This is a genomic window from Mycobacterium sp. FW102-FHT13B02 (genome assembly GCF_058790275.1).
The window spans coordinates 110,307-167,480 of sequence record NZ_JBYTCM010000006.1 but is presented as its reverse complement, the minus strand read 5'-3'; the positions used below and the strand labels follow the sequence as shown (position 1 = coordinate 167,480).

51 protein-coding genes and 1 tRNA gene (2 of these 52 running past the window's edge) are annotated in these 57,174 nt (G+C 68.0%); 31 read left to right on the top strand and 21 right to left on the bottom strand.

Features of this window, described 5'->3' with window-relative positions:
- Window positions 1-485 carry the 3' portion of a redox-sensitive transcriptional activator SoxR gene (gene soxR, locus AC3WTE_RS12965; protein ID WP_492437972.1) on the top strand. Its footprint begins 4 nt before the window's first position, so the window shows 485 of its 489 coding nt (coding positions 5-489); its start codon lies off the left edge, out of view; the stop codon is at window positions 483-485.
- 9 nt (window positions 486-494) lie between these two features.
- Here the strand turns inward: soxR and AC3WTE_RS12960 are convergent, their stop codons facing one another.
- Together AC3WTE_RS12960 and AC3WTE_RS12955 are read right to left on the bottom strand one after the other, a co-directional pair.
- Window positions 495-1,532 carry a PAS domain-containing protein gene (locus tag AC3WTE_RS12960; protein ID WP_492437970.1) on the bottom strand — a complete coding sequence of 346 codons (1,038 nt, stop codon included), beginning with the start codon at window positions 1,530-1,532 and terminating at the stop codon, window positions 495-497.
- A 57-nt stretch (window positions 1,533-1,589) separates the two neighbouring features.
- Window positions 1,590-4,052 (bottom strand): DEAD/DEAH box helicase, encoded by a 2,463-nt coding sequence (locus AC3WTE_RS12955; RefSeq protein ID WP_492437968.1) that lies wholly within the window; start codon window positions 4,050-4,052, stop codon window positions 1,590-1,592.
- Window positions 4,053-4,178: 126 nt separating this feature from the next.
- On the opposite strand from AC3WTE_RS12955, the gene AC3WTE_RS12950 reads away from it, so the two are divergent.
- From AC3WTE_RS12950 to topA, 3 genes are all read left to right on the top strand, one after another.
- Window positions 4,179-4,382, top strand: coding sequence for a cold-shock protein (locus AC3WTE_RS12950; RefSeq protein ID WP_133759409.1), 204 nt, complete (start codon window positions 4,179-4,181; stop codon window positions 4,380-4,382).
- Between the two features lie 104 nt (window positions 4,383-4,486).
- Entirely contained in the window at window positions 4,487-5,080 is a 594-nt protein-coding gene (locus AC3WTE_RS12945) for a hypothetical protein (protein ID WP_492437965.1), read from the top strand.
- A gap of 145 nt (window positions 5,081-5,225) precedes the next feature.
- Entirely contained in the window at window positions 5,226-8,078 is a 2,853-nt protein-coding gene (gene topA / locus AC3WTE_RS12940; protein ID WP_492437964.1) for a type I DNA topoisomerase, read from the top strand.
- 3 nt (window positions 8,079-8,081) lie between these two features.
- On the opposite strand, the gene AC3WTE_RS12935 is transcribed toward topA, so the two are convergent.
- Window positions 8,082-9,716: an adenylate/guanylate cyclase domain-containing protein gene (locus AC3WTE_RS12935; protein ID WP_492438270.1), complete on the bottom strand. Its 1,635-nt coding sequence runs from the start codon at window positions 9,714-9,716 to the stop codon at window positions 8,082-8,084.
- Window positions 9,717-9,766: 50 nt separating this feature from the next.
- Here AC3WTE_RS12935 and AC3WTE_RS12930 point away from each other — a divergent pair, with 50 nt between their 5' ends.
- Both AC3WTE_RS12930 and AC3WTE_RS12925 read left to right on the top strand, forming a co-directional pair.
- A complete protein-coding gene (locus tag AC3WTE_RS12930) occupies window positions 9,767-10,999 on the top strand; it encodes a DNA polymerase III subunit delta' (protein ID WP_492437962.1) in 1,233 nt (410 codons plus the stop codon).
- A gap of 57 nt (window positions 11,000-11,056) precedes the next feature.
- Window positions 11,057-11,132, top strand: a tRNA-Thr gene (locus tag AC3WTE_RS12925).
- Window positions 11,133-11,148: 16 nt separating this feature from the next.
- On the opposite strand, the gene AC3WTE_RS12920 is transcribed toward AC3WTE_RS12925, so the two are convergent.
- The 3 genes from AC3WTE_RS12920 to AC3WTE_RS12910 all read right to left on the bottom strand — a co-directional run bounded on the left by AC3WTE_RS12920 (window position 11,149) and on the right by AC3WTE_RS12910 (window position 13,775).
- Window positions 11,149-11,514, bottom strand: a complete 366-nt coding sequence (locus AC3WTE_RS12920) for a hypothetical protein (RefSeq protein ID WP_492437960.1) — start codon at window positions 11,512-11,514, stop codon at window positions 11,149-11,151.
- 47 nt (window positions 11,515-11,561) lie between these two features.
- On the bottom strand, window positions 11,562-11,909 hold the full coding sequence (locus AC3WTE_RS12915) for a hypothetical protein (protein WP_492437958.1): 348 nt from the start codon (window positions 11,907-11,909) through the stop codon (window positions 11,562-11,564).
- Between the two features lie 120 nt (window positions 11,910-12,029).
- Window positions 12,030-13,775 (bottom strand): hypothetical protein, encoded by a 1,746-nt coding sequence (locus AC3WTE_RS12910; protein WP_492437956.1) that lies wholly within the window; start codon window positions 13,773-13,775, stop codon window positions 12,030-12,032.
- Window positions 13,776-13,826: 51 nt separating this feature from the next.
- Here AC3WTE_RS12910 and AC3WTE_RS12905 point away from each other — a divergent pair, with 51 nt between their 5' ends.
- Genes AC3WTE_RS12905 through AC3WTE_RS12895 form a run of 3 tightly spaced genes read left to right on the top strand, consistent with a single transcriptional unit; the run spans window position 13,827 to window position 17,205 of the window.
- Window positions 13,827-14,759, top strand: coding sequence for an NAD-dependent epimerase/dehydratase family protein (locus tag AC3WTE_RS12905; protein WP_492437955.1), 933 nt, complete (start codon window positions 13,827-13,829; stop codon window positions 14,757-14,759).
- 57 nt (window positions 14,760-14,816) lie between these two features.
- On the top strand, window positions 14,817-16,601 hold the full coding sequence (locus tag AC3WTE_RS12900; RefSeq protein WP_492437953.1) for an N-acyl-D-amino-acid deacylase family protein: 1,785 nt from the start codon (window positions 14,817-14,819) through the stop codon (window positions 16,599-16,601).
- 1 nt (window position 16,602) lies between these two features.
- Entirely contained in the window at window positions 16,603-17,205 is a 603-nt protein-coding gene (locus tag AC3WTE_RS12895; RefSeq protein ID WP_492437951.1) for a TetR/AcrR family transcriptional regulator, read from the top strand.
- Here AC3WTE_RS12895 and AC3WTE_RS12890 read toward each other — a convergent pair.
- The 6 genes from AC3WTE_RS12890 to AC3WTE_RS12865 all read right to left on the bottom strand — a co-directional run bounded on the left by AC3WTE_RS12890 (window position 17,196) and on the right by AC3WTE_RS12865 (window position 25,290).
- Window positions 17,196-17,555, bottom strand: coding sequence for a DUF2304 domain-containing protein (locus AC3WTE_RS12890; protein WP_492437949.1), 360 nt, complete (start codon window positions 17,553-17,555; stop codon window positions 17,196-17,198). The genes AC3WTE_RS12895 and AC3WTE_RS12890 overlap by 10 nt on opposite strands.
- A gap of 16 nt (window positions 17,556-17,571) precedes the next feature.
- Window positions 17,572-18,261, bottom strand: coding sequence for a polyprenyl-phospho-N-acetylgalactosaminyl synthase PpgS (ppgS, locus tag AC3WTE_RS12885; protein WP_492437947.1), 690 nt, complete (start codon window positions 18,259-18,261; stop codon window positions 17,572-17,574).
- A gap of 21 nt (window positions 18,262-18,282) precedes the next feature.
- Window positions 18,283-19,491, bottom strand: coding sequence for a polysaccharide biosynthesis protein (locus tag AC3WTE_RS12880; RefSeq protein WP_492437945.1), 1,209 nt, complete (start codon window positions 19,489-19,491; stop codon window positions 18,283-18,285).
- The gene (locus AC3WTE_RS12875) at window positions 19,488-20,822 is read right to left on the bottom strand and encodes a M1 family metallopeptidase (protein WP_492437943.1); all 1,335 of its coding nucleotides are present in this window, start codon (window positions 20,820-20,822) and stop codon (window positions 19,488-19,490) included. Before AC3WTE_RS12875 ends, AC3WTE_RS12880 begins: the two co-directional genes overlap by 4 nt.
- Window positions 20,819-24,712 (bottom strand): Pls/PosA family non-ribosomal peptide synthetase, encoded by a 3,894-nt coding sequence (locus AC3WTE_RS12870; protein WP_492437941.1) that lies wholly within the window; start codon window positions 24,710-24,712, stop codon window positions 20,819-20,821. Before AC3WTE_RS12870 ends, AC3WTE_RS12875 begins: the two co-directional genes overlap by 4 nt.
- A 62-nt stretch (window positions 24,713-24,774) precedes the next feature.
- Window positions 24,775-25,290 (bottom strand): 2-oxo-4-hydroxy-4-carboxy-5-ureidoimidazoline decarboxylase, encoded by a 516-nt coding sequence (locus AC3WTE_RS12865; protein WP_492438268.1) that lies wholly within the window; start codon window positions 25,288-25,290, stop codon window positions 24,775-24,777.
- Window positions 25,291-25,408: 118 nt separating this feature from the next.
- Here AC3WTE_RS12865 and AC3WTE_RS12860 point away from each other — a divergent pair, with 118 nt between their 5' ends.
- On the top strand, window positions 25,409-26,692 hold the full coding sequence (locus AC3WTE_RS12860) for an HNH endonuclease (RefSeq protein ID WP_492437939.1): 1,284 nt from the start codon (window positions 25,409-25,411) through the stop codon (window positions 26,690-26,692).
- A gap of 35 nt (window positions 26,693-26,727) precedes the next feature.
- Complete coding sequence (locus AC3WTE_RS12855) at window positions 26,728-27,135, top strand: thiol-disulfide oxidoreductase DCC family protein (protein WP_492437937.1); 408 nt, start codon at window positions 26,728-26,730, stop codon at window positions 27,133-27,135.
- Here the strand turns inward: AC3WTE_RS12855 and AC3WTE_RS12850 are convergent.
- The 3 genes from AC3WTE_RS12850 to AC3WTE_RS12840 are packed head-to-tail and all read right to left on the bottom strand — an operon-like array spanning window position 27,127 to window position 30,595.
- Window positions 27,127-28,035, bottom strand: a complete 909-nt coding sequence (locus tag AC3WTE_RS12850) for an NAD-dependent epimerase/dehydratase family protein (RefSeq protein ID WP_492437935.1) — start codon at window positions 28,033-28,035, stop codon at window positions 27,127-27,129. The two genes, AC3WTE_RS12855 and AC3WTE_RS12850, sit on opposite strands and share 9 nt — an antisense overlap.
- The gene (locus AC3WTE_RS12845) at window positions 28,035-29,186 is read right to left on the bottom strand and encodes a cytochrome P450 (protein WP_492437933.1); all 1,152 of its coding nucleotides are present in this window, start codon (window positions 29,184-29,186) and stop codon (window positions 28,035-28,037) included. Before AC3WTE_RS12845 ends, AC3WTE_RS12850 begins: the two co-directional genes overlap by 1 nt.
- The gene (locus AC3WTE_RS12840) at window positions 29,183-30,595 is read right to left on the bottom strand and encodes an ABC1 kinase family protein (RefSeq protein ID WP_492437931.1); all 1,413 of its coding nucleotides are present in this window, start codon (window positions 30,593-30,595) and stop codon (window positions 29,183-29,185) included. The genes AC3WTE_RS12845 and AC3WTE_RS12840 overlap by 4 nt, the downstream gene beginning before the upstream one ends.
- A gap of 105 nt (window positions 30,596-30,700) precedes the next feature.
- Here AC3WTE_RS12840 and AC3WTE_RS12835 point away from each other — a divergent pair, with 105 nt between their 5' ends.
- On the top strand, window positions 30,701-31,255 hold the full coding sequence (locus tag AC3WTE_RS12835; RefSeq protein ID WP_492438267.1) for a TetR/AcrR family transcriptional regulator: 555 nt from the start codon (window positions 30,701-30,703) through the stop codon (window positions 31,253-31,255).
- A gap of 5 nt (window positions 31,256-31,260) precedes the next feature.
- On the opposite strand, the gene AC3WTE_RS12830 is transcribed toward AC3WTE_RS12835, so the two are convergent.
- Window positions 31,261-32,670 (bottom strand): lipase maturation factor family protein, encoded by a 1,410-nt coding sequence (locus AC3WTE_RS12830; protein ID WP_492437930.1) that lies wholly within the window; start codon window positions 32,668-32,670, stop codon window positions 31,261-31,263.
- A 60-nt stretch (window positions 32,671-32,730) separates the two neighbouring features.
- Complete coding sequence (locus AC3WTE_RS12825; protein WP_492437928.1) at window positions 32,731-33,219, bottom strand: inorganic diphosphatase; 489 nt, start codon at window positions 33,217-33,219, stop codon at window positions 32,731-32,733.
- Window positions 33,220-33,318: 99 nt separating this feature from the next.
- On the opposite strand from AC3WTE_RS12825, the gene dacB reads away from it, so the two are divergent.
- From dacB to AC3WTE_RS12800, 5 genes are read left to right on the top strand one after another with little or no spacing between them, the layout of a single operon-like run.
- The gene (dacB, locus tag AC3WTE_RS12820) at window positions 33,319-34,689 is read left to right on the top strand and encodes a D-alanyl-D-alanine carboxypeptidase/D-alanyl-D-alanine endopeptidase (RefSeq protein ID WP_492437926.1); all 1,371 of its coding nucleotides are present in this window, start codon (window positions 33,319-33,321) and stop codon (window positions 34,687-34,689) included.
- Entirely contained in the window at window positions 34,677-35,735 is a 1,059-nt protein-coding gene (locus AC3WTE_RS12815) for a zinc-dependent metalloprotease (RefSeq protein WP_492437924.1), read from the top strand. Before dacB ends, AC3WTE_RS12815 begins: the two co-directional genes overlap by 13 nt.
- Window positions 35,714-36,688 (top strand): tRNA lysidine(34) synthetase TilS, encoded by a 975-nt coding sequence (gene tilS, locus AC3WTE_RS12810; protein ID WP_492437922.1) that lies wholly within the window; start codon window positions 35,714-35,716, stop codon window positions 36,686-36,688. The genes AC3WTE_RS12815 and tilS overlap by 22 nt, the downstream gene beginning before the upstream one ends.
- Window positions 36,689-36,710: 22 nt before the next feature.
- The gene (gene hpt, locus AC3WTE_RS12805) at window positions 36,711-37,310 is read left to right on the top strand and encodes a hypoxanthine phosphoribosyltransferase (protein WP_492437920.1); all 600 of its coding nucleotides are present in this window, start codon (window positions 36,711-36,713) and stop codon (window positions 37,308-37,310) included.
- A gap of 19 nt (window positions 37,311-37,329) precedes the next feature.
- The gene (locus tag AC3WTE_RS12800) at window positions 37,330-39,555 is read left to right on the top strand and encodes a molybdopterin-dependent oxidoreductase (RefSeq protein ID WP_492437918.1); all 2,226 of its coding nucleotides are present in this window, start codon (window positions 37,330-37,332) and stop codon (window positions 39,553-39,555) included.
- Here AC3WTE_RS12800 and AC3WTE_RS12795 read toward each other — a convergent pair.
- Genes AC3WTE_RS12795 through AC3WTE_RS12785 form a run of 3 tightly spaced genes read right to left on the bottom strand, consistent with a single transcriptional unit; the run spans window position 39,552 to window position 42,397 of the window.
- Window positions 39,552-40,271, bottom strand: a complete 720-nt coding sequence (locus AC3WTE_RS12795) for an SIMPL domain-containing protein (protein WP_492437916.1) — start codon at window positions 40,269-40,271, stop codon at window positions 39,552-39,554. The genes AC3WTE_RS12800 and AC3WTE_RS12795 overlap by 4 nt on opposite strands.
- Before the next feature lie 21 nt (window positions 40,272-40,292).
- Window positions 40,293-41,468 (bottom strand): LLM class flavin-dependent oxidoreductase, encoded by a 1,176-nt coding sequence (locus AC3WTE_RS12790; protein ID WP_492437914.1) that lies wholly within the window; start codon window positions 41,466-41,468, stop codon window positions 40,293-40,295.
- Entirely contained in the window at window positions 41,465-42,397 is a 933-nt protein-coding gene (locus tag AC3WTE_RS12785) for an alpha/beta fold hydrolase (RefSeq protein ID WP_492438265.1), read from the bottom strand. The genes AC3WTE_RS12790 and AC3WTE_RS12785 overlap by 4 nt, the downstream gene beginning before the upstream one ends.
- Before the next feature lie 151 nt (window positions 42,398-42,548).
- Between AC3WTE_RS12785 and ftsH the strand changes: the two genes are divergently transcribed.
- The 11 genes from ftsH to AC3WTE_RS12730 all read left to right on the top strand — a co-directional run bounded on the left by ftsH (window position 42,549) and on the right by AC3WTE_RS12730 (window position 51,949).
- Window positions 42,549-44,795, top strand: a complete 2,247-nt coding sequence (gene ftsH / locus AC3WTE_RS12780) for an ATP-dependent zinc metalloprotease FtsH (protein WP_492437912.1) — start codon at window positions 42,549-42,551, stop codon at window positions 44,793-44,795.
- An 8-nt stretch (window positions 44,796-44,803) separates the two neighbouring features.
- Window positions 44,804-45,412 carry a GTP cyclohydrolase I FolE gene (folE, locus tag AC3WTE_RS12775; protein ID WP_492437911.1) on the top strand — a complete coding sequence of 203 codons (609 nt, stop codon included), beginning with the start codon at window positions 44,804-44,806 and terminating at the stop codon, window positions 45,410-45,412.
- A 20-nt stretch (window positions 45,413-45,432) separates the two neighbouring features.
- Complete coding sequence (gene folP / locus AC3WTE_RS12770; protein WP_492438264.1) at window positions 45,433-46,236, top strand: dihydropteroate synthase; 804 nt, start codon at window positions 45,433-45,435, stop codon at window positions 46,234-46,236.
- Window positions 46,229-46,603: a dihydroneopterin aldolase gene (gene folB / locus AC3WTE_RS12765; RefSeq protein WP_459367162.1), complete on the top strand. Its 375-nt coding sequence runs from the start codon at window positions 46,229-46,231 to the stop codon at window positions 46,601-46,603. Before folP ends, folB begins: the two co-directional genes overlap by 8 nt.
- Window positions 46,600-47,115 (top strand): 2-amino-4-hydroxy-6-hydroxymethyldihydropteridine diphosphokinase, encoded by a 516-nt coding sequence (gene folK / locus AC3WTE_RS12760; RefSeq protein WP_492437909.1) that lies wholly within the window; start codon window positions 46,600-46,602, stop codon window positions 47,113-47,115. The genes folB and folK overlap by 4 nt, the downstream gene beginning before the upstream one ends.
- Window positions 47,115-47,591 (top strand): DUF3180 domain-containing protein, encoded by a 477-nt coding sequence (locus tag AC3WTE_RS12755; protein WP_492437907.1) that lies wholly within the window; start codon window positions 47,115-47,117, stop codon window positions 47,589-47,591. The genes folK and AC3WTE_RS12755 overlap by 1 nt, the downstream gene beginning before the upstream one ends.
- A 78-nt stretch (window positions 47,592-47,669) precedes the next feature.
- Window positions 47,670-48,767 (top strand): DUF6779 domain-containing protein, encoded by a 1,098-nt coding sequence (locus AC3WTE_RS12750; RefSeq protein ID WP_492437905.1) that lies wholly within the window; start codon window positions 47,670-47,672, stop codon window positions 48,765-48,767.
- 80 nt (window positions 48,768-48,847) lie between these two features.
- The gene (locus AC3WTE_RS12745) at window positions 48,848-49,774 is read left to right on the top strand and encodes a Rossmann-like and DUF2520 domain-containing protein (protein ID WP_492437903.1); all 927 of its coding nucleotides are present in this window, start codon (window positions 48,848-48,850) and stop codon (window positions 49,772-49,774) included.
- Window positions 49,771-50,727, top strand: a complete 957-nt coding sequence (panC, locus tag AC3WTE_RS12740; protein ID WP_492437901.1) for a pantoate--beta-alanine ligase — start codon at window positions 49,771-49,773, stop codon at window positions 50,725-50,727. Before AC3WTE_RS12745 ends, panC begins: the two co-directional genes overlap by 4 nt.
- A complete protein-coding gene (gene panD, locus AC3WTE_RS12735) occupies window positions 50,727-51,134 on the top strand; it encodes an aspartate 1-decarboxylase (RefSeq protein ID WP_459367156.1) in 408 nt (135 codons plus the stop codon). Before panC ends, panD begins: the two co-directional genes overlap by 1 nt.
- A 5-nt stretch (window positions 51,135-51,139) precedes the next feature.
- Window positions 51,140-51,949, top strand: coding sequence for a type III pantothenate kinase (locus tag AC3WTE_RS12730; protein ID WP_492437899.1), 810 nt, complete (start codon window positions 51,140-51,142; stop codon window positions 51,947-51,949).
- Window positions 51,950-51,957: 8 nt separating this feature from the next.
- On the opposite strand, the gene AC3WTE_RS12725 is transcribed toward AC3WTE_RS12730, so the two are convergent.
- Window positions 51,958-53,205 (bottom strand): alanine racemase, encoded by a 1,248-nt coding sequence (locus AC3WTE_RS12725; protein ID WP_492437897.1) that lies wholly within the window; start codon window positions 53,203-53,205, stop codon window positions 51,958-51,960.
- Window positions 53,206-53,229: 24 nt separating this feature from the next.
- Here AC3WTE_RS12725 and lysS point away from each other — a divergent pair, with 24 nt between their 5' ends.
- From lysS to clpC1, 3 genes are all read left to right on the top strand, one after another.
- Window positions 53,230-54,732, top strand: a complete 1,503-nt coding sequence (lysS, locus tag AC3WTE_RS12720) for a lysine--tRNA ligase (protein WP_492437895.1) — start codon at window positions 53,230-53,232, stop codon at window positions 54,730-54,732.
- Between the two features lie 107 nt (window positions 54,733-54,839).
- Window positions 54,840-55,187 (top strand): histone-like nucleoid-structuring protein Lsr2, encoded by a 348-nt coding sequence (gene lsr2 / locus AC3WTE_RS12715; protein WP_455981001.1) that lies wholly within the window; start codon window positions 54,840-54,842, stop codon window positions 55,185-55,187.
- 257 nt (window positions 55,188-55,444) lie between these two features.
- Window positions 55,445-57,174, top strand: the 5' portion of a protein-coding gene (gene clpC1, locus AC3WTE_RS12710) for an ATP-dependent protease ATP-binding subunit ClpC (RefSeq protein ID WP_492437894.1). The gene runs 793 nt beyond the window's last position; 1,730 of the gene's 2,523 nt are visible here — the first part of the coding sequence; it begins with the start codon at window positions 55,445-55,447; its stop codon lies beyond the right edge, outside the window.

Here is a 57,174-nt window from a genome sequence, read left to right as displayed (position 1 = left end):
TTGAGATCAAGCGAATGGGTCCGACTGATCTCCTCACCATCGGGGAGATCGTGAAGCGGACCGGCGTCGCCGCGTCAGCGTTGCACTTCTACGAGCGGAAAGGGCTGATCCACCCCGAACGCACGGCTGGCGGGACCCGGTTGTATCCACGTCACCTGGAGCGGCGTATTGCCGTCATCCAGGTGGCGAAGCGGCTCGGCATTCCCCTCAGCGAGGTCGCCGAGCACTTCCGGACGCTTCCTGATGATCGGATGCCGTCATTGCGGGACTGGACCAGGCTCAACAAGCGCTGGCGTGCGCAACTCCGCGAACGGCAGCTCGAGTTGGAGCGGCTGCAGTCGGAGATGGACCAGTGCATCGGGTGCGGATGCATCTCCCTCAACCACTGCCTGGTCATCAACCCCGGCGACGAGCTCGCGGCCGAAGGGCCGGGCGCCCGGCGGTTGCTTCCCTTCGACGGGGCGAATCCGACAGGCGCCGAATAGGATTCGCGATCAGGACTCGGCTGCGCCGTCGCTCAGCCGGTCCCCGGCGGCCATGAGCTCACCGTAGGTGGGCAGGCGCAGGGACAGCAGGCCGGCGAAGGTGTCGTCGGCGACCTGGAGCCGGTGCGCGGTGACGTGAATCGGGACCCACCCGCCGTCGTGGGCGCGCAACCGCAGCACCCGCGAGGTCGGTCCGCTGCCGAACTCGACCGTCATGGCCGCCATCTCGGCGATCTCGTCCGGGTGTACCAACTCGGATGGCGCGCCGGCGCTCCAGTCGAAGAGCGGACACGGTTCGCCGATCCATTTGATGAGCTTCCAGCTGTTCAGATCCACCATGGCCCGGTAGATACCGGGCACGGCCGGGCCGCCCGCGATCTGCTGCGCCCGGTCGAGTGGTGCGGCCGACGAATTGTCCCGGACGCCGCGCCAGTTCATGGCCCGGCAGACCAGTCGGTCGTGGCCGTCCTCGTCGGGTTCGTTGAGTACCCGCGCGCAGAATCCGACAGTGATGGGCCGGCCCCGGAAATCGGTCATTTCCCAAGTACTGGTGAACGTTTGGCCAGGTTTTGGCTTGATGACGGCCGAGATGACCCGCGCCTCGTTCGGGTTCAGTATGCGGGTCTGCAGGTCGTCGGCGAATGCGCGGCCATGGGTGGCCTCGGCCGCCGGGTTGAGGCCACTGTTGGCCAGCGACTCCATGGTGTCGGTCGCGATGCCGCCCGTCAGATCCCACTTCAGGGGACCGGGGATCATCCGGTCCGGCGGATCGGCGTTGGGAGTGCCGACCCATACGTGCACGCCATGAATGCGTCCGTCGGTCATCTGCACCACTTCGGTCCGGATCACGCGGTCGCTCTTGGGGGTGATGCTCGTCAGCGGCAGTCCGGCGCGCACGGTTTCGCCGATCGCCGACTGGATCGCCATCAAGCTGGAGTTGCGCCGCAGGTAAGCACTGATGGGAACCATGTTCTTGGTTTGCTGCCCTTGCGCGACGACGGCAGGTTCGGCGCCGAGGGTCTCGACGAGGAGCCAGTCGTCCGTCATGGCCGTAGTTTATCCGTTTCGGTGCGCTTTGCCTCTGTCCGGAGTCGGCCGACCGGCCTACTTTCCGTGTGCCGCCAAGGTGTCGACGACGAGGCGAAGTACCTGCACAGCGCCGGCTTTGTCCAGCGGATCGTTCGCATTGCCGCACTTGGGCGATTGCACACAGGAAGGGCAACCGTGACGGCACTCACACGCCTCGATGGCCGCTGCTGTGGCGGACCACCAGGTGGACAGCTGCCGGAACCCGCGGTCGGCGAACCCGGCTCCGCCCGGATATCCGTCGTACACGAAAATCGTTGGCAGGCCGGATAAGTCGCCGGGTGCGGGTCCGGACGCGGTGGACACGCCGCCGATGTCACCCCGGTCGCAACTGGCCACCAGCGGCAGTAGGCCGATCGCGGCGTGCTCGGCCGCGTGCAGCGACCCGGGAACTCGCAGCGGATCAATTCCCTTGTCCAACAGTATCTCCGGTGCCATGGTGCACATGACCGCCATGGTGTCGAGGGTGCGGGTCGGCATGTCGAGATCGACGAAATCGAGCACCGCGCCGTCCATCGCTCGGCGCAGGAACCCGACGACGGTGCCCGATACCGACACCGGGACGAGGCCGATGGCGACCGGCCCGAAACGATGAATCTCACCGGTGCCACGGAGCGAGATGTCGGTGACCTCCCGCGCCGATGTCGTGTAGCCGGGATTCTCGGCGTGTACGAAGGCGACGCCGGCTTCGAAGTCCAGCGCGTCGACCAGAAAGGTCTCGCCCTGATGCAGGTGGACCGCGCCCGGATGGACCGAGGCCGGCGCCTGGCCGGCGCCGGTGCTGCCCAGCATGCGTCCGGTGCCGGACTCCAGGATGGCGATCTGCCCGCCCGATGACCCCCGGATGTCCACGGCGGGATGGGGATCCACGCCGGGTGCCGGAAAATAGCCGGCGGGACGCTTGCGTAGCAGTCCGTCGTCGACGAGTGATTCGGCTACCGCTTCGGCGTCCCACATCCGCACCTCGGCGGGCGTCAACGGGAGTTCGGTTGCCGCGCAGAGCAATTGCGGCGACAGTACGTACGGGTTGCCGGGATCGATCACGATCCGCTCGATGGGCTTGTCGAGCAGCGCGGCGGGGTGATGCACCAGGTAGGTGTCGAGCGGGTCGTCGCGGGCGATCAGCACGATCAGCGCGCTCTGGCCGCGCCGCCCGGCCCGGCCGGCCTGCTGCCAGAACGAGGCCACCGTACCGGGGAACCCGGCCAGCACGACGGCGTCCAGTCCGGCGATGTCGACGCCGAGCTCCAGTGCGTTCGTGGTGGCCAGGCCGCGCAATTCCCCTTCCGTCAGAGCGTGTTCCAGGGCCCGGCGATCCTCGGCCAGGTATCCGGCTCGGTAGGACGCCACCAGCGGGGCCAGTTCGGGCGCGACGTTCTCGAGCCGGGCCCGCGCCCCGAGCGCCGTCAACTCGGCGCCGATGCGTGATCGGACGAAGGTCAGGGTCCGAGCGCCCTCGGCGATCAGATCGGCCATCACCCGAGAGGCCTCGGTGCCCGCGGAACGGCGGACCGGGGCGCCGTTCTCGCCGATCAGATCGGTGAGCAGCGCCGGCTCCCACAGCGCCACCGTGCGGCCGCCGTGCGGCGACCCGTCTTCGGTGACCGCGGTGACCGTCTGGCCGAGCGACTCGGATGCCGTGTGCGCCGGGGCGGCGGTGGTGGCGCTGGCGAACACCACTGTGGGCGCCGACCCGTAACGGTCGCACAGCCGCATCAGCCGGCGCAGTACCATCGCCACGTTCGAGCCGAAAATGCCTCGGTAGTAATGGCATTCGTCGATCACCACAAACTGCAGCTGACGCAGGAACACCGCCCATCGGGAATGGTTGCGCAGCAGCGACAGGTGCACCATGTCCGGATTGGAGAAAATCCACCGGGACCGTTCGCGGGCGAATTGCCTTGCCTCTGTGGAGCTGTCGCCGTCATAGGCGGACGGGGCGATGTTGGACAGGCCGGGAATGACGCCGCACAGCGACTGCGCGGCGCGGAGCTGGTCGTGGCCCAGCGCCTTGGTCGGAGACAGATACAACGCGCGGGCGTGCGCATCGGTTTGCAGCGCGTGCAGGATCGGCAGTTGGTAGGCCAGGGATTTGCCGGATGCGGTGCCTGTCGCGATGACCACGTGCCGGCCGGCGTGCGCCAGCTCGGCCGCGGATACCTGATGTGACCACGGCTGCGCCACACCGCGATCGGTGAACGCCCGCACCACGTCGTCGCCAACCCAAGCGGGCCAGGGCATTCGGCGAGCCTGACGCGACGCCAGATCAGCGACATGCCGCAGCGGCTGCTCGTCGGCGGGGGTGCCGTCCAGTGCGGAGGCCAACAGCTCACGCCCGAAGTTCGGCTGCGCTGCAGCGCCATCGGATTCCGCGTGTGTCACTGTGATCCCTTCTCGGCCTTGGCTGCCGCGTGCTGAAAGCGGCCAAGATGAATTGTTAACCACAGTTCGTCGTGTGACTGTTGCGACAGCGCCCGACATGGTTGACTGATCTTGGTCGCAGCTTCTGTGTTCGTGTGTCAACACCCGGGAACGTTGTCTGCGTTCCCGGTACACCGGAAGACTCGGTGGATCGCACCCGCAGTAACAGAAGGAAATGAAGGACAAATGCCACAGGGGACTGTGAAGTGGTTCAACCCGGAGAAGGGTTACGGCTTCATTGAGCAGGAAGGCGGCGGAGGCGACGTCTTCGTCCATTACAAGCAGATTCAGTCCAACGGGTTCCGCACCCTTGAGGAGAATCAGAAGGTCGACTTCGAGGTCGAGCAGGGTGCCAAGGGCCCGCAGGCTCTGAACGTCCGCCCGGTCTGAGGTCAGCACCGAGCAACGCCCCCGCATCGTCAGCGATGAAGCGGGGGCGTTTTGCATAGCTGGCCTCCACGCCTTTCGTCGTGGGCTGGCCTACTGTCGGCAGGGTGAGTCAGCTGTCCTTCTTCTCGGCCGAGTCGGTGCCGCCCGCGGTGGCCGACCTGACCGGGTTGCTCGCTGCGCCGGGACAGGTGGTTCGAACCGGCGATGCGGCGGACGGCCGGAAAGTCCGCTTGTCGGTCGTCGTTGACGCGTTGTGGCGGGCCGAGGCGCTGGCCGAGATGATCGCCGAAGCGGGACTGGAGCCCGAGATCACGCACACCGACGAGAAGACGCCGCTGGTGCGCACCGAAGCCGACGCCAGGCTGGCGCGCATGGCACGCGATTGGACCCGCGGAGCGGTCAAAACCGTGCCCGACGGGTGGTTGCCGGGCCCGCGGGAGCTGCGCGCCTGGGTGCTGGCCGCCGGTATCGCGGAGCCGAATGGCTACTTGTTGGGTTTGGATCCCCACGCACCGGATACTCATTCCACGTTGGCGTCGGCGCTGATGCGGGTCGGTATCGCGCCGACCCTGATCGGGACCCGAGGCCATCACCCGGCCCTGCGGATCAGTGGCCGTCGGAGGCTCTTGCGCCTGGTAGAGAACGTGGGGGAGCCGCCCGGGTTCACGGAGGCGTTTCTCCAATGGCCCCGGATCTAGCGGGTGCAGACCGTATATTTTGGCCGCATCCGGTTTGCGTAGGCTCGCGCAGAGTGTCAAATTGTGACTTGCCTTAGAACCGGATGACCGTTAGGCATTCATTCGGTGTCGTAACGCAGACCAAGAAGTGGAGCGGATAGATAAGGTGGCTGACCTCGATGGTGCCGGTAGCGGCAGCCGGGTCCGGCGACTCGTCATAGTCGAGTCGCCTACCAAGGCGCGCAAGATTGCCGGTTACCTCGGCTCCAACTATGTCGTCGAATCGTCGCGTGGACACATTCGCGACCTCCCGCGCAATGCCGCGGACGTGCCGGCCAAATATAAAGGTGAGGCCTGGGCCCGCCTCGGCGTGAACGTCGACGACAACTTCGAGCCGCTGTACATCGTCAGCCCGGATAAGAAGAGCACCGTCACCGAGCTCAAGGACCTGCTCAAGGGGGTCGACGAGCTCTATCTCGCGACGGACGGTGACCGCGAGGGCGAGGCCATCGCGTGGCATCTGCTCGAGACGCTCAAACCCAAGGTGCCGGTCCGGCGCATGGTGTTCCACGAGATCACCGAGCCCGCGATCCTCGCGGCCGCCGCGAACCCGCGCGACCTGGACATCGCCCTGGTCGACGCGCAGGAGACCCGCCGCATCCTCGACCGCCTGTACGGGTACGAAGTCAGCCCGGTGCTCTGGAAGAAGGTGGCGCCGAAGCTGTCAGCAGGCCGGGTGCAGTCCGTCGCGACCCGGATCATCGTCCAGCGCGAGCGCGAACGCATGGCGTTCCGCAGCGCCGGCTATTGGGACGTCACCGCTGAGCTGGACGCCAGCGTGTCCGACCCGGAAGCCTCTCCGCCCAAGTTCACCGCCAAGCTCAGCACCGTCGACGGCCGACGCGTCGCCACCGGCCGGGATTTCGACTCCCTCGGTGCGGTCAAGAAGCCCGACGAGGTGCTGGTGCTCGACGAGGCGGCCGCTGGTGCCCTGGCCGCCGGGCTGCGTGGCGAGTCGCTGACCGTCAGCTCGGTGGAGCAGAAGCCCTACACGCGCAAGCCCTACGCGCCGTTCATGACGTCGACGCTGCAGCAGGAAGCCGGCCGCAAGCTGCGGTTCTCCTCCGAGCGCACCATGAGCATCGCGCAGCGGCTGTACGAGAACGGCTACATCACCTACATGCGTACCGACTCCACGACGCTGTCGGAGTCGGCCATCAACGCCGCGCGCACCCAGGCCGGGCAGCTCTACGGCCCGGAGTACGTCCACCCGACGCCGCGGCAGTACACCCGCAAGGTCAAGAACGCCCAAGAGGCACACGAGGCCATCCGCCCCGCCGGTGACGTCTTCCAGACCCCGGGCCAGCTGCACGGCGCCCTGGACACCGACGAGTTCCGGCTCTATGAGCTGATCTGGCAGCGCACCGTCGCCTCCCAGATGGCAGACGCACGCGGCACCACCCTTTCGCTCCGTATTTCCGGCCAGGCTCGCCGCAGATCGACTGACGGCACCGCCGTCGAAGAGCAGGTCGTGTTCAACGCCTCCGGCCGCACCATCACCTTCGCCGGCTTCCTCAAGGCCTACGTCGAGAGCCTCGACGAGCAGGCCGGCGGTGAGGCCGACGACGCCGAGAGCCGCCTGCCGAACCTGACCCAGGGCCAGCGGGTGGACGCCGCCGAGCTCACCGCCGACGGGCACACCACCAACCCGCCAGCCCGGTACACCGAGGCCTCGCTGATCAAGGCCCTGGAAGACCTGGGCATCGGCCGTCCGTCGACGTACTCGTCGATCATCAAGACCATCCAGGACCGCGGCTACATCTATAAGAAGGGCAGCGCCCTGGTGCCGGCCTGGGTGGCGTTCGCGGTCGTCGGACTGCTGGAACAGCACTTCGGGCGGCTGGTCGACTACGACTTCACCGCCGCCATGGAGGACGAACTCGACGAGATCGCCGCCGGCAACGAGCAGCGCACCAACTGGTTGTCGAATTTCTACTTCGGTGGCGAGCACGGCGTCGAAGGCTCGGTGGCTCGCGAGGGTGGCCTGAAGAGGCTCGTCGGCGTCAACCTCGAAGGTATCGACGCGCGAGAAGTCAACTCCATCAAGCTGTTCGACGACGCCGAAGGTCGCGCCATCAACGTCCGCGTCGGCCGTAACGGGCCGTACCTGGAGCGGATGGTTCTTGATGAAGAGGCAGCCGACGGCGCTTTGAAACCGCAGCGCGCCAACCTCAATGACGATCTGACGCCCGACGAGCTCACCCTCGAGCTGGCCGAAAAGCTCTTCGCCACACCGCAAGAGGGTCGCTCACTGGGCATCGACCCGGAGACCGGGCACGAGATCGTCGCCAAGGACGGACGTTACGGGCCGTACGTCACCGAGGTGCTGCCTGCGCCGCCGGAAGAGCCGGACGCCGGCACGGGCGCGAAGAAGACCAAGAAACCGACCGGACCCAAGCCGCGCACCGGATCTTTGTTGCGCTCAATGGATTTGGAGACGGTGACGCTCGACGACGCATTGAAGCTGCTGTCGTTGCCGCGCGTTGTTGGTGTCGATCCGGAGAGCAAGGAAGAGATCACCGCGCAGAACGGCCGCTACGGCCCGTACCTCAAGCGCGGCACCGACTCTCGTTCGCTGGCCACCGAAGAGCAGATGTTCACCGTCACGCTCGAAGAGGCGCTGAAGATCTACGCCGAGCCGAAGCGTCGTGGGCGCCAAGGTGCGGCGACTCCGCCGCTGCGCGAGCTGGGTACCGACCCGGTGTCGAACAAGCCGATGGTGATCAAGGACGGCCGGTTCGGCCCGTACGTCACCGACGGTGAGACCAACGCGAGCCTCCGTAAGGGTGACGACGTCATGTCGATCACCGACGAGCGGGCCTCGGAGTTGTTGTCCGACAGGCGTGCTCGTGGCCCCGTCAAGAAGGCCGCGAAGAAGACCGCTGCCAAGAAGACGGCGGCCAAGAAGACCCCTGCCAAGAAGGCACCGGCGAAGAAGGCCGCTGCGAAGAAGGTCTAGGAGCTAGCTGGCGGCTTCGGCTTCCCGCTCGGCCGCCGGCCTCGGTGAGGCCAGCGACAGCGGGCGCGCCAGCTGCGTCGGCGCGGACCGGCCGCGCAGTTCGACGGTCTCGCCGACGTCCCAACACAGCGCCTCGGCGTCCAGCGCGCCACTGACGGCGATGGCCGACGCGAGCACGTGGCCCTCCTCGAGCTTGGCGAGCTCGGTCAGGCGGGCTGCCTCGTTCACCGGATCGCCGATCACGGTGTATTCGAAGCGGGCCAGCGCACCGATGTGCCCGGCGATGGCCCGGCCCGCGGACACGCCGATGCCGAATTCCGTGGTGCCCAGCACCGTCACGAGTTCGTCGTGCAGCTCGCGCGAGGCGGCCAGCGCGGCGCCCGAGGCGTCGGGGTGCTCGATGGGCGCGCCGAAGATGGCCAGCGCCGCGTCACCCTGGAACTTGTTCACGAAGCCGCCGTGCCGGTTCACGGTGTCGACGATGATCCGGAAGAACTCGTTGAGGATCGACACGACCTCGGCCGCGGGCCGGGTGGAGGCCAGCTGCGTCGACCCGATGAGGTCGATGAACAGCACCGCGACGTCGCGTTCCTGGCCGCCCAGCTCGGTGCCGCGCTCGAGGGCCCGGCGGGCGACGTCCTCGCCGACGTAGCGGCCGAACAGATCGCGCAGACGTTGCCGCTCCGACAGGTCCCGCACCATGTCGTTGAACCCCGCTTGCAGCAGGCCCAGCTCACTGGCGTCGTAAATCTGCATGTGTGCGTTGTAGTTACCACGCTGCACCTCACCCAGGGCCCATCGCAGCTGCCGCAGCGGGTCGGCGATGGACATGGCCACCAGGACGTTGCCGGCCAGGCCGACCGCGAGGGCGGTGATCGCCAGCAACAGGATCGGGGTGTTGAGCCTGTCGTTCTCGGTGACGAGGATCGAGTACTGGCCGGCCAGCCGGGCCACGATGATGGCGAGTAGCGGCACGCCGGTCGACAGTACCCAGGTCAGCACCTGACGCTGGATGACGCCGGGCGCCCTGAAGTTCTCGGGCACACCGTCGCGCAGGGCGGCGACTGCGACGGGCCGCAGCACCCGTTCGGATTGCAGGTAGCCGATGATCGCGGTGGCGGTGGCGCCGAGCGCGCTGGCCACCAAGACGAAGGGAGCCGAGCGGCTGGCCACCGGCCAGCTGGCGATGATGAACACCACCGAACCCAGGAACCAGTTACCGACGCTGATCAGGGTCCGGTAGTACGGCATCTTGAGGGCCCGGGTGCGGGCCAGCTCGGTGAAGGCCGGATCGTCGGCGCCAGGGTGCAGGGTGTCGCGCCGTTGCCAGCGGATCACCGGGATCAGCAGCCGCAGACTCAGCCATGCCGCGGCGACGAACGCGACGAACAGGACGGCCAGGAACACCGCGAGGTTGACCGCCGGTAGGTCCTGGAGCTGGATGCGGTCTTCGGTGGGCAGACCGAACCGCAGGAAGCCCAGAACGAACAGCGCGCCGATGATGTCGGCCTGCAAGAGGCTCAGCGTGAACACCGGCCAGGGCGTGCGCGCCACCCATCGGACGAACCCCCTGATTCGTCCGATGCGCTGTACATCGGTGGCCACCCGATAACCGTATCCGGCCGGGGCGACGGATATCGCCGCTGCGCGCGGGTTCGTGTCGCCGGCGACGGTTACTGTGGGGCCCGATGAGCGGAGTTTTCTCGCGTTTGGTCGGCCAGGATGCCGTGGAAGCCGAGTTGGTGGCCGCAGCGCGGGCGGCCCGGGGTGATTCGGCTCACAGCGGTGTCACCACCGGCAGCATGACGCATGCCTGGTTGATCACGGGTCCGCCCGGTTCGGGCCGGTCCATCGCCGCGGTGTGCTTTGCTGCGGCGCTGCAGTGCACTGCGGAGGCCGCTGAGGGCGGTCCGGGCTGCGGGGCCTGCCGGGCGTGTACGACGACCATGGCGGGCACCCACGCCGATGTGCGCCGCGTCATTCCCGAAGGCCTGTCCATCGGCGTCGACGAGATGCGCGCCATCGTGCAGACCGCGTCGCGGCGGCCCGGAACCGGGCGCTGGCAGATCGTGGTGGTCGAGGACGCCGACCGGCTCACCGAAGGCGCGGCCAACGCGCTGCTGAAGGTCGTCGAGGAACCGCCGCCATCAACGGTGTTCCTGCTGTGCGCGCCGTCCGTGGACCCCGAGGACATCGCGGTGACCCTGCGGTCGCGGTGCCGGCACGTGGCCCTGACGACGCCGCGGGTGGACGCCATCGCACAGGTGCTGATGGCGGGCGACGGCCTGCCCGAGTCCGACGCGCGCTGGGCGGCGTCGGTCAGTGGTGGCCACGTGGGCCGGGCCCGCAGACTCGCCACCGACGAGCAGGCCCGGTCGCGCCGGGAACGGGCGCTGGGCCTGGCCCGCGACGCCGCGACGCCGGCGCGGGCGTACGCCGCGGTCGAGGAGCTGGTCGCCTCGGCAGAAGCCGAGGCGGTGGCGCTGACGGCCGGCCGCAACGAGGCCGAGACCGAGGAGCTCAGGACAGCGCTGGGCGCCGGCGGCACCGGTAAGGGCGCGACAGGCGCGTTGCGGGGCGCCGCGGGCGCGCTGAAAGACCTGGAGAAGCGGCAGAAGTCGCGGCAGACCCGGGCGTCGCGGGACGCGCTGGACCGGGCGCTGATCGACCTGGCCACCTATTTCCGCGACGCGCTCCTGCTGTCGTCGGGGGCGGCGGGTGTGGCCACGGCCAACCATCCGGACATGGCCGAAAAGGCCGCCGCGATGGCCGCCCACGTGCCTGCTGACCAGCTGCTGCGCTGCATCGAGGCGGTGCTGGCCTGCCGCGAGGCGCTGGCCACCAACGTCAAGCCGAAGTTCGCCGTCGACGCCATGGTCGCGACCATGGGACAGGCGCTGCGGGCCGGACAACGGAACTGACTTTGGCGGCGCCGCGGGCGTCCCGTAGACTCGTCCCGCCCCGCCTCGGTGGGGCACGCCACCCTAGCTCAGTCGGTAGAGCAATTCACTCGTAATGAATAGGTCAGGGGTTCGATTCCCCTGGGTGGCTCCACAATTTTCGCGTCGACCTACCGCCGTGCGGCGGGATACCGCGCGCTCCCATCCGCGGACGGGGTCTCGGTGACCGGCGCTGCAACACTCGGGTCCAGGTTGAACTTCGGCTTACGCGATGGGACGGCTATGCAGCCCTGAGCCTTTCCGTCGACGTACGAGCATTTCGTCTTGTCGCCGTTCTTGTCGGTCGTGGTGCATGCCTCGTATGAGTGCCCGTTGGCGACTTTGGTTTCGTAGGTCTGGTTCGAAGCCATGCAATCGCTGCCGACGGTGGCGTTGGCGTTGGGCGCGGTCAGGATCATCGGTGCGGCATACAGCGCGGCAGCGCTCAGCAGGGCGGCGAAGGCCGCTGACTTGACCGGTCGGAGGGTGGGGTTCATCACGTACTTTCCTTTTGCGGTGACTGTGGATGGCTGGTGCGGGGACTTCAGGAGTGATCGGCCTGAACCGCGACGAGGTCACCGGTCGGAATATGGGTGCCCCGCACGACCGTCCTCGGCACGGTGATGCAGCCCTGGGGTTTGTGGTCGACCTCGGAGCACTGTGTTTTGACGCCTTCTTTGTCGGTCGTCGTGCAGCTCTCGACGATCGACCCGTCTGACCGTGTGCCGATGGCGAAGGTGCCGCCGCCTTTTCCGCAGCGGGTCGCCAGTGACTCTGCATTGGCCATTGGCGTCGTCAGAGCCAAAGGAGCGACGTACAGCGCGGCGGTGCCGAAGAGGACGGCGATCGCGATACGCCTGCCGTTTGCGATCCCGGCGTTGGTGCTGTTCATGGAGTTCTCCATTTCGGGTGACGCAGGCCCGGGTGGACTTGCTGACACCGGTAAGAGAACGGACCGCCCCAAAGGTGGACAGTTTTTCCAGAACTTTTTCGGAGCTGGTTGGCCGCGGAACTATCGCGGCGCCAGGAACCCCACCGGCCCTGACGCCACACACACCGACAACGCCGACGTGTTGGCCTTCACCTGGATGGCTGCGCCTGCGCCGGGCAGCCGGACGAACACCCGGTTCAGGCCGGGGTGCACGGGAACTCGCGCTTCGGGTCCCTCGGGCAGTGACATGGTCAACGACCCATCGCTGTTGGCCAGGTAGTTGAGTTCGGCGGTCCAGTCGGCCGGCAGCAGCGGCCCGTCGAGCGGCATGGTCACCGGCGCGTCGGTCTGCACGAGGTAGCCGCAGTGCGGTGCCGGGCCCGGAGCGATGGTCCGGGTCCACGTCACCAGGGCCGGCACCAGCTGGCCGGTCGCGGTGAGCATCTGCAAAGAGGTTGTGCTCGAAGCGAATTCAGGCCGGTTTCGCAACAGCGCGAACATGTGGCTGGCCAGGTTCTCCGGCCAGGCCACGCGTTGCAGCACGAGGGGGTCGACTTCCTGATCCAGCAGCGGCACGTCGCGGGGTGCCGCCGCGAGCGCGGCCTCGACGTTCACCAGATACGAGCGGGTCGGGTTGTCGCGCCAGCTGGGCAGGAACGTCGCCCACGAGTACAGGCTGCTGGCCACGAATAGCGTTGCAGCGCAAGCGACGACGATACGTCGGCGTACAGAGTCGTCGAACCGGCTGCTGCGGTTCGGCGCGCAGAACGCGACGGCCGCAAGCAATGCCAGCACCACGACGAGGTCGGACAGGTAGCGCAACGTCTGCGCCAACTCCAGCGCGGTGAACTTCGACGACCGCATGAGATAGATCGGCACCTGGCAGGCGACGACGTAGCCCACCGCGGCCAGCCAGACGGGTCCGAGCCGCCGCTTCCGCAACAGTGACACCGCGACCACAACACCCAGCACCAGCCAGCCCAGCACCATGACGACCGGCCCGGGCGTCGCCCATGGCGAGGCCGGCGCCCAGCGTTGCCAGTCCCACGGCCCGCCGGCCAGCGTCGGCACGAGGCCGTGCGTGACGGACCGCGCCAGCAGCTCCCATGTCATCGCCAGGTCCAGAGTCCAGCGCTTCTGGTTGACCACCAGCAGATAGACGCCGATCCAGCCGATCGTGATGGTCAGCAGCCCCAGCCACAGCCGCAGGCCCGCGCGCCACACGGAGACGCGGTTGCCTGTCACGTACGAAAGCAGCCAGCAGACCGCGAAGGCGGTGAACGGGATCACCGCGGACTTCTCGAAGAACAGCAGCCCGCCCAGGTAGGCGAGGCAGCCGGTCCATACGTAGCGCGGGTTTCCGGTGCGCACCAGCAGGATCGCATCGGCACAGACCCACGCCACGGCCGCCGCCATCGGTAGCGCGTTCAGCCCGGCCGACCACCATGCGAAGGCCGGCACGCCCAGGGGAGTGAAGAGCGCGAAGGTCAGCGGCACCAACAGCACGGGACGCCAGCCGAGGATCACCCGGAGCGCGCGCACCAACGCGAGCGATGCGACGAGTTGTAGGACCACCAGACTCAAGGCCGGCCAGAACCAGTTCAGCGGCGCCAGCCGGGTCAGGACCCCGGCGAACAGGAATCCCGCGGGCATGACGTGCCCGTCGTGGTCGTTGAAGAGAAAGTCGGGAGACAGCAGGGAGTGGGTGCCTGCCTGGCCGATCAGGATCAGGTCGTCCCAGTAGAAGTAGCCACCGAAGGCCAGGACTGCCCGCAGTATCAGCTGCAGCACCACCAGCGTGGCGGCAGTTCGGGCGACCCAGTTCACTCTTGTCGACTGTACGGGCCGCTTGGCGGCGGCCGTCGGTATGGTTGCCCCGTGCGAACACTTGTCACTGGTGCTGCCGGCTTCATCGGGTCGACGCTCGTCGACCGGCTCCTCTCCGAAGGACACGATGTCGTCGGGCTCGACGACCTCAGTAGCGGCAAGGTCGACAACCTCGCCCAAGCCGAACAGCACGAGCGATTCGAGTTCGTCAAAGCCGACATCGTCGACGCTGATCTGCACGCCATCGTGGCCGAAGAACGGCCGGAGGTGATCTTCCACCTGGCTGCGCAGATCTCGGTCGCGCGGTCGGTGACCGACGCGCCGTTCGATGCCGGCGTCAACGTCGTCGGCACCGTGCGGCTGGCCGAGGCGGCGCGCAGCAACGGCGTGCGCAAGGTGGTTCACACCTCGTCGGGCGGATCCATCTACGGTGTCCCGCCGGGTTACCCGACCAACGAGGACATGCCGGTGGATCCGTCGTCGCCGTATGCCGCGAGCAAGGTGTGCGGCGAGGTGTACCTCAACATGTTCCGCAACCTGTACGGGCTGGACTGCTCGCACATCGCGCCGGCCAACGTCTACGGTCCGCGTCAGGACCCGCACGGTGAAGCCGGTGTGGTGGCGATCTTCAGCCAGGCGCTGCTGGCCGGCCGGCCCACCAAGATTTTCGGTGACGGCACCGACACCCGCGACTACGTCTTCGTCGACGACGTGGTCGACGCCTTCGTGCGCGCCGGGGGAGAAGCGGGAGGCGGGCAGCGGTTCAACGTCGGCACCGGGGTGGAGACGTCGGTGGCGCAGCTGCACACCGCGATCGCCGCGGCCGTCGGCGTGCCGGACGCTCCTGAGTTCCACCCGCCGCGCCTGGGTGACCTGCGCCGTTCGCAGCTCGACATCGCCCGCGCACAGCAGGTGCTGGGGTGGAGTCCCAAGCTGGCGCTGGCCGAGGGGGTTTCCCGGACGGTGGACTTTTTCCGGGCCTGAACTGCGAATATGCAGAAAAAGATTGTGAGTACTCACTTTCTGTCCTAGTCTCACGTCATGACCTACGACGTGATTGTCAAAGATGGTTTGTGGTTCGACGGCACCGGCCGCACACCGCAACTACGCAATCTGGGTATCCGCGACGGCGTCGTCGCGACGGTGTCGGCACAGCCGCTCGATGAGGCGGGCTGCCCCGACGTCATCGACGCCAAGGGCAAGTGGGTGACGCCGGGCTTCATCGACGTCCACACCCACTACGACGCCGAGGTGCTGCTCGATCCGGGCTTGCGCGAGTCGGTCCGCCACGGTGTGACGACCGTGCTGCTCGGCATGTGCTCGTTGTCGACGGTGTACGCCGAGAACGACGACGCGGCCGACCTGTTCAGCCGCGTCGAGGCCGTGCCGCGCAAGTTCGTCGTCGGCGCGCTCGAGCAGAAGCGGAACTGGTCCGGCCCGGCCGAGTACGTGCAAACGCTCGAGGCGCTGCCGCTCGGACCCAACGTCAGCTCGCTGCTGGGCCACTCGGACCTGCGCACCTCGGTGCTGGGTCTGGACCGCGCGACGACCCCGAACGTCACCCCGACCAACGCCGAACTGGAGACCATGGCGGCGCGGCTCGAGGCGGCATTGGACGCCGGCATGCTCGGCATGTCCGGGATGGACGCGGCCATCGACAAGCTCGACGGTGACCGCTTCCGCTCCCGCGCGCTGCCGTCGACGTTCGCCACCTGGCGCGAACGCCGCCGCTTGATCAAGGTGCTGCGTAAGCGCGGCCGCATCCTGCAGAGCGCACCCAATGTCGCCAAATTGCAAGAGGCACTGAACTTCTTCCTCGAGAGCAGCGGCTGGTTCGGCCGTCGTCCCGGGGTGCGGATGAGCCTGCTGGTCTCGGCCGACGCCAAGTCATCTCCCGCGGCCGTGTACGTGCTGGGGCCGGTGACCCGCCTGGCCAACAAGTTCCTGAACTCGAAGGTGCGCTTCCAGCACCTGCCGGTGCCGTTCGAATTGTATTCGGACGGAATCGATCTCCCGGTTTTCGAGGAGTTCGGTGCGGGCACCGCGGCGCTGCACCTGAAGGATCAGCTGGAGCGCAACAAGCTGATGGCCGACCCGGAATACCGCCGCCGCTTCCGCAAGTCGTTCGACAAGAAGGTGCTGGGCCCGACCCTGTGGCACCGCGACTTCCACGACTCGACCATCGTCGAATGCCCGGACAAGTCGTTGGTGGGCAAGAGCTTTGGCCAGATCGCCGACGAACGCGGCAGCCACCCGCTCGACGCCTTCCTGGACGTCCTGGTCGAACATGGGGAACGCAACACCCGCTGGACCACCATCGTGGCCAACCACCGCCCCAAGCAGCTCGACAAGCTGGCCACCGAACCCTCGGTGCACATGGGCTTCTCGGATGCCGGTGCGCACCTTCGGAACATGGCGTTCTACAACTACGCGCTGCGGATGCTGCGCCGCGTGCACGACGCCGACAAGAGCGGCCGGCCGTTCATGACCACCGAGCACGCCGTGCACCGGCTGACCGGTGAGGTCGCCGACTGGTTCGGCCTGGACGCCGGCACTCTGCGTCAGGGTGAGCGCGCCGACTTCGTGGTGATCGACCCGGCCGGCCTCAACGCCGAACTCGAGGCGTACCACGAGAATTCGGTCGAGTTCTACGGCGGGCTGAGCCGCATGGTCAACCGCAGCGACTCCGCGGTCGTCGCGACCGGCGTCGGCGGCCAGGTGGTGTTCCGTGACGGTGAATTCCGCGAAGGCTACGGCGAGACCGTCAAGTCCGGCCACTACCTGCCGGCTCGCGGGGCGAAACTGCCGGTGGCGCAAGCGGTCTGACATGGCCAGAACCCAACAGCAACGCAGGGAAGAGACGCGAGCTCGGCTCCTCGACGCCGCGATCGCCACTATCGTCGAGGTCGGCTATGCCCGCGCCTCGGCGGCGGTGATCGCGCGTCGGGCCGAGGTCTCCGACGGTGCGCTGTTCAAGCATTTCGCCACCATGGGCGACTTCATGGCGGCCACTGCGCTGGAGGTCATGCGGCGGCAGCTGGAGGAGTTCAGCAAGCAGATCGCCGAAATCCCGTCGGACCGGCCCGCTCTCGAAGGGGCATTGATCGCGCTGCGGGACATCAGCGGCAACGCCACCAACGCGGTGATGTACGAGCTGATGGTGGCGGCGCGCACCGACGAGAAGCTGCGGGCGACGCTGCAGGGCGCCCTCGTCGAGTACGGCCGCAACATCTACGAGACCGCGCAGGAGATGCCCGGCGCGGATCAGTTGCCGCCGGAACTTCTGATGCTGATCGTCGCCGTCATGGTCAACACGTTCGACGGCGCGGCGTTGATCCGTGCCGTGCTGCCGCAGCCGGAGCTCGAAGACGGCCGCATCCAGCTACTGACCACGATGTTGGGCAGCCTGGGCGTTCAGACTCAGACCTGACGGGTCGGCGGGTCGGGTTCAGGAACCCGGGCGCCTTCCAAAGCCACGGCACGGGCCAGCTGCGCATAGCGCAGTTCCAGGTCCTTGAAGCGCATGTAGGCGCTGATCGTGGTGAACAGGAACGCGATCACCAGCGCATACAACAGCAGGTCCGCGCCGCGGCCGATGCCGAGCCAGTGCGCCACCACCGTGGTGTCATTGGGCCGCAGGATCGCATAGATCGCACCGACCACGAAGAACACGTAGCCGACCTTCACCCAGGCCCGGGACTGCGCGTTGCGCCGGGAACTGAACAGGTAGGCCAGCAGCAGGACCACCGCGCCGATCAGTAGTGCTTTTGTCCAAATCACGAGCGACTCCAGATCATCAGCGCAACCTTCCGCGCAGCAGTCCGTCGACGATGATATTGACGCCGTTGACCAGCGGCTGACCCTTCGACATCGAATAGTCGGTGTACAGGATCTGTACCGGTTGCTCGGCGACCCGCCAGCGGTTCTCCACGATCAGCGAGACGAACTCGCTGGCGTGGCTCATGCCGTTCATGGTCAGATTCAGCGCGTCGGCCACCTTCTTGTTGAAAACCCGCAGCCCGTTGTGCGCGTCGGTCAGGTGCAGCTTGCGGCTGGACGGACTGACCTTGGCGACGATCGGCAGCAGCAGCCGTTTGAGGATCGGCATGCGGTCGGGCGGCTGGTCGGCGAACCGGGTGCCGATCACAATGTCCAGGTCCTCGGTCCGCAGTCGGTCGATCATCCGCACGACGTCCTTGACCCGGTGCTGGCCGTCGGCGTCGAACGTCGCGAAAATCTTTGCCCCCGGCCGAGATCGGGCGTACTCGACGCCGGTCTGGATGGCCGCGCCCTGGCCGAGATTCACCGGGTGACGCACCACGTGGGCACCGGCGGAGAAGGCGCGGTCGCCGGTGTCGTCGCGTCCGCCGTCGTCGACACAGACGACGTTGGGGAAGACGGTGCGCACATCAGCGACGACGTCGGCAATGACGCTCGCCTCGTTGTAGGCGGGGATGACGATCCAGACGTCGCGATAAAAGGACATGTTGCTGCCGAAAATACACGCTCAGCGGCGCCTGATCGCGCCCAGCGCGGCCAGGTGGACGACGATTCCGACCAGCGGACCGCACATCAACGCCACGATGGTGCGGGTCTGCAGGTCCAGCGGCAGCAGCAACAACAGCGCTGCGGCCACCGTGGCGCTCACCCAGCCCACGGCGTAGGCCCGGTGCAGCGCGGCGGCGACGGTCGCGGCGCCGGTGAGGGTCAGGAAGGCGATGGTGACCGCACCGGCCGTCAACCAGGCCAGCAGCACACCGCTCGCGGCGTACTCGGGCCCGAACAGCGTGCGCAACAGCCACGGCCCGACCAGCCCGGCGGCCAGCACCGCCAGCCCGCCCAATCCGGCGAGCACCAGCGCCGGGGTGAGCAGGGCCCGCAGCCGCCGGTTGTCGACGAAATGCGCGATCAGATTGCCTTGCATCGCGGTCAGCGGTACCAGCAACGGGGCGCGCGTCAGCGTCACAGCCAGGATGATGACGCCGCCGGTGGCCCCGAGGTCCCGGGACGTGGCTTGCAGCAGCACGGGGAAGCCCATCACCAGGACGGCACTGGCGCCGGCGGCGGCGATCGAATGCGCCGAGCCGGTCAGGAAGGTCCGGGGTGTCCCGGGGGTGTGGATGGCCGCCGCCGACCGGGCCACGTGGGACGCCAGCAGCACGATCAGCCACGACATCGAGCCGGCGACGGTGGCCCACAGGTAGCCGTCCAATCCCCAGCCCAGCACGAATGCGGCAACGGCTACGGCAACCCGGATGCCCGCGTCGGTCACCATCAGCGTGCCGTACTGGGTCCAACCGTCGGCCCCGGCCAGCACGCCCAGCAGGGTGGCGTGCAGGCAGAAACCGGCCAGGCCGACGCTCAGCAGCGTCACGCTCAGCGGGGTGGACTCGACGAAGACGTGAGGCGCCCACAGCGGGGCGGTGCCGGCGATCAGCAGCGCCGCGGCGACGGCCACCACTGCCGCCACCCGGATCGGCTGCAGGTGCGGTCCCGGCTGGGGCTCGGCGGCCCGTGCGATGCGGACCTCACGGGTGGCTTCCTGCAGTAGCCCGTTGGCCGCGCCGGTGAACAACCCGAAGGCACCCCAGAACACGCTGAACACCGAGAAGCCTGCGGGGGCCAGATCACGCGCGGCGAGATACAGGATCGCGTAGCCGCAGAGCGCGCTGAGCACCGTCGCGACTGCGACCCTCGCCACACTGCTGGGGTTCACAGCGCCGGCAGCTCCGTCGTGTAGAGCCACGCGGTCCACAGTCCGCGCAGGGACTGGTCGGTGTAATTCGCGGCCAGTCCGGTGAAGTCGTCGGTCACGGCCGTCGAGTGCCGGTACCGGGTGGTCCAATCGCGCAGTAGTGCAAAGAAATTCGCGTCGCCGATGGCGCGCCGCAGGGCGTGCAGCGTCAGCGCGCCGCGCTTGTACACGCGGTCGTCGAACATGTCCTCGGGCCCGGGATCGGCCAGCAGCAGGTTCTGTGGCAAGTTGCGGAGCTTCTGCAGATTGTGCGCGGCCAGTTGGTCGGCGGTGCGCCAGCCCGACTCCTCGGCCCACAACCATTCGGCGTAACAGGCGAATCCTTCGTGCAGCCAGATGTCCCGCCAGCGGCGCACCGTCACCGAATTGCCGAACCACTGGTGCGCCATCTCGTGCGCGATCAGTCGCTCGGCGCCGCGGCGGCCGTCGCAATGGTTGGCGCCGAAGATCGAGATGCCTTGCGCCTCGAGAGGTATCTCCAGCTCATCGTCGGTGACCACCACGGTGTAGCCGCTCGACAGCGGATATGGCCCGAACAGCCGGGTGAACAGCTGCATCATCTGGGGCTGGCGGCCGAAGTCGTATTCGAAGTTGCGGATCAGTCGCTGTGGCAGGGCCGCGGACATCGGCACCCCAGATTTGGACAGCCGGATCGACTCGTACCGGCCGATCTGCAGGGTGATCAGGTAGGTCGACGTCGGCTCGGCGAGCTCGTACACCCATATGGTCTGGGCCGCACGGGTTTTACGGCTCACCAGCTCGCCGTTGGCGATGACGCGGTATGGGCTGTCGGTGCTGACCGCGATGCGGTAGCTGGCCTTGCTGCTGGGATGGTCGTCGCACGGGAACCAGGACGCCGCGCCGTTGGGCTGCCCGGCGACCAGGGCTCCCTCCGTCAGCTCCTCGAAACCGACTGTGCCCCAGATCGATTTGATCGGCCGCGGGTTGCCGCCGTAGCGCACCGTCACCTTCATCGCGGCCCCGGCGGGCAACGCATTGGGCAGGGTGATGTGCAGCTTGCCGTTGACGGTGCGGTACTTGGCCGGACGCCGGCCGTTGACTTCGACCTTGACCACCGACAGGGCATCGGACAGATCCAGGGTGAACCAGTGGAGCGACGCCAGGGTGACCGCGGTGATGCTGGCGATGCCCGTCAGGCGGTTGCTCTCCACCCGGTATTCGAGGCTCAGTTCGTAGCGGGACACCCGATACCCGAAGTTGCCGTTGTTCGGCAGATACGGATCGATCACCGGCGCAAGATTTTTGCTGTCCTTCTTGTTCGCCGGGCTCACGCGGCCTGCGCCTTTTGTCGATTGCCGGACTTGCGCTTCTTACCGACCCACGGGGCAATCGGATTGCCCTGCCAGCGAGTCGAGGCCGGCACCGCGTCGCCGCGCATCACCAGTGAGGCCGGGCCGACTGTCGCGCCGGCACCGATGCTGGCCGCGGGTAGCGCCACGCAGTGGGTGCCAAGGGTGGCGCCCGCTTCCAGCACCACGGTGTCCAACTGCATGATGCGGTCGTGGAACAGGTGGGTCTGCACGACGCAGCCCCGGTTCACCGTCGCGCCCCGGCCGAGCGTGACCAGGTCCGCCTCTGGCAGCCAATAGGTTTCGCACCACACGCCGCGTCCGATCGCGGCGCCGAGGGCCCGCAGCCACAAGTTCATCACCGGGGTGCCGCTGGCAGCCCGAGCGAACCACGGCGCCGCGACCGTCTCGACGAACGTGTCGGATACCTCGTTCCACCACACGAACGGTGACCACAGCGGATGCTCGACGGCCCGGATGCGCCCGACCATAAGCCATTTCGCCACCACCGCGATGGCCCCGGCGATGGCACCCGCGTTCAGCAGTACCAGTCCGGCGCCCAATGACGCCCACAGCCAACCGAATTCGCCGCTGAGGGCCTGCAGGACGCCGAGCACCGCCACCCCGATGCCGAACGACACCATCACCGGGATGATGCGCAGCGTCTCGACCGTCGACCGCATGATCTTCAGCCGCAGCGACGGGTGGAAGGTGAGCAGAGCGTCCGCCTCAGTTGGCTGGCGGCGCAGCCGGATCGGCGGGCTGCCCAGCCACGACGACCCGGCCTTGGCCTTGTACGGGGTCGCCGACAGCACGGCCACGAGTCCGTCGTCGGGGACCCGGCGACCGGGTTGCGTGATGCCGGAGTTGCCCAGGAACGCACGCCGTCCGACGGTCGCCTTGGCCACGTGGATCCAGCCGCCCCCGAGTTCGTATGACGCCACCATGGTGTCGTCAGCCAGGAACGCGCCGTCGTGCACTTCGGTGAACTTCGGCGTCAGCAGCGCCGTCGAAATCTCGGTGTCCTTACCGACTTTCGCGCCAAGGATCCGCAGCCACCATGGCGTGAGCAGGCTGGCGTAGATCGGGAACAGGTAGTTGCGGGCGGCGTCCATCAGCCGCTCGGTGGCCCACAGCTGCCAGCCCACGCGGCTGCGCACGGGGTGGTATCCCTCGGTCAGGCCGAGGGCCAGCAGACGCACCCCGATCACGGTCAGCACGGCGTACACCGCCATGGCGACCACCGCGGCGACGGGCGTCCACAACGCGACCGGCAGGATCGCCTCTCGCAGTGAATGGGTATGGCGCACCGGCAGGATCAGCACCGCGAGTCCGGCACCGAGGGCCAGGATCGGCAGCCCGCCCAGCAGCACCGACGTCAGCCCGTACATGGCCACCCAGATCGGCGCGCGACCCGGCCGCTCGTCGGGCCACGGGTGGTGGGCCTTGCCGGACTTCACCGCCGGTGAACCCTTCCAGTACTGCCCGGCCTTGACCTTGCCGATCACGCCGGAACCCGGTGCGACATCGGCGTTCTTGCCCACCACGGCACCCGGCAGCAGCGTGGTCCGGGCACCGATGGTGGCGTCGTTGCCGATGCTGATGGGTCCGACGTGGAAGAGGTCGCCGTCGATCCAGTGCCCGGTGAGGTCGACTTCCGGCTCGACGGAGCAGCGGTCACCGAGGGTGAGCATGCCGGTGACCGGCGGGGCCGAGTGCAGGTCGACGCCGTCGCCGACCTGGTTGCCCAGTGCCCGGGCGTAGTACACCAACCATGGTGCGCCGGCCTGGTTCTCGGCGCCGCTGGCCTCGCCGAGGCGTTCGGCGAGCCACACCCGCAGGTGCTCGGAGCCGCCGCGCTTGTAGGTGCCCGGTTCCAGTCCTGACAGCAGGGCCCGGGCGCAGAACACGGCGATGCCCATGCGGCCGATGGGCGTGACGAACACCAGGAATCCGATCAGGACCACCCACCAGTTCACGGTGCGGGCCCAGGGCAGCAGATGCAGCGCGGCAGCGGCGTTGTTCAGCAGCGCCAGCCAGACCACCCACTGCATGCCGGCCAGGGTGGCGAGTGGGACCGCGACGAGCGACTGGATCAGCTGGGTCGTCAGCGGAACCGGTGTGACGCTTCGGGTTTCGACCGCCGGTGGCGGGTCGAGTTCGTCGAGGTACCCGGCCAGTGAGCCGAGGCGCGGGTGGTCGTAAAGGTCGGCGACGGTGACCTGCGGGTACTTCTGGCGCAGCAGTGAGACGAGTTGTGCCGCGGACAACGAGCCGCCGCCGAGGGCGAAGAAGTCGGCGCCGGGGCCGTCGATGGGGGCGGCCAGGACATCGCGCCACAGTCCGGCGAGCCAGCCCATGGTGCCGTCCAGGTCGGGGCTGTCGTCGTAGCCCGAGCCCGCCGACTCAATGGGCCAGGGCAGCGCGTTGCGGTCGACCTTTCCGGATGTGCGCGTGGGCAATTCGTCGACCAGCACGAGACGCGGCACCAGCGCGGCGGGCAACGACTGTGCCAGTTCCTTGCGGGCCTTCGCGACGTCGAATTCAGGGTCTGCGCTGGCGATGTACCCCACCAGCAGGGGAGTGCCGGTGGCCGTCTTGCGCACCGCGGCGGCGCCGCCGCTGACGCCCGGCAGGTTGACCAGCGCGGCGTCGACCTCGCCGAGTTCGATCCGTCGTCCGCCGACCTTGACCTGATCGTCGGCGCGGCCCTGGAAGTACAAACCGTCCGCCTCGAGCCGGACCAGGTCACCGCTGCGATACGCGCGGCCCCAGCCGAGGGACTCCATCGGGGCGTACTTCTCGGCGTCCTTCTCCGGGTCCAGGTAGCGGGCCAGACCGACGCCGCCGATCACCAGCTCTCCGACATCGCCGTAGCCGACCTGCTGGCCGTCCTTGTCGACGACCGCGAGGTCCCAGCCGGGCAGGGGCAGCCCGATGCTGACCGGGCCACCACCGAGCGGCGCCAGGCAGGCGACGACGGTGGCCTCTGTGGGTCCGTAGGTGTTCCACACCTCGCGGCCCTCGACGGCCAGGCGCTCGGCGAGCTCGGGCGGGCAGGCCTCGCCGCCGAAGATCAGCAGGCGCACCGCCTCCAGCGCCTCGGCCGGCCACAAGGATGCCAGCGTGGGGACCGTCGAGACGACGGTGATGTCGCGGGAGACGAGCCAGGGGCCCAGGTCCATGCCACTGCGTACCAGCGAGCGCGGCGCCGGGACGAGGCAGGCGCCGTGGCGCCAGGCCAGCCACATCTCCTCGCAGGAGGCGTCGAAGGCAACCGACAGACCGGCCAGCACGCGGTCGCCCGGGCCCAGCGGGTTGTCCCGCAGGAAGATCTCGGCCTCGGCGTCGACGAACGCCGCGGCGTTGCGGTGCGTGACCGCCACACCCTTCGGGGTACCGGTGGAGCCCGACGTGAAGATGATCCAGGCGTCGTCGCGGGTCAGTGGCTGGCCGGCCAGCCAGCCACGAGTGGAGCCGGGCCCGCGGACGAGGCCGGCTTCGGTGATGATGCCGACGACGCCGGCTTCACCGAAGACCAGCGCGGCACGTTCCTCGGGATCGTCGGCGTCGACTGGGACGTAGGCCGCGCCGGTTGCGAGGGTCGCCAGAATCGACACGTAGAGCGCGTAGCTGCCGGACGGCATGCGGATGCCGATGCGGTCACCGCGGCCGATTCCCCGGGCGGCCAGCCAGGTCACGCTTTCCTGGACGTCGGCGATCAGCTCGGCGTAGGTGAGCTGGACGGTGCCGTCATCGATCGCAGGCGCATCGGGATATTGGTCGGCCGTGGCGTAGAGGATGTCGATGAGGGTCCGAGCCTGCGGTGCGTCTGCTGAACGCACGTACTGCGGGGGGATCTCCTGATGCACGGGTACAAACTACTAAGGCTTGGCGAACGCTTCCCGGCGGCGGGCACGCCGTGGCGGCTTCGTTACCAGTTGTTGTAGCCGCCCTCGGGTCCGAGCATGCGCTCCAGCCGGGTCCGGTTGATCCGGGCCAGCTCGTTGCGGACGACCTTGCGCTCGGTCTCGTGGTCGTTGTGCATGCGGTCGGCCATGTGGTTCAGCACTTCCTCTGCGCTCATTGCTCCGACGAACATCACGAAGTCGAAGCCGAAGTGATCGCGATAGGTGGACGCATTCATCGTCAGCGTTGCCATCAGGCCGGGGTCACGGTCGCACACCGCGCACTGTTCGAACTGCGATCGGACGCTGCCGGGCCGGCGCCCGACCTGCGGATAGGCCTGAAGGATCTCGTCCACCGAGGCATCGCTGAGGGCGAAGAGGAGGTCGTCGGCCCGCCGGAAGAGGCGGTCGTGGTCGGTGTAGTCCCGTCCGTCGGCGAGGCTGCCGGCCAGCGGCACGCTGTAGCAGCATTCGTACAGTGCGTGCACCGCCCGCTGCTTCGGCATGGCGTTGAACGCGTCGAGACCGATTCCCTGATGCATCAACACATAGACATGGTCGAACTCGCAGGGTACAAGCAGATTTCCCCGTGTTACAGCGGGGCAAATTCGTGTACCAGGGTCCTGGCGCGCATCAGATTCGTCGGTTAATATAGAACGTATGTTCGAATGTTTGATAGAGATTCTCCCCGGCGCCGGGGAGGCGGCACTGCGGGATCAGCTCGTTGAACTCGAACGGCTCAAAGGTCTGGTCGCCGCGCAGCAGGTGCGCGTGACCGCGGCGTGGGACGCGATTCGGCAGGCCGACGGAAAGTCTTCGCGGGGTCTGGGGACCGAGATCGGGCTGGCCCGGCGCCAATCGCCCTATCAGGGCAAGCAGTACCTGGCCACGGTTCGGATGCTGATTGGTGGCATGCCGCACACCCTGGCCGCGCTCGAATCCGGGGCGCTCTCGGAATGGCGGGCCGGGTTGATCTGCCGCGAAGCGGCCTGCCTATCGCCGGGTGATCGAGCGAAGTTGGATGCCCAGATGTGCGCCGAGCCCGGAGATCTGGAGGGGCTGGGCGACAAGAAGATCACGGCCCGGGCAAAGCGCATCGCCTATCGGCTCGACCGGGAAGCCGTACTGGACAAGATTCGGCAGGCCCCGAGTGGGCGGCGGGCGACCATCCGACCCGCTCCCGATGGGATGGCGTACCTGACGGTGGTTCTGCCGGTGGTCGAGGCCTACGAGACGTATGGGGCGTTGAAGGCCGCTGCCGGCGAGGCCACACGCGATGGCTGCGCCGACGGGCGGACCTGCAGTCAGATCATGGCCGACACCGTGGTCGAACGTGTCACGGGTCGAAACCCACTCACCGTGCCGGCGTCGGTGGCGGTCAACCTCGTGCTCTCTGACGACACCCTGCTCGCCGGCGGCTCCGAACCGGCGCACCTGGAGGGCTATGGTCCTATCCCCGCGGTCCTGGCTCGTCAACTCATCGAACGAGCGGTTCTCGACGAGCAGGCCGAAGCGTCGTTGCGGCGGCTCTACGCTCAGCCTGCCACCGGCAATCTGGTCGCGATGGAGTCGAAATCACGAACCTTCCCCAAGGGGCTGGCCCGGTTCATCGCCATGCGCGACCAAACGTGCCGTACGCCGTACTGCAACGCCCCGATTCGGCACCTCGACCACGTCACCCCACACGTGGCGGACGGGCCCACCGCTGCCCGCAACGGGCAAGGCCTCTGCGAGCACTGCAACTACGTCAAAGAAGAACCCGGTTGGCACGCCCGTACCACCTACGACCGGTACGGGCGGCACACCACCGAACTGACCACCCCGACCGGTGCGGTCTACACCTCGACTGCGCCACCGATGCCAACCGGATTGCAGGTACTGATGCGCAGAGTGCATCTCGCGATCATCGACAAGGGATCGCGGCCGCGCATTCTGTGTCAGTAGCCAGATGTGTGCCGACTCACGGCAACGGAGTGCGCTTGGCGGCGCATGATGAAGACGTGGACGGTGTGCTGTTCTTCGACGGCAAGTGCGGGATGTGCACCCGCGCGCGTAACGCGCTGCTGCGAATGAACCGGACGGGCCGGCTCCGCACCGAACCACTGCAGAAACCGGGCACCGCTGAACGTCTCGGTGTAACACCGGAACACCTCATGGAATCGGTGTGGTGGCTGGATTCGTCGGGTGAAGTGTTCGGCGGTGCCAAGGCGGCCAATGCGGCGGTGTCGGCGGCACTTGGCACTCGTTTTCCGTTGTGGGTCTACGGCATCCCGGGGGTCGGTGCGATCCAGGAGTGGGTCTACCGGTGGATCGCGACGCATCGCTACGACTTCCGCGGCGTCACGCCATGGTGCGAATCTGCACCGTCGGAATGTCTTTCAGCGTAACTGCGCCATCGCGCGGTAGCCCTCGGCGGCGCTCGGGTAACGGGGCCGCCAGCCCGAAACGTCGCGAAAGCGCTTGTTGCTCACCCGAAGTGACCTGGTGATCGACGTGAGCCGGTCACCGAGCAGAAGGCCCAGCCTTCCGGGCGCGCTGAACCAGATGCGACGCCCGACGGCCGCGGCGCAGGCCTCGGCATATTCCCGCTTGGTCAGTGGCATGTCGTCGACGACGTTGTAGGTGCCGCCGGGTGCTGTGAGCGCCGCGATGACAGCGTTCGCCGCGTCCGCGACATGGATCGACGACATGTAGGTGTCGCTGCGGCCTGGGGAGAACCCTATGTGCCACTTGGCCATATCGAGGATCTGTTCACTGTGGGCCGCGTGCGGACCGTAGAACACCCCGAACCGCAGGATCGTCGCCTCTCCGCCGCCCGCGGCGAACCGGCGCGCGCTGGCCTCGGCGGCGTGGTTGCCACGGGTGATCGGGTAGTGGTCGACGGGCTGGTTTTCATCGAGCCAAGTCGCCCCGCCGTCGCGGTAGATCATCACGACAGATTCCTGAAGCATTTTGGGGACAGCGGCATCCCGGGCGGCGTCGACGACGGTGGCCGAGCCCTCTGATCGGACCCGCTCGCATTCCGCCCATGCGGATTTGCGGATGAAGGCGGTGGTCGCCGGCAGCGCGGATGCCAGGTTGACCACCGCGTCGTGGCCGGCGAACGCGTCAGCCAGTTCGCGGCGGTCGAACAGGGACACTGAAACCGGTGCAGCGCCTTGGCTCCGCAACCACGCGGCCTTGTCCGCGCCGCGAGCCAGGGCAGTGACGGTATGGCCCGCCGCGACCAATGCCGGGACAGTGTGGACACCGATGGCGCCCGTCCCGCCGGTGACGAACACCCGCATCAGTGGAACACCACCGGCACCGTCTGTGGCCCCCGAATGGCCGGGGTATCGCGCCACGCGACAGGACCGCTGACAACAGGTTGGCGGGCAAGGACTTCCCGCAGCGCGACGGTCAGCTCCAGCTGGGCCAGGGCCGAACCCAGGCAGTAGTGGGCCCCGTAGCCGAAGGCCAGGGGAGCGGGGCCGGTGCGTCCCAACCGGAAGCGGTCTGGCTCGTCGAACACCGACGGGTCGCGGTTGGCGGCAGCCACCACGACGACGACGCTGTCTCCGGCGGCGATGTCGGCCCCGGCCAGCCGGTGGTTCTCGGTGGCGGTGCGCACCGTCGACTGCACGGGGCCGTCGAGCCGCAACAGCTCGGTGAACACCGCTCCGTCGACGGCGTCGACCCGCTCATTCACCAGTCGAATCAGTCCTGCACCAAGGAGATTCGCCGTGGTCTCGTGCCCGGCGACCGCGATCAGGATGGCCGTCACCACGACGTCATCGAGAGACAGGTCGGGATCGGTGGCGATGAAGCTGAACAGATCGTCGCCGGGATGGGCCCGTCGGTCGGCGGCGAGCGGCAGGAACTCCGCCATCAATGCGGCGGCGGCACCGAACCCCTCGGCCACCTCCGCGGGATCGGCCAGGGTGCCCAGCATGCGGATGATCGACGGGGACAGCTCCCGCAGCGACGCCGCGTGGCCCGGATCGAGGTCCAGCCATTCGCCGACCACCGCGATCGGCAGCGGCAGGGCGATCTGCGACATGAAATCGAACGGCTCACCGGTGGGCGCCTGTGCGATGACCTCGGCGGCAATCGTCTCCACGCCCTCTGTCAATCCGGCAATCGTGCTGCGCGTGAAGGCGTCCCGGACCGCGCCGCGCAGCCGGTCGTGGTCGGCGCCGTCGGTGAAAAGCATCGAGGCCTTGGTGAATTCCGGCGCCATCATGGTCATGGATGCGCGTGCCACCGGGTTGGCCAGTGGATCGCTGGTCCAGCCGGACCCGCCGAGCACCGTCCGGGCCGCCTCGTAGCCGAGCACCAGCCAACCTTGGGCGACGTTGTCCCACACGACATCTCCGTCGCGCCGCCGGGCTTCGTAGAAGGGGTAGGGATCGGCGGCGTCCCAGGGCAGCCGCGCCGCGGTGACGTCAGCGGTGCTCATGATCGGCCGTCCACTCCGAAAGGTAAGCCGCGGCCGCGAACCCAGGCCACGTGCTGGTGGCCCAACTCGGTGATCGGCTCCGCGACGCCGTCCATGTCGTCGACTGCGGCACGGGCGTAGAAGGTCGCGTGCAAGGCGGTGAAGATGGCGTTCATCGACAGGTTCAGCCGGGAGAAGAACACGAAGTCAGGCGGCACCGTGATATGCCGCATGAGGTGGTCGGCGTCGCGGACATCGAGCAATGACGCGATGGCGCGCCGTGAGGTCTCTTCGGTGTAGGTCACCGGTTGCGGGGCGAGCAACTCGTAGATGATCTGCTGATACCAGCGGTGGGCGTCATCGGCAGTGAGTACGGAATCTGCTGTGAAGAAACCGCTTTCGACCATGCCTGCGCGCAGACGGTCCTTTTGTCCGTCCACCGCGGAGCGGAGCATCTGCACGATCAGGCGGCGTTGGCGTTCGGTGAGTACCTTCACGCAGCCGAAGTCGACGAATCCGACCGTGCCGTCGAGGCCGAATCGGTAATTGCCCGGGTGCGGGTCGGCGTGGAACAGATTGCCGTGCCGGTACGCTCCGGCGATGAACCGGGTGATCACCTCGCCCCAGGTATCCTTCAAATTCTGATCGACGTCTTGCGCTGCGGCCCAGTCCAATCCGTCCAGGTACGTCATGGTGAGGACGCGGTCACCCGATGACTCGCGAACGACCTCAGGTACCCGGATGAACGGATGATCGCGGTACAGCTCATGGAACGCGGTGATGTGGGCGGCCTCGCGGCGGTAGTCGATCTCCTCGGAGATGCGTTCGGAAATCTCTGCGGCGATGGGTGTGACATCGGGAAGGACGGCGCCGAGCGTGTTGGCCGCGCCCGCCGCGAACCGGAACATCGTCGCCAGCAGTTCAGTGTTTGACAGGTCATCGCGAATAGCTTGTGCCACACCGGGGTACTGAATTTTCACGGCGACGTCGCGGCCGTCGTGCAAGACGGCCCGGTGGACCTGTCCGATGGACGCCGCCGCCATCGGTTGGTCGGAGAACGACGCGAAGACGGCCGAGATCGGGCGCCCCAGGTCGTCCTCGACGACCTGTCGGGCCAGTGCCGAGTCCATCGGCGGCGCGTCGGCCTGCAGCCGGGTCAGCGCCCGCTGGTACGGCGAGAGTTCACCGGCGCCAATGGCATTGGCGTCGACCATGGACACCAACTGGCCGGCCTTCATCAACACGCCCTTGGAGTGGCCGAGCAATTCGGCGTACTGCTCGGCGGTGCGTTCGTGGAAGCGTTCGACGGCGCCGGTGTTGCCGGCCTTCTCCCGCAGCGCCGCGACCATCCGTCCACCGGCAGCGCGTGCGGTGAAGCCGGCGACCGGCATGGTGCGGCGGATGCGTCCGCGCGGCACATTCCCGGTCATTGCGCCTCCCAGCGTTGTATGGTGACCTAGTACGAAACATATGACAGTTCTTATAGGCGGTCAAGAGTGCAGACATCGACCAAAGAACGGCTGGTCACCGAGGCCATGCGGCTGTTCAGTGAGCAGGGCTACAACGCCACCAGCATCACTCAGATCGAGAAAGCGGCCGGCCTGGTGCCGGGCTGCGGCGCGCTCTACAACCACTTCAAGACCAAAGAGGCCGTGCTCGCGGCCGGGATCGACCGGCAGCTGGACCGGCGCCGCGCGATGCACGACATCGGCGCGCTGTTCGCCGGTGAAGGAGAGCTGCGGACAGAACTCACGCTGCTCGGCCGGTACGTGCTGAGCGTGCTGAACCAGGAGAGTCAGTTCCTGCAGGTGGCAGCCCGCACGCCGGCGGATCAGTCGGACCGCGTCAACGGGGCCTATGCCGCCCTGGTCGACGGCCTCTACAGCGAGCTGGCTGATTGGATTTGGGGTTGCGCGCCCGGCCTCGATCGGAACGAGGCCAGGCGGATCGCGGTGGTCGGGGTCAACGCGCTGCTGGGCAAGCACGCGACGCGCGTCGTCTTTCACGCCCCGCAGTCGGACACCCCCGATGACGAGTACATCGCGGACTGGACGGCTATGCTGGCGGGCCGGATCGAAGCGGCGCGCTGACCCCGTCATCGAGTCGGCAGTGCCACCGGCGGGAAGTACTGGCCTTCGGCGGTGCGGTGCCACCACACGCGGTCCTGCCGGAGCTCGCGGGGTGTGGTGTAGCGGTAACGAAAAGTCTGAGCGCGCACATAGCGGGGCGGTGATTCCGGGAAAGGATTGTGCCGCAGCAGCTTCAGCGTTTCCGCGTCACCCCGTAGCAATCGCTCCAGCAGGCCGACGAACCACTGCCGCCCGTAGGTCGGTGAGATGGCGGCGAACCACATCATCCAGTCGAGACGCAGATGGTAGGGCGCCCACTGGCGCGGCAAGCGGCCGATGGCGCCGGGCTTGCCCTTGAACTCGTATTCCTGCCATACCGTCTGATCGGTGATTTCAGGTTCGTCGGTGCCCTCGATCACCACCTCCCGCCGGATGCGGCCGATCGAGCCGAATGCGCCGTACGTATTAACCAGGTGCAGCGAGTTGAACGAGGCGTTCATGCGCTGCCCCGGCGAGATCAGATTTCGCGCCGGCCAATAGCTCAACACCACGACCAGCACACCGAACGCGACAACGAGCGCCATGAACCAGGCCGGGGCTGCCGGCTGCATGGCCGGTGCCGGCACCGGCGCGGCTATCGCGCTGAAAGCCAGCACCATCGTCAGCCAATTCAGCCAGGCGTAGTTGCCGGAGATCACGAGCCACAGCTGGGTGATCACCACGATGCCGCCCGCGACAGTGGCAACGGGCTGCGGCGCGAACAAGCCGAACGGCACCACGAGTTGGGTGACGTGGTTGACCGCCACCTCGACCCGGTGCAGCGGCCTGGGCAGGTGATGGAAGAACCAGCTCAGCGGGCCCGGCATGGGCTGGGTCTCGTGGTGGTAGTAGAGGCACGTCAGGTCGCGCCAGCAGCGGTCACCGCGCAGTTTGATCAGTCCCGCACCGAACTCGGTGCGGAAAACCAGCCATCGCGCGAGCCAGATCACCAGCACCGGCGGCGCGATGGTGTCGTTTCCGAGGAATATCGCCAGAAACCCGGCCTCCAGCAGCAGGGACTCCCAGCCGAAGGCATACCACTGCTGCCCGACGTTGACGATCGACAGGTACAGCACCCACAGCAGTAGCCACCCGAGCATCGCCGCCCACAGCGGTACGAGATCGCCGGCGCCCGCGACCAGCGCAAGACTGAGCGCCGCACCGCACCAGGCGACGGTCGCGAAGAACCTATCGGAGTAGTGCCAATGGAAGATGCTGGGCGCCTGCCGGAATGACACCGCGGCCAGATAGCGCGGAATCGGCAGCATGCCGTGTTCGCCGAGCAATGCGCGGAATTGCCTTGCGGCGCAAATGAACGCAATCAGGTACACGCCGGCGATGCCGCGCTCCAGCACCAGCCGGCTGAACCAGTATTCGGGCGCTGAGAACCATTCCATCTGGAGTCCTGACCCCGCTGTACCTCTTTCAGGGTACGGCGGGGGACAGGGCTCCGCGGGTCAGTGCTCTTGTTCTTCGAACCGGGCGATCGAGCGGGCCAGCTCTTCTTCGGCCTCTTTGCGGCCGACCCAGTCGGCGGCCTTGACGAACTTGCCCGGTTCCAGGTCCTTGTAGTGCACGAAGAAGTGCTTGATGGCGTCCAGCTCGAACTTCGAGATGTCGCTGACGTCCTGGATGTGGTCCCAGCGCGGGTCACCGGCGGGCACGCAGAGCAGCTTGTCGTCGCCGCCGGCCTCGTCGGTCATCTTGAACATGGCGACCGGGCGGGCGTCGACGATGCAGCCCGGGAAGACCGACTCGGTGAGCAGCACCAGCGCGTCCAGCGGGTCGCCGTCCTCGCCGAGGGTGTTCTCGAAGAACCCGTAGTCGGTGGGGTAGCCCATGGGGGTGAACAGGTAGCGGTCGAGCTTCACCCGGCCGGTCTCGTGGTCCACTTCGTACTTGTTGCGCGAACCCTTGGGGATCTCGATGACGACTTCGTGCTCCACCGGGAGGCTCCTTAGCTCTGTGCTGATAACCGGGTACACCTTAGACGAGCGATACCCTGCTCAGTGACATCCGACGACCCGGAGCAGTTCAGGAGCAGCATGCGGCCCACCCGGTGGCGCCGATCGACCCACGTGGTGATCGGTGTGGCAGTTCTGGTGCTGGTCGCCGCACTGGTGGCAGCGGCCGCAGTGATGACGAGGCACGAGGCCGTCCCCACAGCCGGGACGGCCGTCAAGCCCCGACCGGCGCTCGTCACGCCCCGGCCCGGGGTGCAGCCGGTCTCCGACTCCGCCGCGCAACCGGTGCCCGGGCAGCTGGCCGCCGTGCTGGCGCCGCTGGCGGCGAACCCGAATCTCGGCATGCTGGGCGGCAGGGTCACCGATGCCGTCACCGGCACCCAGCTGTGGGCCCAGGGCGCGAGCATCCCGTTGCAGCCCGCGTCGACGAACAAGACGCTGACGGCCGCCGCCGCGCTGCTCACGCTCGACCGCAACGCCCGGCTGACCACGACGGTCGTATCGGGCGACACCCCCGGCGTCGTGGTGCTCAAGGGCGGCGGTGACCCGACGCTGTCCGCGGCACCGCCCGGCACCGACACCTGGTACGGCGACGCGGCCCGCATCTCCGACTTGGCCGACCAGATCCGCAAAGCCGGCATCACACCCACGGCCGTGCAGGTCGACGTCAGCCTCTACTCCGGCCCGACGATGGCGCCGGGCTGGGACCTGGCCGACATCGAGGGCGGTGACTGGGCTCCGATCCAGTCGGTGATGATCGACGCCGGTCGTGTTCAACCCACCACCGTGGAGTCCAGGCGGTCGACCACCCCGGCGCTCGACGCCGGGCGGGCCCTGGCTGCGGCGCTGCGCGTCGATCCCGCCGACGTGACGATCCGCACCACGCCGGCCGGCGGCCAGCAGCTCGCGGCGGTGCAATCCCCGCCGCTGATCGAGCGCCTGCGCGAGATGATGGGCGCCTCCGACAACGTCATTGCCGAGTCGGTCGGCCGCGAGGTCGCCGCCGCGGTGAACCAGCCGCAGAGTTTCGACGGCGGGGTCCGCGCCGTCCTCGGGCAGCTGGCGAAGGCGGGACTGACGACTTCGGGTGCGACGCTGTTCGATGCCAGCGGCCTGTCGGTCAATGACCGGCTCACCGCGACCGTTCTGGACGACGTGGTCAATGCCGCCGCGGGCAACAGCGAACCCCGCCTGCGCCCGCTGCTCGACGCCCTGCCGATCGCCGGTGGCAGCGGCACGCTCTGGAACCGCTACGCCGACACCCCGTCGGCCGGATACCTGCGGGCCAAGACCGGCTCGCTGACGGGTACCAACGCGCTGGCGGGCATCGTCACCGATCAGAGCGGACGAGTCCTGACCTTCGCCCTGATCTCCAACAACGCCGGTCCGGAAGGTCGCACCGCACTGGACGCCCTGGCTGCGGCGTTCCGGTCCTGCGGGTGCGGCTCGTGAGCCGGACGCCGACAGTCGGCCGTGCCGTCGACTGGGGCTTCGCCGCCACGGTCGGTGCCAAACTGACCCGCCCCGAGCCGGAGACCACCGACTACACCCGCAACCAGGTGCGCGAGCAGCTCGCCGATTCGGCCCGCCGGGCCGAGCTCCCGGTGCGGGAGGTGACGCTGCTGGGCGAGGGTGCCGAGATGCCCGAAGCGCGCGTCGTCGACCGGCAGGACTGGGTGCGCGCCGCCAGCGAATCGATGCGGGTGATGACGGGCGGCGAAACATCAAGTGCCAGAGGCCTTGCCGCGATGGTCGGCGGGCGGATCGCGGGCGCGCAGACCGGCGCGGTGCTGGCGTTCGTGTCGTCGGGCATCCTGGGGCAGTACGACCCGTTCGCCGGCAATCGTGGCGAACTCCTCTTGGTGGCCCCGAATGTGATTGCCGCAGAACGGCAATTGAAGGTCGATCCGTCCGACTTCCGGCTCTGGGTGTGTCTGCACGAAGTGACGCACCGCGTGCAGTTCCGCGCCAACCCGTGGCTCACCGACCACATGTCGCAGGCGCTGGCGGTCCTGACGGACGAGTCCGGCCTGGATGCCGGTGACATCGCCGGCCGGTTGGCCGAGTATGTGCGCGCCCAGCGCAGCGGCGAGGCCGACCCGAATTCGCAAGGCATCCTGGGCGTCATGCGCATCATGCAGTCCGACGAGCAGCAGCGCGCGCTGGACCAGTTGCTGGTGTTGGGGACCCTGCTGGAAGGTCACGCCGACCACGTGATGGACGCCGTCGGGCCGGCGGTGGTGCCGTCGGTGGCCGCCATCCGCAGCCGGTTCGACGAGCGTCGGCACCGCAAACATTCGCCGCTGCAACGGATCCTCCGCGCCCTGCTTGGCGTCGACGCCAAGGTGGCGCAGTACACCCGCGGCAAGAAGTTCGTCGACGAGGTGGTGTCGACGGTCGGCATGACACGGTTCAACGCGATCTGGACAGACGGCGAAACCCTGCCGCTGCCAACCGAAATCGACGAGCCGCGGCGATGGATCGATCGAGTGCTCTGATGTCGCTGCGCGCGGCCGTCGCCGGCTTCGCGCGCCGGCATCCGGCCGACCGCTGGTGCGTCGGGCTTTCCGGGGGCGCCGACTCGCTGGCGCTGACGGCTGTTGCCGCCGCCCTGAAACCGACCACCGCCTTGATCGTCGACCACGGTCTGCAATCCGGATCGGCGGAGGTGGCGGCCACGGCCGCCGCTCAAGCCAGGAAACTGGGTTGTGTTGACGCCCAGATCATTTCCGTCGACGTCGGCACCGCTGGCGGCCCAGAAGGTGCCGCCCGTACCGCGCGGTATGACGCATTGAACCAGGCCCGCGGCGGGGCGCCGGTGCTGCTCGCACACACGCTCGACGACCAGGCCGAGACGGTACTTCTCGGGTTGGGTCGGGGCTCGGGCCCGAGATCCATTGCCGGCATGCGGGTTTGGGACCCGCCGTGGGGCCGTCCCCTGCTGGAGGTACGGCGTGCCGCCACCGAGGCCGCCTGCGCCGAGCTGGGGCTCACGCCGTGGCAGGACCCGCACAACACCGACCCGCGCTACACCCGCGTGCGGCTGCGCACCGAGGTGCTGCCGCTGCTCGAAGAGGTGCTGTCCGGCGGGGTCGCGCCGGCGCTGGCCCGTACCGCCGCCGCCCTGCGGGAGGACAACGACGCCCTCGACGCCCTGGCCGCCGGGCATCTGGCCGCACTGCGCAGCGACTCGGGACCTGGCACCGCCGCCGGCCTGGCCGTCGCCGGACTCGAGGACCTCCCGGCTGCCCTGCGGCGCCGGGTGATCCGCGGCTGGCTGCTGGATGTCGGAGCGACGGCGCTCACCGACGTGCAGCTGCGCGCCGTCGACGCGCTGGTCGGGGACTGGCACGGGCAGGGCGGCACCGCGGTGCCCTCGCCGCTGCGGTATCAGCGGTTCGTGGTCACCCGCCGCGCCGGAATGCTCACAGTCGCCGCCCGGCCCGTGTGACCGACCGCGCAGCGGGACGGTCTTGGTACTCGGCGAGCAGGCATGGCACGCTGTTGCAGTGGATCTGTACCCGGGTGACATCAAGTCGGTTCTCCTGTCGGAGGAGCAGGTTCAGGCGCGCATCGCGGAGATGGCCGCGCTCATCGCCGCGGACTATCGCGCCGACTCCGGCGACCAGGATCTGCTGCTGATCACCGTGCTCAAGGGCGCGGTCATGTTCGTCACCGACCTGGCGCGCGCGATCCCGCTGCCGACGCAGCTGGAGTTCATGGCCGTCAGCTCATACGGGTCGTCGACCTCGTCGTCGGGCGTGGTGCGCATCCTCAAGGACCTCGACCGCGACATCAGCGGCCGCGACGTGCTGATCGTCGAGGACATCATCGACTCCGGCCTGACCCTGTCGTGGCTGCTGCGCAACCTGGCGACCCGGGGACCGCGCTCGCTGCGCGTGTGCACGCTGTTGCGCAAGCCCGACGCCATGCGCGCCGACATCGACGTCGCGCACATCGGGTTCGACATCCCCGATGAGTTCGTGGTCGGCTACGGCCTGGACTACGACGAGCGCTACCGCGACCTGCCGTACATCGGCACGCTCGATCCCAAGGTGTACGAACAGCACTAGCCGGAGCAGAATCGCGTGCATGAGCACCGCACTCCGGATCTGCCCCTTCTGTGAAGCCACCTGCGGCCTGACCCTCACCATCGACGATGGTCGCGTGACCGGCGCGCGTGGTGACCACGACGACGTCTTCAGCGCGGGATTCATCTGCCCCAAGGGGGCCAGCTTCGCTGAACTCGACAACGACCCCGACCGGCTGACGCGCCCGCTCGTGCGTCGCGATGGCGTGCTGACCGAGTCCACCTGGGACGAGGCCTACGCCGTTGTCGCCGAGCGACTCGGCGCGGTGCTCGCCGCGCACGGGGGTGCGTCGGTGGGGGTGTACCTGGGTAACCCGAACGCGCACACCATCGCGGGGGCGCTTTATGCCCCGCTGATCGTCAAAGGTCTGGGCACCCGCCAGGTGTTCAGCGCCAGCACCCTGGACCAGATGCCCAAACACGTCGCGCTGGGCCTGATGTTCGGCAGCCCGGGCGCGTTCACGGTGCCTGACCTCGATCGCACGGACTACCTGGTGATCATCGGCGCCAATCCGCTGGTGTCCAACGGCAGCGTGACCACCGCTGCCGACTTCCCCGGCAAGCTGCGGGCGCTGAAGAAGCGCGGCGGCAAGCTCGTGGTCATCGACCCGGCCCGCACCCAGACCGCCAAGCTCGCCGACCGGCACCTGGCCCCGCGCCCGGGAACCGATGCGGCACTACTGCTTGCCGTCGTGCACGTGCTGTTCGGCGAAGGGCTGGTTGACCTCGGTACGAACGCCGAGCACGTCGTGGGCGTCGAGCAGGTTCGGGCCCTGGCCGACGACTTCGCACCGGAAGCGGTCGAACAGGCCTGCGGGATCGATGCCGCCGAGATTCGGCAACTGGCCCGTGAGCTCGCGGCGGCACCGACGGCGGCCGTGTACGGCCGGATCGGTACCTCCACAGTCGAATTCGGCACGATCGGCAGCTGGCTGGTCGACGTGATCAACGTCCTCACCGGCAACCTGGACCGGCCCGGCGGCGTGATGTTCCCGCTCGGTGCAGCCGTGCCGGCGCCGCGGCCGGCAAAGCCCGGCCGCGGGTTCCGAACCGGGCGGTGGGCCAGCCGGGTCTCGGGCTACCCCGAAGTGATGTCCGAGCTGCCGGCGGCCGCGCTGGCCGAGGAGATCGACACCGCGGGCGACGGCCAGATCAAGGCGATGATCACCATCGCCGGCAACCCGGTGCTGTCCGCGCCGGACGGCGATCGGCTCGACAAGGCTTTGGACAGCGTGGAATTCATGCTGTCCGTCGACCCGTATCTCAATGAGACCACGCGGCACGCCGACGTCATCCTGCCGCCGCCCCCGCCATCGCAGAGTCCCCACTTCGACGTCCTGCTGAACAATCTCGCGGTGCGCAACAACGCTCGCTACTCGCCGCCGGTGCTCCCGCTCGCCGGCCGGCCCGACGAGGCCGAGATTCTGTCTCGTATTGCATTGGTGTTGTACGGCATTGGGGCGCAAGCTGATCCGGCCCTCGTCGACGCACAGGTGATCGCCACGACGCTGGCCAAGGAGACGCAAGATCCCGATTCGCCGGTCGCCGGGCGCGACGTCGACCAACTCACCGGCATGCTCCCCGCGGGCCCCGGCTATGAGCGCCGGCTGGACATGATGCTGCGGCTCGGGCCCTACGGCGATGCGTTCGGCACCAAGCCCGACGGGCTGACGCTCGAGAAGCTCAAGGCCAATCCGCACGGCATCGACCTGGGGGCGATGCGGCCGCGGATTCCCGAAGTACTCCGAACCCCAAGCGGGCGAATCGAACTCGCGCCGGAGCCGATCGTTGCCGACGTGGCGCGGCTGCGAGAGGCGCTGAGCCGCTCGGCCGGGGGCTTTCTTCTCATCGGCCGCCGTCACCTGCGCTCGAACAACAGCTGGATGCACAACCTGCCCGCGCTGTCCGGCGGAACCAACCGGTGCACCTTGCAGATTCACCCCGACGATGCCGCCGATCTGGGCCTCACCGACGTCGCCATCATCAAGGGTCCCGGTGGTGAACTGCTGGCCCCGATCGAGGTGACCGACGTGATGCGGCGCGGCGTGGTGTCGCTGCCGCACGGCTGGGGCCACAACCGTGGCGGCACCGGTCAGCAGCTCGCGAGCAGCCACCCGGGCGTCAACGTCAACCAGCTCAACGACGGCACCCACCTGGACCGGTTGTCCGGCACCGCGGTGCTGAACGGGATTCCGGTGGAGATTTCGGCGATTTCTCCGACTGGTTAGCCCAGGTCCCAGATGACCGTCACCGAGAAGTTGACGGTCTTTTGGCCGGGGGACAGCGGCACGGCTTCGGCCATGGCCATCCTCGGGGCCGGCATGGGTGTCGGAGTGGTGCCGCCGGTCGCTTCGGAGATCGAGACCACCTTGCCCAGGTTCAGGCCGGACAACTGGGCGTACTGCTGGGCGCGGTCCTTCGCGTCGTTGAATGCGCGGGTACGGGCATCCTTGACCAGCTGCGAGTCGTCGTCGATGGAGTAGGCGACATTGCTGATCCGGGTGGAATTACCACCGGCCTCGACGATCTTCGCCAGCACCTGCGATGCGGTGTCGAGCTTGCGGACCTTGATGTCGATGGTGTTGCTGGCCCGGTAGCCGGTGATGACGGAGTCGCGGTAGTCGGGCTGCAGCTCGACCTGCTTGGTGGCGATGTCCTTCTTGTCGATGCCGGCCCCGGACAGCGCGTCGAGCACCGCTTGCTGACGGCTGCTGGTTTGGTTCATCGCGGCGGTGACGTCCGGCGCGGTGGCTTCGATGGACGCGGTGACGTTCAGCGTGTCCGGCGTGCCCTGGACCTTGCCGGTGCCGACGACGGTGACCTGGCGGCTTTCCGGCTTGGCGGTGGAATCGGAGTCGGAACCGCAGCCGGCGACGCCGACGGCTCCGGTGATCGCGAGTCCGGCGAGGGTCAGGGCGGCGGTGCGTCGGGTCGCAGATGGCATGACGTCCACCGTACCGATCGCTCAGGACTCGTTGGTGTGCTCCGCGATCGCGTTGACGACGGCTTCGCCGACCCGGCCGAACAACTGGTCGCGCATGCCCTTGGCCCATTCGTGCGAGGCGTGCGGCGCGGTGAGCTGGCCCTTGAAGTGCGGGATCACCTCGCGGGCGAACAACTCGTACGAGTGCATCGTGGCCGCGGGGGGCGCCCAGTCGTGGCCGAGCATCAGGAACGTGCCGAAGCCGCCCGACCGGTCCAGCATGTCCTGGATGTAGCCGATGGCGTCGGCGGGCGTGCCGATGCAGCAATTGCCCTTGGCCGCATAGTCTTCGACGAATCGCCGCGACGTCGGCGCCGGGCCGGTCTGGCTGCCCAGCGGGACGAAGCCGGCCGCGCCGAAGTAGTTCGAGAAGTCCTCCAGGCCGTACGTGCAGTCCTCGATGGCCTGCTCGCGGGTGTCGGCCAGGTGGACGACGCCGAGGACCCGCCAGTTCCGCCGGTCCGGTTCGGGACGCCCGGCCTTTGCGGCCTGGTCGCACACGATGTCCCAGGTGGTCTCGAGGGCGGCGTAGCCGCCGGGTACCGACATCGACAGCGACAGCAGCGACGTGCCCAACTGCCCGGCCAGCCGGGGTCCGGATGGGGAAACCATTGCCGCCGTGGATATTTCGGGATAGGGCCAGGTATACGGGCGGATGTGCAGGGCGGCGTCGCGCAGGGTGAACCAGTCGGTCTCCCGGGAGATCCGTTCGTCGGGACCGGCCCGGAACAAGGCCAGGATGGCCTCGAGGGACTGCTGCATCATCGGCCGCTGGCGCACCGGGTCGATGCCCATCATGTAGGCGTCCGACGGCAATGCGCCGGGGCCGGTGCCGAACATGACCCGGCCGCGGGTCAGGTGGTCGAGCAGCACCCAACGGTCGGCGACCATGAGTGGATGGTGATACGGCAGCGACACCACGCCGGTGCCGAATCGGATGTTCTTCGTGCGTTCGGCCGCGGTCGCGATGAACACCTCGGGGCAGGCGATCAATTCGTAACCGCCGGAATGGTGTTCGCCGAACCACACCTCGTCGTAGCCCAGCTGGTCCAGGCGCACGGTGCGTTCCAGATCGTATTCCAGTGCGGAGGTGGGGGATTGGCCGACAGGGTGGAACGGCGTGATGAAAGCCCCGAAATCCAGTGGGCGAACCGTCATTTCAGTCCTTCGATGAAGTCGATGAGGGCGGCGTTGACCTCGTCGGGCCGCTCCTGCTGCAGCCAGTGCCCGGCGCCGGGGATCATGACCTCCCGGTAGTCGCCGGTCACGACGTCGCGGACCCTGTCGCGCGGGGTGAAACTCAGCACCGGGTCGGCGCTGCCGGCCAGGAACAGGGTCGGCACCGTGATGGTCGGGGCGGGCGTGGTCGCCGTCAGCTCCCAGTTCCGGTCGAAGTTGCGGTACCAGTTCAGCGGACCGGTGAAACCGCTTTCCGTGAAAGCCGTTACGTATGGCTCGAATTCGTCTTCGGTGAGCCAGTCCGGCAGCGGCGGCAGTGGGGTGCCGACGAGCGAGTCCGGTGGTGCGGCGAAGCCTTCCTCCGCGATCATGCGGCGCATCGTGCTCCGTGGATCGCGTCCCAGCGCCGCGTCGGCCACCCCGGGTTCCTGGAAATACAAGATGTAGAAGTAGTTGTCGCCGACCCGGCGGCGCCAGATCTCGGTCGGCGGTGCGGACGCCCGCGGCACCGGCGGCACACTCAGCGTGGCCACCGCCCGCACCCGGTCGGGGTGCAGCAACGCGACGTTGCACACCACCGGCGAGCCCCAGTCGTGTCCGACGAACACCGCGCGCTCGGCGCCTCCGCCAACTTCCGAGTCGAGCAGTCCCACTAGATCTCCCGCGAGATGGACGATGTCGTAGTCCTCGATCGCCGGCGGGCGCGACGAGCCGGCGTAGCCCCGTTGGTCGGGGGCCAGCACGTGGTAGCCGGCGGCGGCCAGCGCCGGAATCTGGTGCCGCCACGAGTACGCCAGTTCCGGGAAGCCGTGCGCCAGGACGACGACGGGGGCGCCGCGGTCCCCGGCTTCGGTGACCTGCAGGTGCACGCCGCCCGTCTCGACTAACCGTTTGGTGGACGTGATCACCGTCCCACCAAAGCACAGCGGCCGTCCGGCCGGAAAGAGGTACCACTGCCGGGAACTGCCGATCGTTTGCATAGCGGTAACCTGTGAACTATCCCGCATCTGTGTATCGGAAGGACCTGGCCGACGAGTATTCGCTGGCCGAAATATGTCGATGAAACGAAAAAACGTCATCCGCACCCTGACCGTCGTCGCGGTCGTGTTGCTGCTGGGCTGGTCTTTCTTCTATTTCAGTGATGACACCCGTGGTTATCACCAGGTCGACACGTCTGTCGCGGTCGCCCAGATCAACGCCGGGAACGTCACCGGCGCCCAGATCGACGACCGGGAGCAGCAGGTCCGGCTGGACCTGAAGAGCGTTGGCCCGGACACCGACAACAGCAACAAGATCATCACGTCGTTCCCGACGGGCTACGCGGTGCCGCTGTTCGACGCGCTCAACGGCAAGAACGTGAAGACCAAGACGGTCGTCAACCAGGGCAGCATCCTCAGCTCGCTGCTGATCTACCTGCTGCCGCTGCTGCTGCTCGTCGGCCTGTTCTTCATGTTCTCCCGGATGCAGGGCGGCGGCCGCATGGGCTTCGGTTTCGGCAAGTCGAAGGCGAAGCTGCTCGGCAAGGACATGCCGAAGACGACGTTCGCGGACGTCGCCGGCGTGGACGAGGCCGTCGAAGAGCTCTACGAGATCAAGGACTTCCTGCAGAATCCGAGCCGCTACCAGGCTCTCGGTGCCAAAATCCCCAAGGGCGTGCTGCTCTACGGCCCGCCCGGTACCGGTAAGACGCTGCTGGCGCGTGCCGTCGCGGGCGAGGCCGGGGTGCCGTTCTTCACCATCTCCGGTTCGGACTTCGTCGAGATGTTCGTCGGTGTCGGTGCCTCGCGCGTGCGCGACCTGTTCGAGCAGGCCAAGCAGAACAGCCCCTGCATCATCTTCGTCGACGAGATCGACGCCGTCGGTCGCCAGCGCGGCGCCGGCCTGGGCGGCGGCCACGACGAGCGCGAGCAGACGCTGAACCAGCTGCTGGTCGAGATGGACGGCTTCGGCGACCGCCAGGGCGTCATCCTCATCGCCGCCACCAACCGGCCCGACATCCTGGACCCGGCCCTGCTGCGCCCGGGCCGCTTCGACCGTCAGATCCCGGTCTCGGCGCCCGACCTGGCCGGTCGCAGGGCCGTGCTGCGGGTGCACTCCGCCGGCAAGCCCATCGCGCCCGACGCAGACCTGGACGGCCTGGCCAAGCGCACCGTCGGCATGTCCGGCGCCGACCTGGCCAACGTCATCAACGAGGCCGCGCTGCTGACCGCGCGCGAGAACGCCACGGTGATCACCGGACCGGCGCTGGAAGAGGCCGTCGACCGGGTGATCGGCGGGCCCCGTCGCAAGGGCCGCATCATCAGCGAGCACGAGAAGAAGATCACCGCCTACCACGAGGCCGGGCACACCCTGGCCGGCTGGGCCATGCCGCACCTTGACCCGGTGTACAAGGTCACGATCCTGGCTCGCGGCCGTACCGGCGGCCACGCTGTTGCGGTGCCCGAGGACGACAAGGGCATGCAGACCCGCTCCGAACTGATCGCCCGTCTGGTGATGGCCATCGGCGGACGCGCCGCGGAAGAACTGATCTTCCGCGAGCCCACCACCGGTGCGGTGTCCGATATCGAGAACGCCACCAAGATCGCCCGCGCCATGGTCACCGAGTTCGGCATGAGCGCCAGGCTGGGCGCGGTCCGCTACGGCACCGAGCATGGTGACCCGTTCCTGGGGCGCACCATGGGCACGCAGGCCGACTACAGCCATGAGGTCGCGCAGCTCATCGATGACGAGGTGCGCAAGCTCATCGAGGCCGCACACACCGAGGCCTGGGATGTGCTCACCCATTACCGCGATGTGCTCGACACCCTCGCCGGCGAGCTGCTCGAGAAGGAGACGCTGCACCGTCCCGACCTGGAGCGCATCCTGGTCGACGTAGAGAAGCGCCCCCGGCTGACCTTGTTCGACGACTTCGGCGGCCGGGTTCCGTCGGAGAAACCACCCATCAAGACGCCCGGCGAGCTGGCCATCGAGCGCGGCGAGCCGTGGCCGCCGCCGGTCGAGGAGCCGGCGTTCAAGGCTGCCATCGCCGCGGCCAGTCAGGCTGCGGCGGGCGTGAACGGCACCAACGGCGCGCACGCTGCCCCGAACGGTCAGCCGCAGCATGGCCAGACCCAGCCGAACTACGGTGCACCCGCGGGCTGGCAGGCCCCGGGCTGGCCGCCGCAGGGACCGCCTCAGCACGGCCACCATGCACAGCAGGGCCAGTGGTACCCGCAGCCGGGCTGGGGTCAGCCCGGTCCGCCGCAGGGCTATCAGCCGTATCCGCAGCAACCGGCACCGCCGCCGGCCAAACCCAACGACGAGTAGGCGCATAGATGACGCGGTCGCAGATCCATTCGGCCACGCTCACCGTCCCGAAGTTCGATCACGATCGAGCCGAGGCCGCGGTGCGTGAGCTGCTGCTGGCAGTGGGCGAGGACCCGGACCGCGACGGCTTGCGGGACACCCCCGGCCGCGTTGCCCGCGCCTTCGAGGAGATCTTCGGCGGCCTGTACACCGATCCCGACTCCGTCCTCGACACCACCTTCGACGAGGGGCACGACGAGCTCGTGCTGGTCAAGGACATCCCGATGTACTCGACCTGCGAGCACCACCTGGTGTCGTTCCACGGTGTCGCGCACGTCGGGTACATCCCGGGTGAGGACGGCCGGGTGACCGGCCTGTCCAAGATCGCGCGGCTGGTCGATCTGTACGCCAAGCGGCCGCAGGTGCAGGAGCGGCTGACCGGCCAGGTCGCCGACGCCCTGATGCGCAAGCTGAACCCACAGGGCGCCATCGTGGTGATCGAGGCCGAGCACCTGTGCATGGCGATGCGCGGGGTCCGCAAGCCCGGCGCGGTGACCACCACGTCGGCGGTGCGCGGCCAGTTCAAGACCTCCGCGTCGTCGCGGGCCGAGGCGCTGGATCTGATCCTGCGGAAGTGAGTTCGCTCAGTACGCAGGTCATGGGCGTCGTCAACGTGACGGCCGACTCGTTCTCCGACGGCGGACGCTTCCTCGACCACGATCGCGCGATCGCGCACGGCCTGACGCTGGCGGCCCAGGGGGCGCAGATCATCGACGTCGGCGGCGAGTCCACCCGGCCCGGCGCGGCCCGGCTGGATCCCGAGGTCGAGCGCGGCCGCGTGCTGCCGGTGATCAAAGAGCTTGTCGCGCATGGCATCACGGTCAGCGTCGACACCATGCACGCTGACGTGGCCGAGGCCGCCCTGGCATGCGGCGTCCACCTCGTCAACGACGTGTCCGGCGGGCGGGCCGACCCGAACATGGCCCCGCTGCTGGCCGACGCGCAGGTGCCGTGGGTGCTGATGCACTGGCGGGAGGTCGACGCCGACCAGCCGCACCGGATTCCGGAGTACTCCGATGTGGTGGCCGACGTGCGGGCCGAACTGCTCGCCGCCGTCGACGACGCCGTCGCAGCGGGGGTGGAGCCGGGCAACGTGATCATCGACCCGGGTCTGGGCTTCGCCAAGTCGGCGGGGCACAACTGGGCGCTGCTGCGGGCGCTGCCCGAGCTGGTAGCCACCGGGATTCCGGTGCTGGTCGGGGCGTCGCGCAAGCGATTCCTCGGCACCCTGCTCGCGGATGCCGACGGCACACCGCGTGAGCCCGACGGCCGGGAGACGGCGACGGCGGTCATCTCGGCGCTGGCCGCGCAGCACGGTGTGTGGGGGGTCCGGGTGCATGATGTGCAGGCGTCGGTGGATGCGGTGAAGGTGGTCTCGGCCTGGGAGGGCTTGCGTGGCTGATCGAATCGAATTGCGGGGCTTGACCGTTCGCGGGCACCACGGCGTCTTCGACCATGAGCGCCGCGACGGGCAGGACTTCGTCGTCGACATCACCGTGTGGATCGACCTGGCCGCCGCCGCGTTGAGCGACGAGTTGTCGGACACCCTCGACTACGGTGCGCTGGCCCAGCAGGCCGCGGACATCATCGCCGGGCCGCCGCGGAATCTGATCGAGACGGTGTCCGCCGAGATCGCCGATTCGGTGATGAACGACCAGCGTGTCCACGCCGTCGAGGTGGTGCTGCACAAGCCCAGTGCCCCGATCCCGTTGACGTTCAACGACGTTGCGGTCGTGGCGCGCAGGTCCAGGCGGGGCGGCAGAGGGTGACGACCGTGGTCCTCTCCATCGGCTCCAACCTGGGCGACCGGCTCGCCCAACTGCAATCGGTGGTCTCCGGATTGGGTGATGCCGTGCGGGCGATCTCGCCGGTCTACGAGACCGATGCCTGGGGCGGCGTCGAGCAGGGGCCGTTCCTGAACGCCGTGCTGCTGGCCGACGCCCCCGGCCTCGACGGCCCGGGCTGGTTGCGCCGGGCGCACGAGTTCGAGAGCGCCGCGGAACGGGTCCGCGAACGGCGTTGGGGTCCACGCACTCTCGACGTCGACATCGTCAGCTGTCACGACGGCGATGTCGAAGTGCGCTCCGCCGATCCGGTGTTGACGCTGCCGCACCCACTGGCGCATCAACGCGCCTTCGTGCTGGTGCCGTGGCTGGCCACCGATCCCGACGCGGCGCTGACCGTGGACGGGCGACCTGTGCCGGTCGCCCGTCTGCTGGCCGCGCTCGATGCCGGGGAACGCGATGGAGTGCGCCGCACCGACCTGGCGCTGGTGCCCTGATGGGACCGACCCGCAAACGCGACCTGGCCATCGGCACGGCACTGGCGACGATCGCCGCGTACCTACTGGTGATCCTGGTATACCGCTGGTTTCCGCCGATCACGGTGTGGACGGGGTTGTCGCTGTTGGCTTTTGCCGCCGCCGAAGCGGGCTGGGCCTTCTACCTGCGGGCCAAGATCAGGGATGGCGCCGTCGGGGTGGGGGCCGGCCGGATCCACCCGCTGGCGGTTGCCCGGTCGGTGGTGGTGGCCAAGGCGTCGGCCTGGGTCGGTGCACTGGCCCTCGGCTGGTGGCTCGGCGTGCTCGGCTACGTGATCCCACGACGGGGTGTGGTGCGGGTGGCCGCAGCCGACTTCCCGGGCGCCACGGTCGCGGCCGTCAGTGCGCTGGCTCTCCTGGTGGCGGGCATGTGGTTGCAGCATTGCTGCCGCGCCCCGCTCGAGCCGCCGGAGAAGTCTGACAGCGCAACCGAATAAGTAACGATCCGGCGGGGATGTGGGGAATCGCCGCTACGGGCGACCTGCGATGGGAACGCAAAACGGTACAGTCAGCGCATGATCGATCCGACCCGGGCGGCGCGCGGCAGGCGTGCAAACCGCAGGCCGGGTTGGTTGCTGCTGACGGCATTGTTGGTGCTGGCCATCGTCGCGAGCTCCGCACTCGTGTTCACCGATCAGGTCGAGTTGCTGAAACTGGCTGTGGTCATTGCCTTGTGGGCCGCGGTGGCGGCGGCGTTCGCGTCGTTCGTATACCGGCGCCAGGCTGATCTGGACCAGGCCCGCGCCCGCGACCTCAAGCTCGTCTACGACCTGCAGCTGGACCGCGAGATCGCGGCGCGGCGCGAATACGAACTGTCGCTGGAATCGCACCTGCGCCGTGAGCTGGCCTCCGAGCTGCGCGCCCAGTCGGCCGACGAGGTCGCGGCGCTGCGCGCCGAGTTGGCCGCGCTGCGCGCCAACCTCGAGTTCTACTTCGACACTGACCTGGTGCACCGTCCGGCGCTCGAGACCGACCGCAGCGGGCAGGCCGCGCCGGTCGGCCGGGTGGTCGCCAGCCGGATCGACACCGAAGATCGGCTGGACCTGATGTCGGAGCCGAACACCGAAGAGAGTCCCATCATCGACGTGGCGGCGGAGCCGCATGTGCCGCCCGACCCGTGGGCACCGCCGCCCCCGCCGCCGCAGCCGCCATTCGGCGGCGCGCACCGTTTCCCCCCGCAGCCGGCGCCGTCGGACTGGCAGCCGTCCCCGGCCGAGGGCCAGTGGATCCCGGCCGGTCAGCCCGGCAGCAACTGGGCAGCAGCCGCGACGCCGGAACCGGTGCAGCCGCCGGCCCCGCCGGCCCCGCCGGCCCCGCCGGCCCCGCCGGTCCAGGACCGCGGCCCCGAACCGACCATGACCCTGCCGGTCGTCCCGCCGGCGCCCGAGCCGGCCCCCGAACCGCCGCGCCGGGGCCGCCACGGCGCTCCCACGGAACCGGGCATGGAACCGCCCGCAGCAGAGACCCCTGTCACATCCGGCCGTCGGCGCCGCGCCGAGCCCGAGGATGAACCCGCAGGTCAGCACGTTGGCGGGCAGCCGGCGGCCGAATTGCTGGCGCGTCTGCAGGCCAACCCCAGTGGCGGCGGCCGTCGACGTCGCCGCGAGGACTGAGCTACGCTCTGCGGTGACCGTCCGGTACCTGCCAGGCAGGACCGGAACGAGGAGTAACCACCAATTGTGAGGTCGCTGCAATGAAGCAGCTCGACGGACTGCGTCCGGCCCGGCTCACTGTCGGAATCATTTCCGCGGGGCGGGTCGGCAGTGCGCTGGGTGTTGCGCTGGAGCGCGCCGACCACGTCGTCGTCGCCTGCAGCGCGATCTCCCATGCGTCCCGCGGCCGTGCCGAACGGCGACTGCCCGACACTGAGGTGCTGCCCGCCCACGATGTCGCCGCCAAGGCCGAACTCCTGTTGCTGGCCGTTCCGGACGCGGAGCTGACGTCGGTCGTCGCCGGCCTGGCGGCCACCGGCTCCGTCCGTCCCGGCACCATCGTCGTACACACCTCGGGGGCCAACGGCATCGCGGTGCTGGCGCCGCTGACCGAGCAGGGCTGTATCCCGCTGGCCATCCACCCGGCCATGACGTTTACGGGTGCGGACGAAGATGTGAGCCGTCTCTCCGAATGCTGTTTCGGCATCACCGCGGCCGACGACATCGGCTACGCCATCGCGCAGTCCCTTGTTCTCGAGATCGGCGGCGAACCGTTCCGGGTTCGCGAAGACGCCCGCACGCTCTACCACGCGGCCTTGGCACACGCCGGCAATCACGTCATCACCGTCGTCCTCGACGCCGTCGAAGCCCTGCGCGGTGCGCTGGCCGGTCAGGAACTGCTCGGCCAGGAGCTGGTCACGGGCGACCCGGCCGGCATCGCCGAACGTATTCTCGCGCCGCTGGCCCGGGCCTCCCTGGAGAACGCGCTGCAGCGTGGACAGAGCGCGCTGACGGGCCCGGTGGCCCGCGGTGACGGCGCCGCCGTCGCCGCGCATCTGGGTGCCCTCGAAGAGACGAATCATGAACTGGCGCAGGCATATCGGGCCATGTCGCGGCGTACCGCGCAACGGGCCCACGCGCCCGATGAGGTTTTCGCCGTATTGAACGACTCTGGGAGAGCGCAGTGACCGATCGCAGGCCGCCGAAGTTCACCGCGGGCGAGCTGAACCTCTACACCCGTCCGACCGACGTGTCGGACGTGTCGCGGGTGCTGCGCTCATCCGGACGGCGAGTGATGCTCGTACCGACCATGGGTGCGCTGCACGACGGCCACCTGGAGCTGGTGCGGTCCGCCAAGAAGGTGCCCGGCGCTGTCGTGGTGGTGTCGATCTTCGTCAACCCCCTGCAGTTCGGTGCGGGCGAGGACCTGAACGCCTACCCGCGCACCCTGGACGCCGACATCGAGCTGCTGCGGGGTGAGGACGTCGACATCGTCTTCGCGCCCAGCGCGGCTGACATGTACCCGGGCGGTCAGCGCACCACGGTCATGCCGGGCCCGCTGGGCGCCGAGCTGGAGGGCGGCTCCCGCCCGACGCATTTCGCCGGCATGTTGACGGTGGTGCTCAAGCTGCTGAACATCGTGCGCCCCGACCGCGCGTTCTTCGGCGAAAAGGACTATCAGCAGCTGGTTCTCGTGCGTCAGATGGTCGACGACCTCAATCTCGACGTGCGCGTCCAGGCGGTACCGATCGTGCGCGAGAACGACGGTCTGGCCATGTCGTCGCGCAACCGCTACCTGGACCCTGAACAGCGGGAGCAGGCCGGGGCGCTGTCCGCGGCCCTGTTGGCCGGCAAGTACTCCGCGCCGCATGGCGCGGCCGCCGCACTCGATGCGGCCCGGGCGGTCCTCGACGAGGTTCCCGCCATCGACGTCGACTATCTGGAGGTCCGGGACCCCTGGCTGGGTCCGGCACCGGTAACGGGGCCGGCCCGCATGCTGGTGGTCGGCCGGCTCGGCAAGACCAGATTGTTGGACAACATCGCCATCGATATCGGCGCATCCGCAGGGATCGACGGTCACCCCAACGTGGGGTCTGCCGCCGACCAGGACGGTAGCCACGAATTACCTTGGAGGAATTGATGTTTCGCACCATGCTGAAGTCCAAGATTCACCGCGCCACGGTGACGCAGGCGGACCTGCACTACGTCGGCTCGGTGACCATCGACGCCGATCTGATGGACGCCGCCGACATCCTCGAGGGCGAGCAGGTCACCATCGTCGACATCGACAACGGAAACCGGCTGGTCACTTACGCCATCACCGGCGAGCGCGGGACCGGCATCATCGGGATCAACGGTGCCGCAGCGCATCTCATCCACCCGGGTGACCTGGTGATCCTGATCGCCTACGCCACCATGGACGACGCCGAGGCCCGCACGTACCAGCCGAATGTGATCTTCGTCGACGCGCAGAACCAGCAGATCGACTTCTCGCACGACGCCGCGCACGTCCCGGACGGTGTCGACGGCCTGCTCTCGCCGCGGTAACGCCGGTGCTGCTGGCAATCGATGTCCGCAACACCCACACCATCGTCGGGTTGATCTCGGGCTCTGGAGATCACGCAAAGGTGGTGCAGAACTGGCGGATTCGCACCGAGTCGGAAGTGACGGCCGACGAGCTCGCGCTGACCATCGACGGCCTGATCGGTGACGATGCCGAAAACCTGCTCGGCGCAACCGGTTTGTCGACGGTGCCATCGGTGCTGCACGAAATCCGGGTGATGCTGGACCAGTACTGGCCGAAGGTGCCGCACGTCCTGATCGAGCCGGGTGTGCGCACCGGCATCCCGCTGCTGGTCGACAACCCCAAAGAGGTCGGGGCCGACCGGATCGTCAATTGCCTTGCGGCATATCACAAATACGGTACGGCGGCCATCGTCGTCGACTTCGGATCCTCGATCTGCGTCGACGTCGTCTCGGCCAAGGGTGAATTTCTCGGCGGCGCCATCGCGCCGGGTGTCCAGGTGTCCTCGGATGCCGCGGCAGCGCGTTCTGCGGCGCTGCGCCGGGTCGAGCTGACCCGGCCCCGGTCGGTGATCGGCAAGAACACCGTCGAGTGCATGCAGGCCGGTGCGGTGTTCGGCTTCGCCGCCCTGGTGGATGGTTTGGTGAACCGGGTGCGTGAAGACCTCGAGGACTTGCGCGGTTCCGACGGCCACAACGTGACCGTGGTCGCCACCGGGCACACCGCGCAACTGGTGCTGCCCGACCTGCGTACCGTGCAGCACTACGACAAGCACCTCACCCTCGACGGCCTGCGCATGGTCTTCGAGCGCAACCAGCGCAACTCCCGCCGCTCCTAGACGCGCGCCTAGAAGAAGGTGCGGACCAGTTCCACCACCCGGTGGCCGGCGTCGAGCACCGGGATCAGCTGCCACTTGTCGAACACCGTGCAGGGGTGCGAGATCCCGAACTCGAGCCAGTCGCCGACACCCAGACTCTGGTCGGCCGGCGCCAGCCGCAGATAGGCGTGCTGGTCGTTGAGCTTCTCGACGCGACTGTCGGGCCGCCCGTACGGCATGGGCAGGTCCTGGTCGAACGACACGTCCCGGCGGCCCATTCCCACGATGGCGAGGTCGGGTTCGGGCCGGGATAGCACCTGTGCCCACACACTCAGTGCAGGCTGCAGGTGGCCGTTTTCGGTGCGGCCCAGCGGCGACGTCCGGGCGTAGAGGCCGTCGTCGTGCGTCAGGTAGCAGCCGCTGCGCACCACGGTGTGCACCGACATGCCGTCGGGCCAGCCGGTCAAGATGTCGGCGACCAGGTCGAAGTAGGTGCTGCCGCCGGCGGTCACCAGAATCTCGTCCGTCTCGAACAGCGGACGCAGCCGAATTGCTGCTTCGCGCACGGTGTGCAGGTACCCGGAGACGGCAGCCACCGCGGCGTCGCTGACCTCATGGCCGGTGGCCGCTTCGTATCCGGCGACACCGACCAGCCGCAGCCGGTCCGAGTTGACCACCGCGCGCGCCACCGCGTCCACGGTCTCGGCGTCGCGGCAGCCCGTGCGGCCACCCGGCTGGCCGACTTCGACGCACACGTCCACCTGGCGGCGCCGGCCTGTCAGCGCGGACGTCATCAGCTGCACACCGCGGACCGAGTCCACCCAGCACGTCAGCTCGAAATCGGGATTGGCGTCCAGCTCGGCGGCCAGCCAGCGCAGCCCGGTGACGTCGACAAGTTGGTTGGCCAGGATGATCCGGCGGACCCCGAAGGCCCGGAACACCCGGACCTGGCTGATGGTGGCGGCGGTGACGGCCACCGCGCCGGCGCCGAGCTGACGGGCCAGCAGCTGCGGAGACATATGGGTCTTGCCGTGTGGCGCGAGCTGCACGCCCCGCCGCCGGCACCAGCGCGCCATGGTGACCATGTTGTGCACCAGCGGCTGGGTGCGCAGCGTGCACACCGGTGATACGGCGCCGTCGTCGAACAGGCTGGGGCGCCGACGGCACACCTGGGCAGGGGTCTGACCCCACCAGGAGGACGGCAGGCCCTTGTATTTCCAGTCGATCGGCTCGTGGTCCAGCGCATCGACGGTGGACTGCTCCAAACTGGTGGCCATGGCCTTCATTTAAGCTGGCATTTCGTGAGCGAAGCCGACAGCCCCGACATTCCCGAGCAGTTCCGCATCCGCCAGGCCAAGCGTGAGCGGCTGCTGGCCGAGGGGCGCGACCCGTATCCGGTCGAGGTGCCACGCACTCACACCCTCGCTGAGCTCAGGGCGGCCTATCCGGAGCTCGCCGCGGACACCGCCACCGGCGACATCGTCGGCGTCGCCGGCCGCGTCGTGTTCGCCCGGAACTCGGGCAAGCTGTGCTTCGCGACGCTCCAGGAGGGCGACGGCACCCAGCTGCAAGCCATGCTGAGCCTGGACAAGGTGGGCCAGGAGTCGCTCGACGCCTGGAAGTCCGACGTGGACCTGGGCGACATCGTGTTCGTCGAGGGCGAGGTCATCAGTTCCCGGCGCGGCGAATTGTCTGTGCTTGCCCAGAACTGGCAAATAGTGTCGAAGGCTCTGCGGCCGCTTCCTGTCGCGCACAAGGAATTGAATGAAGAGACCCGGGTCCGGCAGCGTTACGTCGACCTGATCGTGCGCCCGGAAGCCCGCAATGTCGCCCGGCAGCGTATTGCGGTCGTGCGGGCATTGCGTTCGGCACTCGAGCGCCGCGGCTTTCTGGAAGTCGAGACTCCGATGCTGCAGACGCTGCCCGGTGGCGCCGCGGCGCGCCCATTCATCACGCACTCGAACGCGCTCGATGCGGATCTGTACCTCCGCATCGCACCGGAGTTGTTCCTGAAGCGCTGCCTGGTCGGTGGTTTCGAGAAGGTTTTCGAGCTCAATCGGAACTTTCGTAACGAGGGTGCCGATTCCACGCATTCACCGGAATTCGCGATGTTGGAGACATATCAGGCCTACGGCACATATGACGATTCCGCGATTGTGACGCGTGAGCTTATTCAGGAGGTCGCAGACGAGGCCATTGGGACTCGAATGGTGCCCCTGCCGGACGGCTCCACCTATGACCTCGATGGTGAATGGGCGACCATCGAAATGTATCCGTCGTTGTCCGAAGCCCTGGGCGAGGAGATCACTCCCGATACTTCTGTCGAGTACCTGTGGAAGGTCGCCGAACGACTGGGTGCCGAGATTCCGCGGGACCGCGGATACGGCCACGGGAAATTGATCGAGGAACTGTGGGAGCACACCGTCGGTGATCGTCTTTGGGCGCCGACCTTCGTCCGGGATTTCCCGGTGGAGACCACGCCGTTGACTCGGGCCCACCGCACTATTCCGGGCGTTACAGAAAAATGGGATCTGTATGTCCGGAAGTTCGAGCTGGCCACGGGATATTCGGAGTTGATCGATCCGGTTATTCAGCGCGAGCGTTTCGAGGCCCAGGCTCGTGCCGCCGCTGCCGGTGACGACGAGGCAATGCGACTTGATGAGGATTTCCTTATCGCATTGGAGTATGCGATGCCGCCGACCACCGGAACAGGAATGGGACTCGACCGCTTGCTGATGGCGTTGACGGGGTTGACGATTAGAGACACGGTTTTGTTCCCGATTGTTCGCCGCCAGGCCGACTGAACACTGCGTAACCCAGGACTTGTTGAAGGAATTCCGTGCTATGCCAGCATTGTTCTGGCAGAATCGATTCTGCGTTTTTATCGAGGCAGAAGGGTTAGTGTGGGCCGATGGCAAAGAAAGTGACTGTCACGCTCGTCGACGATTTCGACGGCGAAGGTGCGGCGGATGAGACGGTCGAATTTGCCCTCGACGGGGTGAACTACGAGATCGACCTCACCACCAAGAACGCCACGAAGCTTCGGAATGATTTGAAGAAATGGGTCGAGGCCGGCCGCCGGGTCGGTGGTCGCCGTCGCGGCCGCGCCAGCGCCGGTACCTCCGGGCGTGGCCGCGCTTCGATCGACCGTGAGCAGAGCGCTGCCATCCGGGAATGGGCGCGCCGTAACGGCCACAATGTCTCCAGCCGGGGTCGCATTCCGGCGGAGATCATCGACGCGTTCCACGCCGCGACCTGAGTCTGCGGGCAACGTAATTCAGTGTTGCCCCCGGTTTTCTGTTCGCTTTCGGCGTAGCGTCGGCGAGCCGATCCGGGAAACGATTCATAACCGCTGCGCGTTGGCTTTTTCACAGCGCTGATCGGGCCTTGCGAGTAGGGGATACCGCAGGGCACGCAGGGTCGCCGCCCATTAGAGTGGACGGTAGGCGCACAGCGTCGCGACACGCGAAGTGACGCGGCAGGAGCTGCGGCTACGAGGGAGAGCAGGTAACACCGATGTTTGAGAGATTCACCGACCGGGCCCGTCGGGTCGTCGTCCTGGCTCAAGAAGAAGCCCGGATGCTCAACCACAACTACATCGGCACCGAGCACATCCTGCTTGGCCTCATTCATGAGGGCGAGGGCGTAGCCGCCAAGTCGCTGGAATCACTGGGGATCTCGCTCGAAGGCGTGCGGAGCCAGGTCGAAGAGATCATCGGCCAGGGCCAGCAGGCGCCGTCGGGCCACATCCCGTTCACCCCGCGCGCCAAGAAGGTGCTCGAGCTGTCGCTGCGCGAGGCGCTGCAGCTCGGCCACAACTACATCGGCACCGAGCACATCCTGCTCGGCCTCATCCGTGAGGGTGAGGGCGTCGCGGCGCAGGTGCTCGTGAAGCTGGGTGCTGAGCTGACCCGTGTGCGTCAGCAGGTCATCCAGCTGCTGTCGGGCTACCAGGGCAAGGAGACCGCCGAAGCCGGTACCGGTGGGCGGGGAGGGGAAACCGGCAATCCTTCCACGTCGTTGGTTCTCGACCAGTTCGGCCGCAACCTGACCGCCGCCGCCGCCGAGGGCAAGCTCGATCCGGTCATCGGCCGCGAGAAGGAAATCGAGCGGGTCATGCAGGTGCTGAGCCGCCGCACCAAGAACAACCCGGTGCTGATCGGTGAGCCCGGCGTCGGTAAGACCGCCGTCGTCGAGGGCCTGGCTCAGGCCATCGTGCACGGCGAGGTTCCCGAGACCCTCAAGGACAAGCAGCTCTACACGCTGGACCTGGGTTCGCTGGTCGCCGGCAGCCGCTACCGCGGTGACTTCGAAGAGCGCCTGAAGAAGGTGCTCAAGGAGATCAACACCCGCGGCGACATCATCCTGTTCATCGACGAGCTGCACACGCTCGTCGGTGCGGGTGCCGCCGAAGGTGCCATCGACGCGGCGAGCATCCTCAAGCCGAAGTTGGCCCGTGGCGAGCTGCAGACCATCGGTGCGACCACCCTCGACGAGTACCGCAAGTACATCGAGAAGGACGCCGCCCTGGAGCGCCGGTTCCAGCCGGTGCAGGTGGGCGAGCCGACCGTCGAGCACACCATCGAGATCCTCAAGGGTCTGCGCGACCGCTACGAGGCGCACCACCGCGTCTCCATCACCGACGGTGCGCTGGTCGCTGCCGCGACGCTGGCCGACCGCTACATCAACGACCGGTTCCTGCCGGACAAGGCCATCGACCTGATCGACGAGGCCGGTGCCCGCATGCGCATCCGCCGGATGACCGCTCCGCCAGACCTGCGCGAGTTCGACGAGAAGATCGCCGATGCCCGCCGGGAGAAGGAATCGGCCATCGACGCGCAGGACTTCGAGAAGGCAGCCCGGCTGCGCGACTCGGAGAAGACCTTGGTCGCGCAGCGCGCCGAGCGGGAGAAGCAGTGGCGTTCGGGTGACCTCGACGTGGTCGCCGAGGTCGACGACGAGCAGATCGCCGAGGTCCTGGGCAACTGGACCGGCATCCCGGTCTTCAAGCTGACCGAGGCCGAGACCACGCGCCTGCTGCGCATGGAGGATGAGCTGCACAAGCGGATCATCGGCCAGGTCGACGCCGTCAAGGCCGTCTCGAAGGCCATCCGGCGTACCCGCGCCGGTCTGAAGGACCCGAAGCGTCCCTCGGGCTCGTTCATCTTCGCCGGCCCGTCCGGTGTCGGTAAGACCGAGCTGTCGAAGGCGCTGGCCGAGTTCCTGTTCGGCGACGACGACGCGCT

Bases quoted from the DNA above. Each gene is read 5' to 3' on its own strand.
- AC3WTE_RS12960 (WP_492437970.1), bottom strand. From the start codon at position 1,532: ATGACGGACGACTGGCTCCTCGTCGAGACCCTCGGCGCCGAACCTGCC.
- AC3WTE_RS12955 (WP_492437968.1), bottom strand. From the start codon at position 4,052: ATGTCGGGCGCTGTCGCAACAGTCACACGACGAACTGTGGTTAACAAT.
- AC3WTE_RS12950 (WP_133759409.1), top strand. From the start codon at position 4,179: ATGCCACAGGGGACTGTGAAGTGGTTCAACCCGGAGAAGGGTTACGGC.
- AC3WTE_RS12930 (WP_492437962.1), top strand. From the start codon at position 9,767: ATGAGCGGAGTTTTCTCGCGTTTGGTCGGCCAGGATGCCGTGGAAGCC.
- AC3WTE_RS12920 (WP_492437960.1), bottom strand. From the start codon at position 11,514: ATGAACCCCACCCTCCGACCGGTCAAGTCAGCGGCCTTCGCCGCCCTG.
- AC3WTE_RS12915 (WP_492437958.1), bottom strand. From the start codon at position 11,909: ATGAACAGCACCAACGCCGGGATCGCAAACGGCAGGCGTATCGCGATC.
- AC3WTE_RS12900 (WP_492437953.1), top strand. From the start codon at position 14,817: ATGACCTACGACGTGATTGTCAAAGATGGTTTGTGGTTCGACGGCACC.
- AC3WTE_RS12895 (WP_492437951.1), top strand. From the start codon at position 16,603: ATGGCCAGAACCCAACAGCAACGCAGGGAAGAGACGCGAGCTCGGCTC.
- ppgS (WP_492437947.1), bottom strand. From the start codon at position 18,261: ATGTCCTTTTATCGCGACGTCTGGATCGTCATCCCCGCCTACAACGAG.
- AC3WTE_RS12865 (WP_492438268.1), bottom strand. From the start codon at position 25,290: ATGCATCAGGGAATCGGTCTCGACGCGTTCAACGCCATGCCGAAGCAG.
- AC3WTE_RS12860 (WP_492437939.1), top strand. From the start codon at position 25,409: ATGTTCGAATGTTTGATAGAGATTCTCCCCGGCGCCGGGGAGGCGGCA.
- AC3WTE_RS12850 (WP_492437935.1), bottom strand. From the start codon at position 28,035: ATGCGGGTGTTCGTCACCGGCGGGACGGGCGCCATCGGTGTCCACACT.
- AC3WTE_RS12845 (WP_492437933.1), bottom strand. From the start codon at position 29,186: ATGAGCACCGCTGACGTCACCGCGGCGCGGCTGCCCTGGGACGCCGCC.
- AC3WTE_RS12840 (WP_492437931.1), bottom strand. From the start codon at position 30,595: ATGACCGGGAATGTGCCGCGCGGACGCATCCGCCGCACCATGCCGGTC.
- AC3WTE_RS12835 (WP_492438267.1), top strand. From the start codon at position 30,701: ATGCGGCTGTTCAGTGAGCAGGGCTACAACGCCACCAGCATCACTCAG.
- AC3WTE_RS12830 (WP_492437930.1), bottom strand. From the start codon at position 32,670: ATGGAATGGTTCTCAGCGCCCGAATACTGGTTCAGCCGGCTGGTGCTG.
- dacB (WP_492437926.1), top strand. From the start codon at position 33,319: ATGCGGCCCACCCGGTGGCGCCGATCGACCCACGTGGTGATCGGTGTG.
- tilS (WP_492437922.1), top strand. From the start codon at position 35,714: ATGGATCGATCGAGTGCTCTGATGTCGCTGCGCGCGGCCGTCGCCGGC.
- AC3WTE_RS12800 (WP_492437918.1), top strand. From the start codon at position 37,330: ATGAGCACCGCACTCCGGATCTGCCCCTTCTGTGAAGCCACCTGCGGC.
- AC3WTE_RS12795 (WP_492437916.1), bottom strand. From the start codon at position 40,271: ATGCCATCTGCGACCCGACGCACCGCCGCCCTGACCCTCGCCGGACTC.
- AC3WTE_RS12790 (WP_492437914.1), bottom strand. From the start codon at position 41,468: ATGACGGTTCGCCCACTGGATTTCGGGGCTTTCATCACGCCGTTCCAC.
- ftsH (WP_492437912.1), top strand. From the start codon at position 42,549: ATGAAACGAAAAAACGTCATCCGCACCCTGACCGTCGTCGCGGTCGTG.
- folE (WP_492437911.1), top strand. From the start codon at position 44,804: ATGACGCGGTCGCAGATCCATTCGGCCACGCTCACCGTCCCGAAGTTC.
- folP (WP_492438264.1), top strand. From the start codon at position 45,433: ATGGGCGTCGTCAACGTGACGGCCGACTCGTTCTCCGACGGCGGACGC.
- AC3WTE_RS12755 (WP_492437907.1), top strand. From the start codon at position 47,115: ATGGGACCGACCCGCAAACGCGACCTGGCCATCGGCACGGCACTGGCG.
- AC3WTE_RS12750 (WP_492437905.1), top strand. From the start codon at position 47,670: ATGATCGATCCGACCCGGGCGGCGCGCGGCAGGCGTGCAAACCGCAGG.
- AC3WTE_RS12745 (WP_492437903.1), top strand. From the start codon at position 48,848: ATGAAGCAGCTCGACGGACTGCGTCCGGCCCGGCTCACTGTCGGAATC.
- panD (WP_459367156.1), top strand. From the start codon at position 50,727: ATGTTTCGCACCATGCTGAAGTCCAAGATTCACCGCGCCACGGTGACG.
- AC3WTE_RS12725 (WP_492437897.1), bottom strand. From the start codon at position 53,205: ATGGCCACCAGTTTGGAGCAGTCCACCGTCGATGCGCTGGACCACGAG.
- lsr2 (WP_455981001.1), top strand. From the start codon at position 54,840: ATGGCAAAGAAAGTGACTGTCACGCTCGTCGACGATTTCGACGGCGAA.